Raw genomic sequence first — 57,497 nt, forward strand, 5'->3', positions numbered from 1 at the left:
CGGTAGTTCAGTCGGTTAGAATACCGGCCTGTCACGCCGGGGGTCGCGGGTTCGAGTCCCGTCCGCTGCGCCATATTTTACGAGTCAGACACTGTCTGGTTCGCGATTGAAAAGCACCGAAGCTTTCAGTCAAAACGAGTTACTTGAGCGCAAGCTCAAAGCGATACGCAGCGGTAGTTCAGTCGGTTAGAATACCGGCCTGTCACGCCGGGGGTCGCGGGTTCGAGTCCCGTCCGCTGCGCCATATCTGTTTCAAGGATCACTGAACGCCTTGAAACACCGAAAGCAACCGCTGGTTGTTTCGGAATCGATAGCAAAGACCCTGGTCGCAAGACCGGGGTTTTTTGTGTCTGAAATTTGACCTGCTCTCCCTTCATTACCCAGTCCTGCACAAATCCCTGTAGGAGCTGCGGCACGCTGCGATCTTTTGCTCTTGATCGCAGAAACAGGATCAAAAGATCGCAGCCTCGTTTCATTCGACAGCTCCTACATGGAATAGGCGATTGCATGAGCGAGTTTATGGCGGGGGGCAATCGACCTCATGCGGTACCACGTCGCATTGATTTTTTGATTCTTTAGTCAAATTTTTGTAACTGGTTGTTTGCCGGACGCTCAGAAACCTTTAAAGTTAACCTTTCGGTCAGCTTTGCACTGTCAACACGCCCTTTGTTTCGCCAAAAAGGGCTTCTGCAAGACTCGAGATCCCCAGTAGATAACCAGAAGGGCGGACACATAACCGCCCAGAGGATGATCCATGTCCAACCGTGATATATCCCGGCGCTCGTTCCTCCAGGGCGGGCTGGTGGCGGGTGTGAGCGTCACGCTCACGCCGCTCAGCAGTCAGGCGCTGGCTGCCTTGATGGAAAACAGCGTAACCGTGCCGTCCGAGAAGTGGCTCGGCAACAACGGCAAGGCACGCCAACGTAACGATGCCCTGTCCAAGGTCTGCGGCAGCAAAGTGTTTGCCCGCGACATTCGCTCCAAGGACATGCCGGGCTGGCCTGAACAGCAAGGCCACGCCATGCTGCTGAAAACCATCAAGGCCGACCGAATCTACGAAGGCTACGACCTGTCGTGGCTCGGCGCCGACTTGCAACCTGACCGCATCGTCACCGCGGCCGATCTGGAGAAGGACGGCATCGTCTTCCCGGAAGAACACGCACCGGACCCATTGCTGCCGGAAGGCAAAGTGCCGATGTTCATCGGTCACCCGGTGGCGATCCTGATCTGGAACGATTTCGAGCGTTTCCGTCAGGCCAAGAACAAACTCAAATTCAATGACAAGGCGATTCGTTACGGTGCACAAGTGCCGTACTACGAAGGCGACCCCTATGGCAGCTTCCGTTACGTGCGCGTGGGCGGCCCGACCTCGGCCGACGAAGACGAATTCGCCAGCCTGAAAGACTCGATCCTGTTCCCGATGCTGAAGAACCGGCGCCCGGTGTGGAATTCCCAGCCGAATTTGCACGGCAATCTGACCGAGCGCGGCCTGTTCTACGCCGACCGCATGAAGAAAGAGATCGACACGCCGCCGGACAACTGGCTGGTGTTCGACGAGCGCTACAAGACCCCGTCGATCGAACCGGCCGCGATGGAACCGGACAACGGCAACGGCTGGTACGACCCGAAAACCAAGACCCTGCACTTCGTGGTCGCCACTCAGTGCCCGCTGGAAGCCGCGACCGAAACGGCGAAAATGATCGCGCCGTCGCGCTTCGGCCTGGCTAACCTGAACATGCACCCGGGTTACACCGTGGGCTACGGTTCCAAAGACCACAACATCTTCGTCTACTACGCGGCCCTCGCTGCGCTGTATGGCGCCGGTGTGCCGATCCGTCTGGCCAACGACCGCTACGAGCAGTTCCAGAGCGGCATCAAGCGCCACCCGTTCGACATCCGCTACCAGCTCGCAGTGGACAAGCACGACTACAGCTTCAAGATTTTCCGCGCCGAGATGAGCGTCGACGGTGGCGGTCGCATCAACTACAGCCCGTCGGTGGCGGCAGTTGGAGCCACGGCAGCGCAGTCGATCTATTACATGCCGCAGAACGATCTGCAGGTCACCGCATACCACTCGCGTGGCGTTGAGGCGGGTTCGATGCGCGGTTACGGCACCCTGCAAAGCATGGCCTCGACCGAAATGATGGTCGACGAAATCGCCAACCGCCTTGGTGTTGACGCGATTGATCTGCGTCGCAAGAACGCCTTGCGTTCGGGGATGAAAAATACCCAGGGCGCGATCCCGGCGGGTGCTCTGCGCCTGCACGAGATTCTCGACAAGGCCTCGGCGCACGAAGTCTGGAAAAACCGCGACGCGATCAAGAAACAGCGCGAAGCCGCCGACCCGGACAACTGGTACGGCGTGGGTTTTGCCATTTGCCAGAAAGACTTCGGCACTGGTTCCGAAGCGCCGATGGCCAGCATCGAGTTCACTGCTGAAGGTCGCATCACCCTGCGCCACATCGGTATCGAAATCGGCACCGGCATGTCCACTTCGCAAGCGCTGGTGGTGGCTGATTTCCTCGGCAGTCCGGCGCACGACGTCAAGACCGGCGAAACCGAATGGAAGGAAATGCAGCTGATCACCAGCGGCAACCCTTACATCATGAGCCAGGCCGAACAGGACAACCTGCTGCGCAATCCACGCTGGGTTGGCAAATTGGCCTCGGCTTCGTCCGCGACGAACTCGGCCTACTACTTCAGTCACGCCACCCGTGAAGCGGCGCGCGTGCTGTTTAACAATGGCTTGTGGCCGGCGGCCATGGAAATCTGGCGTCAGGGCCCTTACGGCGGTCAAGCCAACCCTTACGTAGTGCGTCGTGAAGATGCGCATTGGGTCGACGGCAAGCTCACCGCCAACGGCATGCAGCCGTTGAGCTTCGAAGAGCTGGCCAGGCGCGCTCACGAGCGTGGTCTGGTGACCGGCGCCACCGTTCACGCGTTCAACCGCTGGAGCTGGGCCGAGGCCGAATACAGCATCGACGGCGTGCGTGAGCGTCTGCCGCTCGACGGTCTGGCGGTGAAGTACGGCGATGGCGCGCCGAAGGCGAAGAAAGCGTTGATGAGCACGGCAGGTTTCCACCTGCTGGATCGCCAGAACATCAACTACCCGGTGGTTCAGTTGAACAACGCTGCGGTGACTTACTACAGCCCGGTGGCCACCTTGGTGGAATTGAAGGTCAATAAAGGCTCGGCGGAAGTCGAAGTGCTCAATCACCATTCGTGGGTCGAGTGCGGTCGGGTGTTGGTCGAAGAACTGGTCAAGGGCCAGCTGGAAGGCGGGATCGCCATGGGCATCGGTCACGCGCTGATGGAAGAGATGCCGCTGTACGAAGGCGGGCCGGGGGAGGGTGACTGGAACTTCAACCGTTATCGCCTGCCGATGGCCCGTCACGTGGCGGTGTGGAAGCAGACTGCGGAGATTCTGCCGCCGCTGTCGCCAAGCGATCCGTCCAAAGGCATCGCCGAAGTGGTGATGATCCCGGTGGTCGGTGCCATCGGTAACGCCGTGGCGCACGCCATCGGTAAACGTGTTCGCGATCTGCCAATCACTGCTGCGCGCATCAAGGAGGCCCTCAATGGCTAACCGTCCGCTTCAACTGACCCTCAATGGTCAATCCGTCGGTCCGGTGGACATCCCTGATGACCTGCCGATGATCGACTACCTGCACGAATACAAGAACCTCACCGGTTCGCGCCTGGGCTGCGGCCAGGGCATTTGCCATGCCTGCGTGGTGATCGTCGACAATCCGGACGGCACCAGTGAAGAAGTGCGCACCTGCATCACCGGCGCGCATTACTTCGAAGGCAAGAAAGTGCGCACCATCGAAAGTCACGCCAAGCGTGATGAGAGCGGTCAGGTCACTGAGCTGAACCCGATCCAGCAGCGTTTCGTCGACGAATTCGCCTTCCAGTGCAGCTACTGCGCGCCTGGCTTCGTCAACGCCGCGACGGTGCTGGTGGAGAGGCTGCAGCGCCAGCCGATCGTCAAAAGCCAGCTGGAAAAAGTCATCGAGGACAGCCTCGGCCACCACATCTGCCGTTGCACCGGGTACGTGCGTTACTACAACGCCACCCGCAACGTGCTGACCGATCTCGGCCTGGTCAAGGAGGGTTAAGCATGAAGCATCTATTGACCCGCCTGACCCTGGCGGTCGGGCTGGCTGCGCCGGTGTTGTTTGCTCACGCTGATGATCAGGTCAAGCGCGGCGAATACCTCGCCCGCGCTGCCGACTGCATGGCGTGCCACACTGCGCCCGGTGGCGCGCCGTTTGCTGGCGGACTACCGATCGTCTCGCCGTTCGGCACGATCTACGGCACCAACATCACCCCGAGCAAAGAGCACGGCATCGGTCTGTACAGCGATGACGAATTCTTCTCTGCGCTGACCGAAGGCAAGCGTCGCGACGGGGCAAACCTGTATCCGGCGATGCCGTACACCTCGTATCACCTGGTGCCGCGGGAAGACTCGGATGCGATTCATGCATACCTGAAAACCATCGAGCCGATCGAGCGTGCCGCGCCGGTCACCAGCCTGAGCTTTCCGTTCAACGTGCGTCCGGGCCTGATCGGCTGGAACCTGCTGTACGGCAAGGCCTTGAAGCTCGAGTCGGGCGAAGGCAAAAGCGAAGCCTGGAAGCGCGGCCAGTACATGGTCGAGGTGCTCGGTCACTGCGGTGAATGCCACACGCCACGCGGCCTGCCGGGCGCGATGCAACTGGACAAGCGCCTGACCGGCGGCATCCTCAACGGTTACCTGGCACCGAGCCTGCTCGCCACCGATCTGGCGGCGCGCGGCTGGAATCAGCAGGACTTGAGCACGTTCCTCAAGCACGGCATGAGCGCTCAGGGCACGATGTTCAACGAGATGTTCCCGGTGTTCCACAACAGCACCCAAGGCCTGAACGATCAGGATCTGGCGGCGATGGCGACGTTCCTGCTTGGCGACAAGCCGCCAGTGGCAAAAGAGCTGACTGAAGTGTCGCTGGACACACTCAGCCCGAGCGCCCAGCGCGGCCGTCAGGAATATTTGAACGTCTGCGCCGGTTGCCATGCTGCCGGTGGTGAAGGCAAGCCGCACATCGCCGTGGCCATGCGCGGCAACACCATGCTGCGTCTGGAAGATCCGCGCAATCTGCTGCGGGTGATCGAGGACGGCATCGGCGAGCAGAAATTCGCCGGGTTCGAACACATGCAGCCAATGCCGGGTTTCGCCGACAAACTCAAGCCTGAGCAACTGACCGATCTGCTCAACTACCTGCGTCAAGGCTGGGGTGGCCAGTCGGCAGAGTTGGCGGTGAGCGACGTGCAGAAACTGCAGGCTGACGCTCCGGCCGTCGAGCACAAGGCGCACTGACATGCAGCATCTCGATCTGCAGGTTGTGCGGCGGGCACTGGAGTGGTCGGTAGCGGGACAGCGCATCTGGCTCTGCACGGTGCTGACCACTTACGGCTCGGCGCCGCGTGCGCCGGGTTCGCTGCTGGCGGTGAACGATAACGGCCAGTGGATCGGGTCGCTGTCTGGCGGCTGTGTCGAGGAAGATTTCCTTGAGCGCGTCGCTGAGGGCGCGTTTCTCGATGCGGTCAACGTGGTGCGTTACGGCGAAGGCGATGATCCGCGCTCGCGGGTCAGCCTGCCCTGTGGCGGCATTCTCGACGTGCTGGTAGAGAAATTTGACGCCGATTGCGAGGTGCAGGCGCATCTGCGTGAGCTCGAGTCAGCGTTGCTCGGTCAGCGCCGTTTGATTCGCGAGGTCGACCTGGCCAGCGGTGCGCGTGCGCTGTTTGCTGATCGCGAGCAGGGTGCGCGCATCGAGCGTGAGATCGACCGGGTGCGGATTCGCATTGGCGCCGCCCAGCGCTTGCTGCTGGCGGGTTACTCCAGCGTGGCGCAGGCCTGTGCCGAGTTCGCGGTGGGTCTCGGCTTCGAAGTGATTCTCTGCGATCCACGTGATGAAGTGCTCGAAGGTGTGGTGCTGAATGGCGTGGAGATTCGTCGACAGTTGCCGTCAGTGTTCATCGCCGACGGCGGTTGTCATCGCGATACCGCGGTGGTGGCGCTGACCCATGATCCGCGCATCGACGATCTGGCGATGATGGAAGCGGTGCGCACCGAGGCGTTTTACATCGGCGTCATGGGCTCGCAGCAGACTTCGCAGAAACGCTTCGAACGCTTGCGCAGGATTGGTGGGCTGGGGGAGGTTGAGCTGGCGCGGATTCATGCGCCGATCGGTCTTAACCTGGGCAGCAAGACACCGGCGGAGATTGCTTTGGCGGTGCTGGCGGATATCTTGCGGATTCGAGGCGGGATTGCTCGGGATCGGCTCTGATCTGGATTCTGCAAATATTTGTGGCGAGGGAGCTTGCTCCCGCTGGACTGCGCAGCAGGCCTTCTTTCTAGATAAAAGAGGGGCCGCTGCGCGACCCGGCGGGAGCAAGCTCCCTCGCCACAGTTGTGTGTCAGTCAAGAAAACTGATCAGAAACCCAGTTTGTCACGCAACCCGTAATACCACGCACCCAACGCCGCAAAGGGCGTGCGCAGCAACTGCCCGCCCGGGAACGGATAGTGCGGCAGATCGGCAAACGCATCAAAACGCTCAGCCTGACCACGCAATGCCTCGGCCAGCACTTTGCCGGCCAGATGCGTGTAGGTGACGCCGTGGCCGCTGCAGCCTTGCGAGTAATAAATGTTGTCGCCCAAGCGCCCAACCTGCGGCAGGCGCGACAGGGTCAGCAGGAAATTGCCGGTCCAGGCGTAGTCGATCTTCACGTCTTTGAGTTGCGGGAAAGCCTTGAGCATTTTCGGGCGGATGATCGCTTCGATGTTCGCCGGATCCCGCGCACCGTAAACCACGCCGCCACCGAAGATCAGGCGCTTGTCGCCGGTCAGTCGGTAGTAGTCGAGCAGGTAGTTGCAGTCTTCGACGCAGTAATCCTGCGGCAACAGAGTTTTCGCCAGCTCATCGCCCAACGGTTCGGTGGTGATCACCTGAGTGCCGCACGGCATCGATTTGGCTGCCAGTTCCGGCACCAGATTACCGAGGTAGGCGTTGCCGGCGACGATGATGAACTTGGCCCTGACCTTACCTTGCGGCGTGTGCACCACCGGGTTGGCACCGCGCTCGATGCGCACGGCTGGCGATTGCTCGTAGAGGGTGCCGCCGAGGGACTTGACCGCGGCGGCTTCACCGAGCGCCAGGTTCAGCGGATGAATGTGGCCGCCGCTCATGTCGAGCATGCCGCCGACGTATTGATCGCAGGCCACCACTTCGCGAATGCGGCGCTGATCGAGCAGCTCCAGTTGTGTGTGGCCGAAGCGCTCCCACAGGCGCTTCTGCGATTCCAGGTGACCCATCTGCTTGGCAGAGAGGGCGGCGAACACGCCGCCGTCCTTCAGGTCGCACTGGATGTTGTACTTGGCCACGCGCTCACGAATGATCCGGCCGCCTTCGAAGGCCATTTGCCCGAGCAGTTGTGCCTGCTTCGGGCCAACGGTGCGCTCAATGACGTCGATGTCGCGACTGTAGCTATTGACGATCTGCCCGCCATTACGCCCCGAGGCACCGAAGCCGACCTTGGCCGCTTCCAGTACCGTCACGCGAAAACCGTTCTCCAACAGAAACAATGCCGAGGACAGCCCGGTGTACCCGGCGCCGATCACACAGACATCTGTCTCCACATCATCCTGCAAGACCGGACGTGGCGGTACGGCATTGGCCGACGCAGCGTAATAAGACTCTGGGTAAGGGGTGTTCGCCATCCTGCCGCCTCTGTTTAATATATTTTACGAGTGCGCCGATCCTACCCGAGTTGAAAAACCTCCGCCAGCCACCGGAAAAATCTTCTTCCCCGACCCGAAATTAAATATTTTGCATATTCATAGGGTTAGGTGAAAAAAAGGTGTTGACACCCCTCCGGAATTCCGTAGAATGCCGCCTCACAGCAGGCACGTAGCTCAGTTGGTTAGAGCACCACCTTGACATGGTGGGGGTCGTTGGTTCGAGTCCAATCGCGCCTACCAAACAAAATCCGCTCTGCTGGGCGGTCTGGAAGGGCCCACCGAAAGGTGGGCCCTTTTTTGTTGTCGATTTGCAAAGCCCCCTCAGAACGCCAGTTCGGCGCTTACCTCAACAACACCCGCTCCAGATGTTCCGCTCGACACCTTCACCTCTGTCGTTACCTCTGTGCTTAGCGTGTTTCGAAATAACACGATCTACTGATATGGCTTTTTGTGTTTTTTTTGATCCGTCGAAAAAGTGTGGATATTGAACGGGTTACCGGCGTTTTTAACTGACCGGTTATCAAAAAAATGTTGTTGCTGTCCGTGAAGTTCAGTAACATTCGTCCCGCGTTCACCACCACGGTTTATGCATTTTTAAATCCCAAGCTTCCATCAGCTGCTTGGGATTTTTTTTGCCTGCGATTTGGCGGATTCCCCGCTCTTTCCCCTTGCTTCCTGCGCGAAGCTTTCCAGCCCCACTGCTATGCGTGGGCGAAACCGGTTTTTTTCGACTACTACTGACTGGCGTTTTCAGGGCTTTCTCAAAGGAGTTCGTCAATGCTGGTTCATTGGTTGCTTGCCGCTATTCATCTCTTGGCTTTTGCCTTGGGCTTTTGGGCCGTGTTGACCCGTGGCACGGTATTCAGTCGTCTGGCGGCCGGCGTCGGTGAGGCAAAGCGGGTTTTGCTCGCCGATAATCTGTGGGGGATTGCCGCGCTGGTGTTGCTGGTCACCGGAGGCATGCGCGCGTTCGGCGGCTTTGAAAAGGGCACTGACTACTATCTGCACCAGCCGCTGTTTCATTTGAAGATGACGTTGTTTGTGCTGATTCTGCTGGCAGAGCTGGCGCCGATGATCACGCTGATCAAATGGCGGATCGCGTTGGCGCGGGGCAAGGCGCTCGATACCGGGCGTGCAAAGCTGTATGCGCGGATCAGCCATGTCGAGGCGCTGCTGTTGGTGCTGATGGTGATTGCAGCTACCGGCATGGCGCGCGGCGTGACGTTCGGCTAACAAGGAGCAATTCCCTGTGTTCTCTCGGAAATGTCTGACAGCCAGGCCTGGCAGTCGCGGGTAGTATCGCGCTGCAGGAGAGGGGGGCGGGAGCGAATAAGCGGAGAAGGGGAATGTGTCAGGCGCCGTGCCCAGTGGACTGGGGAGCGGATGGCAGTACGGCGCGTGAATCTTTAGCCAGTCTTACGCGAAGGCAAACGGACTGGCTACTGACTGCAATGCGGCTCAGGGAGTTTGTGGCTTGTCCGGGGCGGTCAGGCCAGCCTGAATGCGCTGATAGATCTCTTCACGGTGCACGGCAACGTTTTTCGGGGCGTTGATGCCGATACGGACTTGCTGACCGCTTACGCCGAGGATGGTGATCGTAATGTCATCACCAATATTTATGCTTTCACCGACTTTGCGGGTGAGTATCAGCATGGTCTTCTCCTTGATTGCTTTGTAGGGCACCTGATTCAGACAGTGCAGAGGTCGGTGGTACGTATAGATTAGTGCGAAGTCTCACGGTTTGGGTGCCTCTTTCTGACGCGCAGATGCGGCATTAATTCCCAGGGCGTAACTATACAGAGGCTGCAATCATCAATCTCGTTGTTTTGTGCCCATTTTGCGGGCCTCGCGAAGTATTTATGAATGTTAAGATCGCCGCTTTGTGATTTTCGAGGAAAGCGTTGTGCGCAAATTGGTCTGGATGGTCGCGGCACTGGCATTGGCAGGATGTGGTGAAGGCAAAAGTGTAGACGTGCAGAAGCCGAAAACGGCAGTTGCGGCCGCCCCTGCGGCAGCGTCCGCTGCGCAATGGGACCTCGAAGTGCGTGGCGAAACACCTCAGGCTGTCAGCGACCTGAGTGGCTGGTTGATCGAGCATGCGTTTGTGCCGACCGTGATCAAGGACAGCAGCGGCAAGACGCGGATCCTGATTGGCCCGTTCAACTCCCAGGCCGAAGCGCAAGCTCGCAAGGTAGAGGTGGATGCGGCATTGGTGAAAGCCAAAAAACAGAACGTCGAGTCGGTGCTCGTCGAGCATCCGCTCGCGCCGTAAGCAGCACTTTCAGCGGAGCGGCCTAAAGGACATCGCCGGCGATTCGTCTTATACGAGTCAATCACGATTTCTCGAAGGAGCTCCGCATGGCCTCCGCCGCTCCCTACAAACTCTTCAATGCGGTTCTGCACCGCAAGACGCTGTTGAGTCCGCACATGATGCGGATCACGCTCGCCGACCCTTCGATAGGTGGCATGGCCACCTGGGCGCCGGATCAGCGGGTCAAACTGTTTTTCCCTGCCGAAGATGGAACGCCCGCGAATCTCGCGCAGGAGGAGGGCTGGTACGCGCGTTTTCGTTCGATGCTGACGAGTCGTCGACCGGCAATGCGCACTTACACCATTCGTCATTTGCGCGCTGATCAAGGCGAGGTCGATGTCGATTTTGTCCTGCATGGCGAGACTGGTCCCGCGTCGCGCTGGGCGTTGCGTGCGCAGCCAGGAGCGTCGATGCAGATTCTCGCTCCCGACAGCGGTTTTTCCGCGCAGGACGCCGGAGGGTTCGAGTGGAAACCGCCGCAGCTGCTCAAGGAGGTTTTGCTGGTGGCTGATGCCACGGCATTGCCGGCCGCCATGGGCATTCTTGACGAGTTGGCGGCCATGGCTGAACCGCCTCGGACTCAGGCGTACTTTGAGGTGGATAGCGCGCCGGACATGCTCTTGGTGCCGGATTGGCCCGGGCTGTCGGTGCAGTGGCTGGTTCGCGATCAGGCGCCAGAAGTAGCGGCTGGGGCGCTGATGGTAGAGGCAGTGCAACAGGCGTTCCTGCCGGCAGAGGATGCCTCGGTCGGGCAAGCTGCCGAACTCGCCGAAGTCGATATCGACAACGACATACTCTGGGAGATTGCCAGCACGGCCCCTGAAGGATTTTATGGCTGGATTGCCGGAGAAAGCGCGGCAGTCATGCGTCTGCGTAAATACCTGATCAAGGAGTGCGGTATCCCTCGCGAGTCACTCAATCTGATGGGCTACTGGCGCTACAACAAAGCGGGCGGCTAAAAACAAAAAAAGGCCTCGAACACTACGTTCGAGGCCTTTTCTTTTGGCTGAAGGATCAGCCGCAGGCTTTGAGGTTTACCGGGCCGACAAATTCATTGCCACGTCCCATCACGCACGCCACGCTCTGATTACGCTGGCGCTCCCAGTCTTGCACCGGGTAGGTCTTGTTCCACGCCTCGTACAACTGCCGATCCTGTTTTGACAGGCGCAAGCCGTACTGCTTGCTCATGTAGAAATAGGTGCGCGCGATCATGCCGCGAATCGACGGGCGCGGCATGACTTTCTTGGCCTTGAAATCGACTTGAGTCAGGCACGAGCCGTACTGCCCGGATTGCACCGGCAGCCAGCCATAACTGAAGTTGCTGCGGTCACCGTTGACCTCGCCAATGCTCGGCACCAGGTTGTGCAGGTCGGCTTCGGCTTTCTGGTAACCAGGGTCATAACGGGTGCAGTTCTTGCGCCCGCCCGATTGCCAGCATTGACGCTGGTGGCCGAATTCCCACGCCGGGACGATATGTTCCCATTCGATGCGCGAGGCCCGCTTGGCATTTTTGCGCGGCACGTAACCGCACGCCTTCAAATCCACCTTGTTGCCGGTGTACTTGCACCCGCAGTAAAACTCGGTGGACTGCGGTGCATAGAGTTTCCAGGCGACTTTCTTGGCCTCGGTAAAAGTACGGGGCGCGCCAGCCTGGGCGCTACAGGCGATGAACAACAACAGCAAAGCAAAACAGCGGACACTCATTGAATCAATCTTCCTTCGGCACAACCCAAAAAATCTGCACGCCGCCATCGTCGCGATAGGCGAGTGTGACGTTGTCGTTCTCGTCGATTTCCTCGAGCAGTTGCTCCCATGCATCCACAGGCTCGTCCGGCAGACGGAAGATCAAGGCGGCTTTGGCTTTTTGTGCGGTAGGGGAATTGATGATTTTCTGAACGCGCATGCCCATGCGTTCGTAAGCGTCAGGAGCATCAGGAGAGGTGGCCACGAGGTTATCCTTATTAAGCTGTACGTGCATACAGTATTTAACTGTAAGCATTTTCGCAACTGCTTAAAATTCAAGAAAATCCTCTGACAGCGCTTTTCCGATTTTGGTGTAAGTCAGGTCGATTATTTTGTGCGAAAAGGTCGCGCTCAGCGTAAGTGGCAGCACCACCCGCCGCGCGAGCGAGTGGTGAGCAGGTTGCCCGACCCGGAAAGGGTCAGGCGGAGGTCAATCAATATTCCCAGAACATCCGTTGCAGCTCTTTGCTGTCGTTGGTTTTGGTCAGGGCGACCATGGCCAGGATCCGGGCCTTTTGCGGATTCAGGTCGTGAGCGACCACCCAGTCGTACTTGTCGTCAGGCTGTTCGGCGTTGCGCAGTACGAAGCCGCCAGCGTTGACGTGGGACGAGCGGATGATCTGCACGCCATCCTTACGCAGGGCTTGCAGGGATGGCACTACGCGCGAAGACACCGAACCGTTGCCGGTACCGGCGTGGATGATGGCTTTGGCGCCGGCCTGGGCCAGTGCCTTGTAGGCGGTATCGTCGACGTTGCCGTAGGAGTAGGCGATTTCTACGTCAGGCAGGCTCTTGATGTTCTTGATGTCGAATTCCGAATCCATGGTGTGACGTTTGGCCGGCAAGCGGAACCAGTAGGATTTGCCTTCGACCACCATGCCCAGTGGGCCCCAAGGGCTTTTGAATGCCTCGGTCTTGATGTTGATCATCTTGCTGACGTCGCGACCGGACTGGATCTCATCGTTCATGGTCACCAGCACGCCTTTGCCGCGCGCATCTTTGCTGCTGGCGACGGCGACGGCGTTGTACAGGTTGAGCATGCCGTCCGCCGACATGGCGGTGCCCGGACGCATCGAGCCGACCACGATGATCGGCTTGTCGGTTTTTTCCACCAGGTTCAGGAAGTACGCGGTTTCTTCCAGGGTATCGGTGCCGTGGGTGATGACGATGCCATCGACGTCTTTGCTGTCGGCCAGTTCGGATACGCGGCGACCCAGTTGCAGCAGGTTGTCGTTGGTAATGCTTTCCGAAGCGATCTGCATGACTTGTTCGCCACGCACATTCGCCAGTTTGCTCAGTTCGGGGATACCGGCGATCAGTTGTTCAATCCCGACCTTGGCCGCTTGATAGGTGGCGCTGTTGGCTGCGCTGGCGCCGGCACCGGCAATGGTGCCGCCAGTGGCAAGTACCACGACGTTGGCGAGTTTGGTCTGGGTTTCGACTTCTTTTGCCTGGAGGGCGGTGGGCAGGAGCAGGAGGAGGGCCAAAGCGCCCGGAACCAAGGTGTTGAAAGCAGATTTCATTATTTTTCTCTCTAGTAGTGAGACGGTGCTGATGCAGGTTCATCTAGATGCGCCCCGTGCCGATCTGAATGCCCGGGGTACAGGCTAGGGAGCAGGATCTGTACCAGCCGTACTTTGCGTTAGAGAAATGTTTAACCTAATGATTTGTATCAATATTTTATAAGGTGGCGGATTCTTGAGTGGATGGAATATCCGGGTTTCCGAACAAAGGAAGCTTTCGCGTTCGGTTCACCGAAAGGGACTACACCTCCTGTCGAACGAAACGGCTTGTCGGTTTCAGGTTTTCTGCTAAAGAAACCCGTCAGCAGGCCGATGGCTGTTGAAGAAAACGTTCATTTAGGGAGTTCACATGTCACTGACGATCGGTTTTTCCAATCCCGGTTCAGTCACCATCGGCGGTAAAACCGCAGCGACAATCAATGCAATGAGCCAGGCGGAAGCGGATGCCTCCGAAGAGGCGCTTGGCGTTGAAAAAGAACCGAGCAATCAAGTCCGAACCGGTGGTCCCGCGCAAGAAGCCAGCCAGGCGGATAGCGCTGACAGCGGCGACAGTCTGAGCGTTACCGTGAAAATGTTGCTCAAGCGCATGCAGGAATTGCAGAAGCAACTGCAGGAGCAGCAACAGCAACTGGCTGCGGCTCAGGCGGCAAGCTATCCGACACCGGAGGCCAAGTCGCAGGCGGTCATGTCCGTTCAGGGGCAGATCGCACAAACCAGCGGAGAGCTGATGCAAGTGGCGGCGGCGCTGGTCAAGGAAATGTCCAAGGATTCCACCAGCGGTAACCTGGTCAGCACCACGGCCTAAGCAGTAAGGGGCGAATCAGACGATTCGCCCAGCAATTCAACGACGATTTCTGATTGTTGACAAATGTCGGCGGGATTCGCATAGTTCGGTCTACGCAAACGTTTGCGCGGCTTCCCGGGTGCACTATTGTCCGGAAGAGAGCGCTGAAGCTTACGCCAGCGCGAGCGTTGCACACAATAATCATAAGATCGGAGTGAACCCATGAAGCTGCCATTCGCTGGACGTCTTCTTGCTGTCGCTATGCTGGCTGCCGCAGCCGCCGCACTACCTGTCTCTTCGGCTTTCGCCGAGTCCCCGGAAAAACCCAAAGTCGCACTGGTCATGAAATCCCTGGCCAACGAATTCTTCCTGACCATGGAAGACGGCGCCAAGGCCTATCAGAAAGAACACTCCGCCGATTTCGACCTGATCTCCAACGGCATCAAGGACGAGACCGATACCGCCGGCCAGACCCGTATCGTCGAGCAGATGATTCTGGCCAAGGTCAACGCGCTGGTCATCGCACCTTCCGATTCCAAAGCCATGGTGCCGGTGATCAAGAAAGCCGTCGACGCCGGTATCACCGTGATCAACATCGACAATCAGCTCGATCCGCAGATCGTCAAAAGCAAAAACATCAGCGTGCCATTCGTAGGTCCGGACAACCGCAAAGGTGCGCGTCTGGTCGGCGAATACCTGGCCAGGCAACTGAAGGCCGGTGACCAGGTCGGCATCATCGAAGGCGTATCCACCACCACCAATGCCCAGCAACGCACCGCAGGCTTCAAGGATGCGATGGACGCGGCGCAGATCAAGGTTGTCTCTTTGCAATCCGGTGACTGGGAGATCGACAAGGGCAACAAGGTTGCTGCTTCGATTCTCAGCGAATACCCGGATGTGAAAGCGCTGCTGGCGGGTAACGACAGCATGGCCGTTGGCGCTGTTTCCGCCGTACGTGCTGCCGGCAAGGCGGGCAAGGTGCAAGTGGTCGGTTACGACAATATCAACGCGATCAAGCCGATGCTCAAGGACGGTCGTGTGCTGGCGACGGCCGATCAGTTCGCTGCCAAACAGGCTGTGTTCGGTATCGAGACCGCGCTGAAAATCCTCAAGGGCGAAAAAGTCGACAGCGGCGTCAATGGCGTGATCGAAACGCCAGTCGAGCTGGTCACCCAGTAAGTCTTCCGGCGATACAACGGCGCTCGTCCGTCCGGACGAGCGCATGGAGAGTTTTTATGTCAGTTTCCGCCCCGAACGCTGTCCTCTCGGTCAGCGGTATCGGTAAGACCTATGCGCAACCGGTGCTCACGGGCATCGACTTGACGCTGATGCGCGGTGAAGTGCTGGCGCTGACCGGTGAGAATGGCGCCGGTAAAAGCACGCTGTCGAAGATCATTGGGGGGCTGGTTACGCCCACCACCGGTCAGATGCAATTCCAGGGCAAGGACTACCGTCCGGGCAGTCGCACCCAGGCCGAAGAGCTTGGCGTGCGCATGGTCATGCAAGAACTCAATCTGCTGCCGACCCTGTCGGTGGCGGAAAACCTGTTTCTCGACAACCTGCCGAGCAACGGCGGCTGGATCAGTCGCAAGCAATTGCGCAAAGCGGCAATCGAAGCCATGGCGCAGGTCGGCCTTGACGCCATTGACCCGGACACCCTGGTGGGTGAGCTGGGGATCGGGCACCAGCAGATGGTCGAGATCGCACGCAACCTGATCGGCGATTGCCATGTACTGATCCTCGATGAGCCGACTGCGATGCTCACCGCCCGCGAGGTGGAAATGCTCTTCGAGCAGATCACCCGCTTGCAGGCACGTGGCGTCTCGATCATCTATATCTCGCACCGCCTCGAAGAGCTGGCGCGCGTCGCGCAACGCATTGCCGTGCTGCGTGACGGCAATCTGGTTTGCGTCGAGCCGATGGCCAACTACAACAGTGAGCAACTGGTCACCTTGATGGTCGGTCGTGAGCTGGGCGAACACATCGACCTGGGCCCACGCAAGATCGGCGCCCCGGCACTGACGGTCAAGGGCCTGACCCGCTCCGACAAGGTGCGCGATGTTTCCTTCGACGTGCGCGCCGGCGAGATCTTCGGGATTTCCGGGCTGATCGGGGCAGGGCGCACCGAATTGCTGCGACTGATCTTCGGCGCCGATCTGGCCGACAGCGGCACGATTGCACTGGGTTCGCCGGCGCAGGTGGTCAGTGTGCGTTCGCCGGTTGATGCGGTGAACCATGGCATTGCCCTGATCACCGAAGACCGAAAAGGCGAAGGCCTGCTCCTCAGTCAGTCGATCAGCGCCAACATCGCCCTGGGCAACATGCCGGAGATTTCCAGGGCAGGAATCGTCAATGCCAGCGACGAAATTTCCCTGGCGCAGCGTCAGATCGACGCCATGCGTATCCGCAGTTCCAGCCCGACACAACTGGTGTCGGAATTGTCCGGTGGCAACCAGCAGAAAGTGGTGATCGGCCGCTGGCTGGAGCGTGATTGCTCGGTGCTGTTGTTCGACGAACCGACCCGCGGCATCGACGTCGGTGCCAAGTTCGATATCTACGCCTTGCTGGGCGAGTTGACACGTCAGGGCAAGGCGCTGGTGGTGGTGTCCAGTGACCTGCGCGAGCTGATGCTGATTTGCGACCGGATCGGTGTGCTGTCGGCAGGGCGTTTGATCGATACCTTCGAGCGCGACAGCTGGAACCAGGATGATTTGCTTGCCGCCGCGTTCGCCGGCTACCAAAAACGTGATGCGTTGCTCAATGAAGCGGCGCCTAGGGATCTCCCATGAAAACTGCATCTTCCGCCGGCAAACGTAGTGGCAATTTCTACGGTCTGGGCACCTATCTGGGCCTGGCCGGGGCCTTGTTGGCGATGGTGGCGCTGTTCTCGATGATGAGCAGCCACTTTCTGTCCTATGACACTTTCAGCACGCTGGCCAACCAGATCCCCGATCTGATGGTGCTGGCGGTGGGCATGACCTTTGTACTGATCATCGGCGGCATCGACCTGTCGGTCGGTTCGGTTCTGGCACTTGCCGCCTCGACAGTCAGCGTGGCGATTCTCGGCTGGGGCTGGAGCGTGTTGCCGGCCGCGTTGCTCGGTATGGCGGTGGCGGCACTGGCCGGTACGGTCACAGGGTCGATCACCGTGGCGTGGCGTATTCCGTCGTTCATCGTTTCACTCGGTGTGCTGGAAATGGCCCGTGGCCTGGCGTACCAGATGACCGGTTCGCGCACCGCGTACATCGGTGATTCGTTTGCCTGGCTGTCTAACCCGATCGCTTTCGGTATCTCGCCGTCGTTCATCATTGCCTTGCTGGTGATCTTCATCGCGCAAGCTGTGCTGACCCGCACCGTGTTTGGTCGTTACCTGATCGGTATCGGCACCAACGAGGAAGCCGTGCGTCTGGCCGGGATCAATCCAAAACCGTACAAGATTCTGGTGTTCAGCCTGATGGGGCTGCTTGCGGGGATCGCCGCACTGTTCCAGATTTCCCGTCTGGAAGCGGCGGATCCGAATGCCGGCTCCGGCCTGGAACTGCAAGTGATCGCCGCCGTGGTCATCGGTGGCACCAGCCTGATGGGTGGCCGTGGTTCGGTGATCAGTACCTTCTTCGGTGTGTTGATCATTTCGGTCTTGGCCGCCGGTCTGGCGCAGATCGGCGCGACCGAGCCAACCAAACGCATCATCACCGGCGCGGTGATTGTCATCGCGGTGGTGCTCGATACCTATCGCAGCCAACGCGCCAGTCGACGGGGCTAAGAGATGGCAACAATCAAGGATGTGGCGGCGCTCGCGGGGATTTCCTACACCACGGTTTCTCACGTGGTGAACAAGACGCGCCCGGTCAGCCAGGAAGTGCGGTTGAAGGTCGAGGCGGCCATCAAAAGCCTCGACTACGTGCCGAGTGCGGTGGCGCGTTCGCTGAAAGCCAAGACCACTGCGACCATTGGCTTATTGGTGCCGAACAGCCTCAACCCGTATTTTGCCGAGTTGGCACGGGGCATCGAGGATTACTGCGAGCGTAACGGCTATTGCGTGATCCTCTGCAATTCTGACGACAACCCGGAAAAACAGCGCAGCTATTTGCGCGTGCTGCTGGAGAAGCGCATTGACGGCCTGATCGTCGCCTCCGCGGGTGGCGACATCGGGCTCGCGCAAGGGCTAGCCGGGGTGAAGACGCCAATGGTCATCGTCGACCGCGGGCTGGATGGCCTCGACGCCGATCTGGTGCGCATCGACCATGAATATGGCGCTTATCTGGCGACGAGGCACCTGCTGGAGCTGGGCCATCGTGACATCGCCACCATCGGTGGTCCATCGGGTACCAGCGTGGCGCAAATGCGTCACGCCGGTTTTTTTCGGGCGCTGCAGGAGGCGGGCATCAAGGTACGGGCCGAGCGCATGCTGGAAAGCGATTTCACCAGCAACGGTGGTTACAACGCGGCAGCGATCCTGCTTGAAAGCAATCCGCCGAGTGCGATCTTTGCCGGTAACGACATGATCGGTATCGGTGTGCTCCGCGCGGCGGCCGAGCGCAATGTCCGCGTGCCAAGCGAGCTGTCGGTGATCGGCTTCGACGATATCCAGATGAGTCGCTACGTGTACCCGGCGCTGACCACGGTCGGCCAGTCGATCCTGCAGTTGGGCGAGATGGCTGCCGAAGTGTTGCTGCGAAGGATTGCTACCCCGAGTCTGGTCACCGATCAACGGATCGTGACCCCGAGTATTGTCTTGCGCGAATCGACTGCGCCGCTGTCCGGCGTATTCACCGAGTACCGCTGAAACCGAATTGACGAGTAGTGATGTATGCCAGCAAATGTAGTGGTAATAGGCAGCCTGAACATGGATCTGGTCACCCGGGCGCCACGGCTGCCCAAGGGCGGTGAAACGCTGATCGGTCATTCCTTTGCCACCGTGTCCGGCGGCAAGGGCGCCAATCAGGCAGTCGCTGCTGCACGCCTGGGTGCGCAGGTGGCAATGGTCGGCTGTGTTGGCAACGATGACTACGGCGTGCAATTGCGTGACGCGTTGCTGGCCGAGCAGATCGATTGTCAGGCGGTAAGTACCGTTGAAGACTCCAGTGGTGTGGCGCTGATCGTGGTCGATGACGACAGTCAGAACGCCATCGTGATCGTTGCCGGCGCCAACGGTGCAATGACCCCGGCGGTGATCGACCGCTTTGATGCAGTGCTGCAGGCGGCCGACGTGGTTATCTGCCAGCTCGAGATCCCCGACGCAACGGTGGGGCATGCGCTCAAGCGTGCACGTGCGCTGGGCAAGACGGTGATCCTCAACCCGGCGCCGGCCAGTCGTCCGCTGCCGGCGGACTGGTTTGCCGCCATCGACTACTTGATCCCCAACGAAAGTGAAGCATCCGCGTTGAGCGGGTTGCCGGTCGATTCGCTGCAAAGTGCAGAAAGCGCTGCCAACCAGTTGATCGTAATGGGCGCGGGCAAGGTCATCATTACCCTCGGTGCGCAAGGTTCACTGTTTGCCAATGGCAAAGGTTTCGAGCACTTCCCGGCGCCAAAGGTGCGGGCGGTCGATACCACCGCCGCGGGCGATACCTTCGTCGGCGGTTTTGCTGCGGCGCTCGCCAGTGGCAAATCCGAGGCCGAGGCGATCCGGTACGGGCAAATCGCTGCAGCGCTGTCCGTGACCCGGGCCGGCGCACAACCTTCCATTCCAACCATGTCTGACGTACAGGCGTTCAAACCCGCATGAAAAAGACTCCTCTGCTCAACGTCGCGTTGTCGCGGCTGATCGCCTCCCTGGGTCATGGTGACATGGTGGTCATCGGTGACGCCGGACTGCCGGTGCCACCAGGTGTTGAATTGATTGATCTGGCGCTGACCCACGGCCTTCCGGATTTCGTCAGTACCCTGAAAGTCGTGCTCAGCGAGATGCAGGTGGAAAGCCATGTGCTGGCCAACGAAATCCTCGACAAGCAGCCGACCGCGCTGGTCACGCTGGACGAGTTGCAGGAAGGGGGCGCCCTCGGTCGGCGCGATCTGCTGACTCATGAGCAATTCAAGGTTCTCAGCCGACAGGCGCGGGCGATTGTTCGTACAGGCGAATGTCAGCCGTACTGCAACATCGTGTTGGTCGCCGGAGTAACGTTCTAATCGGTTTTTCGACCCATCCATTTTCATCAGCACAAGGAATGCGCCATGCACCGCTATGCTCAAAAAATCCACCAATTGCTTCGGAGTCTGCTGCTTTTGTCTTTTATGACCGCCACCGGCGCTCAGGCTGCTGAAAAGATCGACCTGATCATCGACACCGACCCGGGTGCCGACGACGTAGTCGCCTTGCTGTTCGCGCTGGCTTCGCCGGATGAACTGAATATTCGCGCATTGACCACCGTGGCCGGCAACGTGCGCCTCGACAAGACTTCGCGCAACGCGCGCCTGGCTCGCGAGTGGGCAGGGCGCGAAGATGTCCCGGTCTATGCCGGTGCGCCGAAGCCACTGATGCGTACCCCGATCTACGCCGAGAACATCCATGGCAAGGAAGGCCTGTCGGGTGTCACCGTGCATGAGCCGAAAAAGGGCCTGGCCGAAGGCAATGCGGTCAGCTACCTGATCGACACCCTGAAAAAAGCCAAGCCGCACAGCATTACCATCGCCATGCTTGGCCCGCAGACCAACCTGGCGCTGGCGCTGATCCAGGAGCCGGAGATCGTCAATGGCATCAAGGAAGTGGTGATCATGGGCGGCGCGCACTTCAATGGCGGCAACATCACCCCGGTGGCCGAATTCAACCTGTTCGCCGACCCACAAGCGGCGGAAGTGGTACTCAAGAGCGGCGTGAAACTGACCTACCTGCCGCTGGACGTGACCCACAAGATCCTCACCAGCGACGCACGCCTGAAACAGATTGCCGCGCTGAACAACAATGCAAGCAAGATCGTTGGCGACATTCTCAACGAGTACATCAAGGGCGACATGGAGCATTACGGCATCCCGGGCGGCCCGGTGCATGACGCTACCGTCATCGCTTACCTGCTCAAGCCTGAGCTGTTCACCGGTCGTTCGGTCAACGTTGTGGTGGATAGTCGCGAAGGTCCGACTTTTGGCCAGACCATCGTTGACTGGTATGACGGTCTGAAGGCGCCGAAGAACGCCTTCTGGGTGGAAAATGGGGATGCTCAAGGCTTCTTCGATCTGCTGACCGAGCGTCTGAAACGCTTGAAGTAAGGCTGTGACCCGCAGGTGCCAGCCTGCGGGTTTTTATTTTCTCTCGGTGTCCTGCGTGCTCTTGTCGTCATGCTGGTACCGCTCGAACACCTGGGCGATAAACGTTTGTGCGCCCTGGGTTCCCATCGTCTTGACCAGCAGATCGATGCTGATCAACGCCAGCTCCTCCGAACTGCCCGGGCTGTAGGAGCTGTGCCCCTTCGGCCAATGAACCTTGATGTCGGCGGAGATGCTTACGGTGTTCATGAGTGCGCTCGAAAAGTCGGGAATGTCTGAAAGCGAGTTAACCACTTTGGCGGGCGTTTGGCACTGCGACTTAGGCATGAGCGCGTCGCTATGCGACACTTGGTCTTTTCCGGCTGATTCAAGGAATATGCTGTGCAGATCGATTTGAACACCCCCGACGGCCTCACACTCGACGCTGTGCGCCAGTTGCTGGCGTCGGCCAGCGATGATGTGCACACGCAGCTGCGTGTGACCAAGGGTGGGATTGCCTATATTTCTTCCGGTGTGACCGGTGGGCAGGATATTGATGGCCTGCTGTTTCGCCTGGAGACCTGGGCCAAGGGGTCGGGGTATGTCGGCAAGGTCGCGGCCAGTGATGAAGTCTGGGTGATGCAGATTTTCAATGCGCTGAAAGACAACTGGCCGAATCCGCCGCTCGATTACATCGACGTCTATTGAGCTTCGTTAATATTCGGTCACGATTGCGTGAGGATGCGTTGCCCGCTCTTCAGGCAGACTCAGCGTTTTTACGGATCGTGGGGCAGTGTGACAGCATCGGTTGTGAAACCAAACGCCGTATTGGTGGTCGCACGATCTCAGCTTAACCATTTGAAAAAAGGAGGCTTCATGCCTTTGAAGTTCGCGTCTCTGGGTGCACTTATGGCCGTTGCCATGTTGGCCGGTTGCAGCACAACCTCCAGCGAGTCGGCAAAGGATCCTGTGGCGACCGATGCCGGTCATAGCCGCTGTGAAGCAAAGGCAGCGGAATTTGCCATCGGTAAAAAGGCTTCGCCGGAACTGCTCGATCAGGCTCGTGCCAAAGCTGGCGCGCAAAACGCCCGCTTCCTCAAGCCAACCGACATGATCACTCTGGAGTACCGTTCCGATCGCTTGAATCTGAACACCGACAACAACCTGGTGGTCACCCGCGTCAACTGCGGCTGATCACAGAGCGCTTTTGTTGCAGGCATAAAAAACCCCGTCACATGGACGGGGTTTTTTTAGTGCGCCAGGAAATTACTCTGGGCGAACTTGTGCAGCTTGCATACCCTTTTGGCCTTTCTCAGCCACGAAAGAGACGGTCTGGCCTTCTTTCAGGCTTTTGAAACCGTCGGATTCGATAGCTTTGAAGTGTACGAACAGGTCGTCACCGCCACCTTGAGGAGTGATGAAGCCGAAGCCTTTTTCATCGTTGAACCATTTAACGGTGCCGGTTTGGCGATTAGACATGGTGTATCTCCAAGAAACATATATTTTCAGTAGTACTGTGCTGCTCAGGCCAACTGGGCACACCGGAGTATCATAGTCGAAATGTTCGCTTTGGTAGCCCCCCGGACGTGCTGTTTGCCAATCAGTCGTGTTTTCTTTGTGCTCTGTTTTCGCTGAAAGCCCCGGTTTAAAAGGCTTTGCGACAAAAGTAAAGACAATAAAAAAACCTGTAAAACCTGCATAAATCGTCTGAAAAGGCTCAATTCGGGTCCTTTTTTCGCCTCTTTAACTGATCATGAAGGCCTTTTTTGTCACTTTTTGGCTGGTGGTGTGGCCTTGCATTTGGCAATTTGGCCCAATGCTTTATTTTGCAGTTCAGGGGTCGCCTTGTTGTTCATCAGTGCCTCAATGTCGCTGGCCGGGTAGGACTTGATGGCGTCAGCACCGCAAGCGCAATGGGCTTTGGCCGCTGCCTCTCCTATCTTTTGCGCCGCCGCCGGGACGCATTGAGCCATGTATTTCTCACGCTCGCCCTTCGGCCATTCAGCGTGGGCACTCAGCGGCAGCAGCATAACGATAGGGGCGACGACGGCGAACAGTGTATTCAGACGCATGCGAGGATGCTCCTTGTGGGTCAATGTCTTGATATCTGAGAGCTAATGGGCCGATCAAGTTCAGCACTCTGGCATAAAAACGGACTATTTGCCTTCTGATCAAACAGAGGCATAAGTGACCGCTCATCTGTGCTAGCATGCCGGGCTCAAGCGTTCTCAGGCTCCGGATGGCCTTCAGCCCCGGCAGCGGTCAGCGTGCGAAAAACTCTGATTTGAATCCCAGTCACTCTGGTTCGGTTTTCCGGTTGGCCGCAAGGCTCCTGCCGCTGTAAGGCAGGCGTTCGTCATTGAATGGCCTGGATCGGATCTTGTACTGGCTCATCCCAACCCACGTGACCTTTGGTAGGGGTCACCACTAGGAGAGGAGGCGCCATGCCAACTATTACTCTTCCCGACGGCAGTCAACGTTCATTCGATCACCCGGTTTCCGTAGCCGAGGTCGCCGCATCCATTGGTGCCGGACTGGCCAAGGCCACCGTGGCCGGCAAGGTCAACGGCAAGCTGGTCGACGCCTGCGACATCATCGACAGCGACGCGACGCTGCAAATCATCACGCCAAAGGATGAAGAGGGGCTGGAGATCATTCGCCACTCTTGTGCGCACCTGGTTGGCCACGCGGTCAAGCAGCTGTACCCGACTGCGAAAATGGTCATCGGGCCGGTCATCGACGAAGGCTTCTATTACGACATCGCCTTCGAGCGTCCTTTTACCCCGGACGACATGGCCGCCATCGAACAGCGCATGCATCAGCTGATCGACAAAGATTACGACGTCATCAAGAAAGTCACTCCGCGCGCCGAAGTGATCGAAGTGTTCAAGGCCCGCGGCGAAGACTACAAGCTGCGTCTGGTCGAAGACATGCCGAACGAACAGGCCATGGGTCTGTACTACCACGAAGAATACGTCGACATGTGCCGCGGCCCGCACGTGCCGAACACGCGTTTCCTGAAATCCTTCAAGCTGACCAAACTGTCCGGTGCCTACTGGCGCGGTGATGCCAAGAACGAGCAGCTGCAGCGCGTTTACGGTACTGCCTGGGCTGACAAGAAGCAGCTGGCGGCTTACATCCAGCGCATCGAAGAAGCGGAAAAACGCGATCACCGCAAGATCGGCAAGCGCCTGGGCCTGTTCCACACCCAGGAAGAAGCGCCGGGCATGGTGTTCTGGCACCCGAACGGCTGGACCCTGTATCAAGTGCTCGAGCAGTACATGCGCAAGGTGCAGCGTGACAACGGCTACCTTGAGATCAAGACCCCGCAAGTGGTTGACCGCAGCCTCTGGGAGAAATCCGGGCACTGGGCCAACTACGCCGACAACATGTTCACCACCGAGTCGGAAAGCCGCGACTACGCCATCAAGCCGATGAACTGCCCGTGTCACGTGCAGGTGTTCAACCAGGGCCTGAAGAGCTACCGCGAACTGCCGATGCGCCTGGCCGAGTTTGGTGCCTGCCACCGTAACGAGCCGTCGGGTGCGCTGCACGGCATCATGCGCGTGCGTGCATTCACTCAGGACGACGCCCACATTTTCTGCACCGAAGAGCAGATGCAGGCCGAATCCGCTGCGTTCATCAAGCTGACCATGGACGTTTACCGCGACTTCGGCTTCACCGATGTCGAGATGAAGCTGTCCACTCGTCCGGAAAAACGCGTGGGTTCCGACGAGCTGTGGGATCGCGCCGAAGCGGCACTGGCGGCAGCCCTTGATAGCGCGGGCCTGCCGTACGATCTGCAGCCGGGCGAAGGTGCGTTCTACGGTCCGAAAATCGAGTTCTCGCTGAAAGATTGCCTCGGTCGCGTCTGGCAGTGTGGTACCTTGCAGCTCGATTTCAACCTGCCTGTCCGTCTCGGCGCCGAATACGTCTCCGAAGACAACAGCCGCAAGCACCCAGTGATGTTGCACCGGGCGATCCTCGGTTCCTTCGAGCGTTTCGTCGGGATTCTGATCGAGCACTACGAAGGTGCATTCCCTGCGTGGCTGGCGCCAACCCAGGCAGTGATCATGAATATCACTGATAAACAGGCAGATTTCGTCGCTCAGGTTGAAAAAACTCTCAACGAAAGCGGATTTCGTGCCAAGTCCGACTTGAGAAATGAAAAGATCGGCTTTAAAATCCGCGAGCATACTTTGCTCAAGGTTCCCTATCTTTTGGTTATCGGAGATAAGGAAGTCGAGATGCAGACTGTCGCTGTGCGTACTCGTGAAGGTGCTGACCTGGGCTCGATGCCCGTCGCCCAGTTCGCTGAGTTTCTCGCGCAAGCGGTTTCCCGGCGTGGTCGCCCAGATTCGGAGTAATTATTATTAAGCGTGAAATGAGACAAGATAAACGAGCTGCACCGAAAGCCCCGATCAACGAGAATATCTCGGCACGCGAGGTTCGGTTAATTGGCGCTGATGGCGAGCAGATTGGCATCGTCTCGATTGATGAAGCGCTTCGTATTGCTGAAGAAGCAAAGCTTGATCTGGTAGAAATCTCTGCTGACGCAGTCCCACCGGTTTGCCGGGTGATGGACTACGGCAAATCGATCTTCGAAAAGAAGAAGCAGATTGCAGCAGCGAAGAAAAACCAGAAGCAGATTCAGGTAAAAGAAATCAAGTTTCGTCCAGGGACGGAGGAAGGGGATTACCAGGTAAAACTGCGCAACCTGGTACGTTTCCTGAGTGACGGGGACAGGGCCAAGGTATCCTTGCGATTCCGCGGCCGTGAGATGGCCCACCAGGAGCTGGGGATGGAACTCCTCAAGCGGGTTGAAGCTGACCTGCTCGAGTACGGTTCGGTCGAACAGCATCCTAAGATGGAAGGACGCCAGCTGATCATGGTCATCGCCCCGAAAAAGAAGAAGTAATCAACAGGGCACGGCAGGCCTTCTGATTATGTTTATCAACTGAATGCGGAGTATCCGAACATGCCAAAAATGAAAACCAAAAGTGGTGCTGCTAAGCGGTTTCTGAAAACTGCTAACGGTATCAAGCACAAGCACGCTTTCAAGAGCCACATCCTGACCAAAATGTCGACCAAGCGTAAGCGTCAACTGCGCGGTAGCAGCTTGCTGCATCCGTCTGACGTGGCAAAAGTCGAGCGCATGCTGCGCCTTCGTTAATTTTAGTCAAGAATAGAGGAAGTAACTCATGGCTCGTGTAAAGCGTGGCGTCATTGCCCGTAAGCGTCACAAAAAAATTCTGAAACTTGCTAAAGGCTACTACGGCGCACGCTCCCGCGTATTCCGTGTTGCCAAGCAAGCGGTAATCAAGGCAGGCCAATACGCCTACCGTGACCGTCGTCAGAAAAAACGTCAGTTCCGCGCTCTGTGGATCGCTCGTATCAACGCTGGTGCTCGTGTTAACGGTCTGTCCTACAGCCGTTTCATCGCTGGCCTGAAAAAAGCGTCCATCGAGATCGACCGTAAGGTTCTGGCTGATCTGGCAGTGAACGAAAAAGCGGCGTTTGCTGCGATTGTCGAGAAAGCTAAAGCCACCTTGGCTTAAGTACCCCCGACAGTCACCCGGCCTCACCTTTGTGGGGCCAGGTGTTAAACGTCATAAATAGGGGAAGAGCCTTCAAGCTCTTCCCCTATTTTGTATCTGGAGTCTGTACATGGAAAACCTGGATGCGCTGGTCTCTCAAGCACTAGAGGCTGTGCAAAGCGCTGAAGATATCAATGCCCTGGAGCAAATCCGGGTTCAATACCTTGGCAAAAAGGGTGAATTGACTCAGGTGATGAAGACCCTGGGGAATTTGCCGGCAGAAGAGCGTCCGCAAGTCGGCGCCCTGATCAACGTTGCCAAGGAACGTGTCACAGGCGTTCTCAATGCGCGCATGGCTCTGTTTGAAGAAGCCGAACTGGCTGCCAAACTGTCTGCCGAATCCATTGACGTGACGTTGCCGGGCCGTGGCCAGACCTCCGGAGGTCTGCATCCGGTGACCCGGACTCTGGAACGAGTCGAACAGTTCTTCACCCGCATCGGCTACGGCATCGCCGAAGGCCCTGAGGTCGAAGACGACTATCACAACTTCGAAGCGCTCAACATCCCAGGCCATCACCCGGCCCGGTCGATGCATGACACCTTCTATTTCAACGCGAACATGTTGCTGCGCACCCATACGTCACCGGTACAGGTCCGCACCATGGAGTCCAGGCAACCACCGATCCGCATCGTCTGCCCAGGCCGTGTGTATCGCAGCGACTCCGATATCACCCACTCGCCGATGTTCCACCAGGTCGAAGGCCTGCTGGTCGATCGCGACATCAATTTCGCCGATCTCAAAGGCACCATCGAAGAATTCCTGCGGGTGTTCTTCGAGAAAGAGCTGGCCGTACGTTTCCGTCCTTCTTACTTCCCGTTCACCGAGCCATCCGCTGAAGTCGACATGGAATGCGTGATGTGCAGCGGTAAAGGCTGCCGCGTCTGCAAGCAGACCGGCTGGCTGGAAGTCATGGGCTGCGGCATGGTTCACCCGAACGTGCTGCGCATGTCCGGCATCGATCCGGAAGAGTTCTCCGGCTTCGCTTTCGGTATGGGCGTCGAGCGTCTGGCAATGCTCCGTTACGGCGTGAATGACTTGCGTCTGTTCTTCGACAACGACTTGCGGTTCCTCGCGCAATTTCGCTAGTCGTAACGAATTCTTAGGAGAGCAGGATGAAATTCAGTGAACAATGGCTGCGTGGCTGGGTTAGCCCGCAGGTAAGTCGCGACGAGCTGGTTGCTCGTCTGTCGATGGCGGGTCTGGAGGTCGATAGCGTGACCCCGGCCGCCGGTGTATTCAGCGGCGTGGTCGTGGGCGAGGTGCTGAGCACCGAGCAGCACCCTGACGCCGACAAGTTGCGTGTGTGCCAGGTCAGCAATGGCGCGGAAACCTTCCAGGTCGTGTGCGGTGCGCCTAACGTGCGTCCGGGCCTGAAGATTCCGTTCGCCATGATCGGTGCCGAACTGCCGGGCGACTTCAAGATCAAGAAGGCCAAGCTGCGCGGCGTCGAGTCCAACGGCATGCTGTGCTCGCAAGCCGAGCTGCAGGTCGGTGAAGGCAATGACGGTCTGATGGAGCTGCCGGCCGATGCGCCGGTGGGTGAAGATTTCCGTGTATATCTCGATCTGGAAGACGCCAGCATCGAGGTCGACCTGACCCCGAACCGTGGCGACTGCCTGTCGCTGGCCGGTCTGGCCCGTGAAGTCGGCGCACTGTACGCCGCTCCGGTCACCCGTCCGGTGGTCATGGCCATTCCGGCCGTGCACGACGAAGTACGTCCGGTCGAAGTGCTGGCGCCTGCCGCCTGCCCGCGTTACCTGGGTCGTGTCATCCGTAACGTTGACCTGTCCAAACCAACCCCGCTGTGGATGGTTGAACGTCTGCGCCGCGCCGAAGTGCGCAGCATCGACGCTGCCGTCGACATCACCAACTACGTGATGCTCGAACTGGGTCAGCCGTTGCACGCTTTCGATCTCGCCGAAATCAATGGCGGCATCCGCGTGCGTATGGCGGAAGAGGGTGAGAAGCTGGTTTTGCTCGACGGTCAGGAAGTCAGCCTGCGTAGCGATACGCTGGTGATCGCCGACCACACCCGCGCTCTGGCGATTGCCGGCGTAATGGGTGGCGAGCACAGCGGTGTGTCCGCAACCACCCGCGACGTTTTCCTGGAAAGTGCCTTCTTCGACCAGATCGCGGTGGCTGGCAAGGCTCGGTCCTACGGCCTGCACACCGACGCGTCGCACCGTTACGAGCGTGGCGTGGACTGGCAACTGGCCCGTGAAGCCATGGAGCGCGCCACCGGCCTGCTGCTGGAAATCACCGGTGGTGAAGCCGGCCCGATCATCGAGACCGTCAGCGAGCAACATCTGCCGTCGATTGCGCCGATCACCCTGCGCGCGCAGCGCATCACCCAGATGCTGGGGATGGAAATGGATTCGGCGCAGGTCGAGCGTCTGCTCAGCGCCTTGGGCCTGAATATTTCCGCTGACGGAGCAGGGCAGTGGCGCGTAGAAGTGCCAAGCCACCGCTTCGACATCAGCCTGGAAGTCGATCTGATCGAAGAGCTGGCGCGTCTGTACGGCTACAACCGTCTGCCGGTTCGCTACCCGCAAGCGCGTCTGGCGCCACAGGCCAAGGCTGAAGCACGCAGCGAATTGCCTGAATTGCGTCGTCTGCTGGTTGCCCGTGGTTATCAGGAAGCGATCACTTACAGCTTCATCGATCCGAAACAGTTCGAACTGTTCAACCCGGGCGTCGAGCCACTGTTGCTGGCCAACCCGATTTCCAATGACATGGCTGCCATGCGTTCTTCGCTGTGGCCGGGCCTGGTCAAGGCGTTGCAGCACAACCTGAACCGTCAGCAGGATCGCGTGCGTCTGTTCGAAAGCGGTCTGCGCTTCGTCGGTCAACTCGAAGGTCTGAAGCAAGAGCCGATGCTGTCGGGTGTGGTGTGCGGCAGCCGTCTGCCGGAAGGCTGGGCACAGGGGCGCGATACCGTCGATTTCTTCGACGTGAAAGCTGACGTTGAAGCGGTGCTGGGTTTTGCCGGTGCGTTGGATACCTTCACTTTCGCTCCGGGCAAACACCCGGCGCTGCACCCGGGTCAAACCGCGCGCATCGAGCGTGACGGGCGTGAAGTGGGCTTTATCGGTGCGATCCACCCAGAGCTGTCCAAAGCCCTGGGTCTGGATCGTCCGGTATTCGTCTTCGAGCTGGTTCTGGCTGAAGTCGCTTCCGGAAAAATGCCGCAATTCCACGAGTTGTCGCGTTTTCCTGAAGTGCGTCGTGACCTTGCACTGATCGCGCACAAAGATGTCGCGGCCTCGGCTGTATTGGACGTAATCCGTGAAAATGCAGGCGAATGGCTCACGGATCTCAGGCTGTTTGACGTGTATCAGGGTAAAGGCATTGATCCTGATAGAAAAAGCCTTGCAGTTGGCTTGACCTGGCAGCATCCATCGCGCACTCTTAATGACGATGAGGTGAATTCGACGACGCAAAACATCCTCACCTCGCTCGAACAAAGGTTGAACGCCACGTTAAGGAAGTGACGTATGGGGGCTTTGACGAAAGCTGAGATGGCGGAACGTCTGTATGAAGAGCTGGGCCTGAACAAGCGGGAAGCCAAGGAATTGGTTGAACTGTTTTTCGAGGAAATCAGGCACGCTCTTGAAGACAACGAGCAGGTCAAATTGTCCGGTTTCGGCAATTTCGACCTTCGGGACAAGCGCCAGCGGCCTGGCCGCAACCCGAAAACGGGGGAAGAAATCCCGATCACGGCTCGCCGTGTGGTCACCTTTCGTCCAGGGCAGAAGTTGAAGGCCCGAGTTGAGGCTTATGCTGGAACCAAGTCATAACGACGAACTACCCGTCATCCCGGGCAAACGCTACTTCACCATTGGTGAAGTCAGCGAGCTGTGTGCGGTAAAACCGCACGTGCTGCGCTACTGGGAGCAGGAGTTTCCTCAACTCAACCCCGTCAAACGCCGCGGAAACCGCCGGTATTATCAGCGCCAGGATGTACTGATGATCCGGCAGATCCGCGCGCTCCTTTACGATCAGGGATTCACTATTGGTGGCGCGCGTCTGCGTTTGTCCGGCGATGAAGCCAAAGACGACACCACCCAATACAAGCAAATGATCCGCCAGATGATCGCTGAGCTTGAAGATGTACTGGTGGTTCTCAAGAAATAAAAAGCTGCGTTTGAATACTTCCAGTTTTCAAAAGCTTGCGATATATTCTTGAGCGCTCTTCGAGACGAGGGGCGGGTTTCAAACCAGTCGGGGCGTAGCGCAGTCCGGTAGCGCACTAGCATGGGGTGCTAGGGGTCGAGTGTTCGAATCACTCCGTCCCGACCATTATTCCTGAGTAAAATCAGACACTTAAGCCGATCACCTGGATCGGCTTTTTTGTGCCTGCGCAAAACCCGCGCAACAACACCTATGAAGACCTGCTGGCGAGAGCTGGCTTTGAGCCGTCGCTGCGTTTCATCCGAGGGCTGTCCGACGTTTTGGATCGGTTTTAGCGCCTTACCGGTTCCTTGACAGAATTCCTTGCGGTATCGAGTCGTGTCATATGCAGTTATTGAGAACGAAGTGGCAATGACAAAAGCGGAAGCTGAAGCATTTTTTAGTGACTCGCTGTAAGAGCGAAACCGCCAGCGGCAGCACTCGAAGAAACGGATATTCACCCAATATCGCCAGCAGAAACGGATGTACACCCAATCCCCCCCAAAAAACCAGATCAAAAGATCGCAGCCTTCGGCAGCTCCTACACTGTTCTCTACGGCTTGCCCTCGCAAGCCACAGACAACCACCAAAAAAGGAGTCTGCCCCCATGCCCGATAGAAAATGCGATTGCCCCAACTGCAAATGCACCATCAAGGAAGGCGAACACGCCTACGCCGTGCACGGCAAACACTATTGCTGTGAAGCCTGCGCACACCACCACAAGGGCGGTGAAGAGTGTTCAAGCAAAGGCTGCCATTGCGCCCACCCCAAATAACCGCGCGCATAAAAAAGTGGAGCCTAATCAGGCTCCACTTGCAGTTTCAGGCTTTCATCATCCAGCCGTTCGGTATGGCGGACCGTGCCTTGCAGTCGTCGCCCGTCAACCCTGACCACCACGGTTTTCGCCTGGTCGAGGTCTTCCGGTAGCGGCGCCGGCACACGCAGGGCGAAGCTATACGGGTCGTCCTCGACAGCCTCAAGACCCACCCGACAGTCCACGCTTTTGGTGATACGGCCGAACAGGGTGTCCAGGCCGTAATCCAGATGCGCCGGGCTGAAGATGCTGGTCATTGTGTACGCCCCCAAAGAGTCCCCATCGCCTGACGAGATTCTAGCTCGCCGGTCGCCATGTGACATTTTCCACGCCGAATTTCTCCGCCATCGGTTTGCTGGTCTTTTGCACTTTTTCCCGGCCGAAACGCGGGATGCGACCCACACCGGCGTCGCAGCTTGCCCAGTGCCACGCCTCGGCGTTGTCCATTCTGTCCGAGCGGATAATGAACGACTTAGGCGTGCCGTGAAGGGTGTAATCGATGACAAACAGTTTTGCGTTGTTCATAAAGCCCGTATTCCTCCCTGTGGTATTAGAAGGATCGCGGCGCGTCGGGAAAATTCACTCGGATTGTCCGACGGTATCTATCGTTGGCGACGCATGGGCGCAGTGGTTAACATGGCCGCTCCGCCAACCCCAATGAATGCTCGCCATGGCCCTCGCCGCGCCCCCCGATCTCACGGATACCGATGTGCCGGTGCAGCCGCTGGCGCGTACCTATCCGCGCGGTTTGTTCATCGAGCCGCACGAGCATGTCTGGGGTCAGTTGCTGTATGCGATGAGCGGGGTGATGTGGGTCGAGACCCCGCATGAGGCGCTGGTGGTGCCACCGCAGCGCGCGGTGTGGTTGCCGCCCGGGGTGCCGCACGGGATTCGTGTGGTGTCGGACTTGCAGATGCGCAATATCTACCTGCGCCCGGTGCTGGCGGCAACGCTGGATCCGGCGGTGCAGGTGATCGAGGTCGGTGGGCTGCTGCGTGAGTTGATCATCGGGCTGGTGGAGCAGGGCGACAGCGGTGAGCCTACCTATTACGACGCGTTGGTCGGGCTGGCCTTGCTGGAGCTCAAGCGTGCCCGGCGCTCACAATTGAAGATCCCGCTGCCGGACGATTCCGACCGGCGCCTGATGAATCTGTGCCAGGCGGTGATGGCGGCACCGTCGCTGGAGATTCCGTTCGAACAGCACGCGGAAAACGCCGGGGCCAGCGTGCGCACGCTGGCGCGGCTGTTCAAGGACAGCCTCGGCATGGGCTTCGCCGAATGGCGGCGGCAGGTGCAACTGGCGACGGCGGTGGCCGAGTTGATTCAGGGCGTGCCGGTGAGTGTGATCGCTCGCGAGCTGGGGTATTCGCCGAGCAGTTTCAGTGACATGTTCCGGCGCGAGCTGGGCGTGGCGCCTTCGCAATTCTCCACCACCTGAACCCGATCCCTGTAGGAGCTGCCGCAGGCTGCGATCTTTTGATCTTGTTTTTAAAAATCAAAGTCAAAAGATCGCAGCCTGCGGTAGCTCCTACAGGGGGACATCACTGAGAATTGGCCGAAATTCAGAAGTCCTTGGCCGACACCTCTGCCCATCCTTCCCTAGACTTTGCCCATTCTTTTAACGCGGCGGAGTTTCCTCCATGAACTACCTGATTTCGCTGGCCATCGGTCTGGGTGTCGGCCTGCTTTATGGCGCACTGGACTTCCGTTCCCCGGCGCCACCGGCCATCGCGCTGGTGGGGCTGCTCGGTATGCTCGCGGGTGAGCAGTTGTGGCCGATGGGTCGGCAACTGGTCGCCGGCTGGCTGTCCTGAATTGTCCTTTTTCCTTTGGTGGATGTCCTCATGAAAGCACTGCAATTCGATCAAACCGGCGATCTGTCTTCCCTGCGTTTCGTCGACGTACCGACCCCGTTGCCTGGCGCGAATGAAGTGCTGGTCGAGATCAAGGCGGCCGGTCTGAACCCCAGCGATGTGAAGAACGTGCTCGGGCGATTTCCGTACACCACATTGCCACGGATTCCCGGGCGTGATTTTGCCGGTGTCGTGGTCGAAGGCCCGCAGGCGTTGCTCGGTCAGGAAGTCTGGGGCACCGGGCGCGAGTTGGGCTTTTTCGCCGATGGCTCGCACGCGCAGTTCGTCAAACTGCCGGTCAATGGCGTGGCGCACAAACCGTCGCACCTGAGTTTCGCTCAGGCGGCTAGCCTCGGTGTGCCTTACACCACGGCGTGGGATGCGCTGGAGCGCAGTCTGGTGAAGGGGGAAACCCGTTTGCTGGTGATCGGCGGCGGTGCGGTGGCCACAGCGGCGTTGGCGCTGGCCAAGGTGCGTGGGGCGCAAATCCTCGCGTCAGCGCGTAGGCCGGAGCAGGTCAAGGCGTTGCAGGCGCAAGGCTTCCAGACGATTCAGCTGGATAAACCCGAAGACCTCGGCGCACAGGTCGACGCGGTGTACAGCGGCGGTGCCGACGTGATCTTCGACACCACCGGTTTCTGGCTGCCGGCCTCGGTGGCGGCATTGGCAGCCTTCGGGCGCATCGCGATCATCGCCGCACCGGTCGACGGCCATGTGCAGTTGCCGGCGCTGGCGTTGTACCGCAAGGGCGGTTCGGTGGTCGGGATCAACTCGCTGTTGTACGGCGTGCAAGCCTGTGCGGCGATGCTCGAGCAGTTTGGGCGGTTCTTTGATGAGGATCTGCTGCCGCTACCGCAGGGGTTGGTGGAGGTGCCATTGGCGCAGGGGTTGCAGTGCTATGCAGAGGTGAATCAGGGCAGTGGCGACAAGGTCATCCTGATTCCCTGAGCACCACGTCCCCCTTGTAGGAGTGAGCCTGCTCGCGATAGCGGTGTGTCAATTACAAATGGGTTATTTGACTCACCGCTATCGCGAGCAGGCTCACTCCTACAATTGATTGGCGCAGGATTCAGGATTGCGGGACGCCGTTTTCCCACGCCGACCAGTTTTTCAGAATGTCCTGCACCAGCGGATTGCCGGCGCGATAGAGGTTTTCCAGCGCCGGCACAAAGCCGCCCTGATCGGCGTATTTCAGCAGATTGTCCACCTCGCTGCCGCCAGGAGCAGGACGGTCGAAGTCAGAGCCTGCACGTACCACCGCCAGACGCTGGACATCCACCAGACCTTCACGACTGGCGCGCAACAAGGCCTCGTAAGTGGAGTTGTCTTCCTGTTGCGTGGTGCAGTATTCACCCTGATTGTCGGTCAACAATCTGGTCCAGACCTCGGCGCGTTCGCTCAGGCGAGTACCCGAGAACCAGGTGTTGCCCGCCAGCGTGTCGCAACGGGTGACGACTGGCGGCTGATTGGCCGGGGCCGACGGGTATTTCAGGCGCCACGCCGCCGATTCCTTGCTCTCGCTCAGCTCGACCTTGTGGCTCAGGGCGAAGGCTTTGGCCTGCAGTTTCGGGTTGAGTTCGAAGACTTCGGTCTTGTAGTCCAGCGGCGGTTTTTCGTTCGGACCCTTGGTGTTGATGCCCAGGTAGCCAGTCGGCCAGCTCGCCGGCGCATCGCGCGAGTCCAGCTCCCATTGGGTACCGAATTCCACCAGGTAATGCGCCCAGGCGGCGGTACCGATGGTCCCGTGTTTGGGGCTGATGCCGGCGATCCCGGCGATCAGAAACCAGCTTTTGCGCAGGTCGAATTTCGGCGACAGGGCCAAGGCCAGGGTTGAAGCGGCGGCGTTGGTCTGGCCCATGCCGGTGGTCAGCAGGCACACCTGTTGGCTGTTGCAGCGGATAGTCGGGTACTCGGCGGACAGGCCCGGTACGCGGATTTCCTGTTTCAGATCGAGGCGCTCGATCCAGTTCTGTGCCTCGGGGGCGAACATGGTGATCAGCACGACTTTCGGCTGAATCGGCGCTTCAGCCGCCCAAGTGGTGGAAGAGAGCAGGGCCGCAGCGGCCAGGGTCAGACGCGTCATTGCTTGCATGAGAATCTCCTGATTTCAGAACTGGTAGCCGATGCCGGCGTAGTAACCCCAACCGTTGGAGCGCGCGCGGAAATTGCCGTCGCCGAAGTTCAGCTCACTGCCGTCCTCCCAGTTGCCGCCGTTGTGGAAGTAACGGCCGACCAGAGTGAAGCGCAGGTGGGTGAACGAGTAGAGCAAGACGTTGGTCGCCACCGTGGCATTGGCGGTGCGCGCCGGGTTGTCCTTGTGGATGTCCGAGCCGAAGTCGAAGTTGGTGAAGCCGATGTAGGTCAGCGAGGCGCCGTTGCTGAATTTGTCGATGGGCACGATGTACTTGAGTTGCGCGCGGTAGCCGTCCCACGAATATTCATTGCTCGCACCGTAGTTTTCCCACTGGTAGCGCCCGTACAGGTTGGCCGACAGGTTGACCCGCGAGTGGGTGTCGATGTCGGTGCCGAAGCCGCTGTACAGGGTGTTGGCGCGGTTCTCCTTGCGGCTGCCGTGATCGTAGATCCAGTCGAACGCCACGTACCATTCCTTGAACGGGCCGATGGCCAGGCTGCGGCCGGCGAGGTAGTCGATGGAGATGCGCGGCTCGTGCTCCATGAACACCGGTGAGCCGTGATCCCACACGCCTTTGTCGTGGCTGTTGCCGATGTTGAAGATCTTCGGAATGTCGACGTAGCCGTACAGCTCGAACGGACCCTTGCGCCCGAAGTACTCGTATTCCAGGTAGATATCGTCGGCCGGTTGCGGCCCGAAGCTGATGTCCTTGCTGCCGATCAGCGTCAGGTCCTGGTTGTACCAGTCCGACAGATAGGCGCCTTTTTGCGGCGGGGCAGCTTCCGGGCTGAGGGCTTCGCCCTGGGCGGATTCGTCGGGCAGGGCCGGTTGTGCCCACGCGCTGTGGCTGAGAACTCCGGTAACGCCGGTCAGTAGTAGGGAAACAGCAAGCGTGCGCGCGAATGGGGCGCGAAGAAGGGAAGCAGCGTGCATTCAAAGTCCTTTTTTTGCGGATCGAGGCCCGGATTCTGCGGGTCTGTACGGTTTTGTTACGAAAAAGCCGTGATAGGCAGGTCGCAAACGTTTGCACAACACGTACCAAGTCGCTCCGCTTGCCCCTGTAGGAGCTGCGGCATGCTGCGATCTTTTGATTTTGCTTTGAAAAATCAGGATCAAAAGATCGCAGCGTGCCGCAGCTCCTACAGGGGAGGTGGCCTGGACAGGGGCCAGCGTTTACTGGCCGAAAACCCTGTTCTAGACGGCCCTAGTATTAAAGTATTAACACCATTTAATCAGTGCTCCATGGCGGGGCGTCTACTAGCTTGTCACCCAGAACGCGGTTTTGTGATGACCGTCGCAGTCTTGATTCGCGTGTGGAATAAGCACCGCTTGCACGCTTTCAAGGAAGAATTTGGCCACGACAAGGAGTAGCCCGTGGAAGCAAGGTTTGGTGTCGCCCTCGTTTCGCGTTTTTCCCCACTTTCCCTTGCTGTGCACCTGAGCGTCGCCGGACTGCTGTTCGGTGGGGTCAGCGCACCTGCACTGGCCACATGCTCCACGGCGGGTTCCACCGTGACCTGTACCGGTGTGCCGAGTCTGCCGCTGTTTCTCAACAGTTTTTCCAGTGCCACCAACGGCCTGACGGTCAACGTCAACTCCGGGGCGCAGATGAACGCGACGCTCGGCGGCCATGTGATGGACCTGACCGGGGTCAACATCAGCCTGAACAACTCTGGCACCCTTGATCCGGCGCTGCTGGGGCTGGTGTCGGTGTTGAGCGGCGGCGCCTTCATCGGCACCGGCGCGACGAGTACGGTCAGCGTGCTCAACAACGCCAGCGGGATCATCCGTGGTACCGGCATGTTGCTCGGGCTCAACCTGACCAGCCTCGACGGTCTGGGTATCGCGGTGAACAACGCCGCAGCGGGCACCACCAGCATCACCAACAACGGCACCATCACTTCGACCGGGCTCTCGATCGGCGGTATCACCCTGGCCGATACTCCGGTGGTCGGCGTGTACGGCGGCTCGCAGGTCAACATGACCAACAGCAGCACCGGCGTGATCAACGGACGCATCGCCTTCGAGACCTCGGCGGCGGGCAACACCTTCACCAACGCCGGTGCGATCACCGGCGGCGTGTCGATGGGCGCGAGCAGCACCAACACCTTTACGGCGGTAACCGGCTCCAGTGTCAACGTGGGTGACGGCGTACAGATCAGTGTGGGGCTCGGCGGGCTGATCGGCATCAACCTGACCTTCGCCCCGACCGGCACCGTCGACGGCGGCGCGGGTGGCACCAACAGCCTGATCCTGCAGAACCCGATCGGCGTCGGCGGCGGCACCACCGGGGTCGGCACGGCGTCGAGCGCCACTTACGTCAACTTCAACAACCTGACCATCAACAGCGGGACCTGGACCCTGCAGGGGCCACTGGTCAGCGGCGCGACCACGCTCAATGGCGGTGTCGCCCAGTTCAACAACAACGCCACGTTCGGCAGCGGGGTGCTCACCTCCAACGGCGGGATCCTCCAGGCCAGCAACGCCGGTCTGAACATCAGCAACCTGATCTCCCTCGGCGCTGGTGGCGTGACGGTGCAAGGCACCAACGCCACGACCCTGAGCGGGGTGATTTCCGGCAGCGGTGGCCTGACCAAAATCGGTGCCGGGCAACTGAGCCTCAGCGCCGCCAACACCTACCTGGGCAACACCACGCTCAATGGCGGCACGGTGCAGATCAGCAACAATCAGGCATTCAGCACCGGCACCCTCAACGTCACTGGCGCGACGACCCTGAGCGCGCCGGGCACGATCAGCCTGGCCAACGCCATCAGCCTCGGTGGCACTTTGACGGCCGGCGGCACCGGCGCGCTGACCCTCGGCGGCCTGATCAGCGGCAGCAGCGGCCTGACCAAGACCGGCACCGGCAGCCTGACCCTCAGTGGCGCCAACAGCGGTTACACCGGCACCACCACCCTGAGCGCCGGCAGCCTGCTGGTGACCAACAACAACTCACTGGGCAGCGGTGCGCTGAACACCGCCGCTGGCACCAGCCTCGACAGCACCGCCAACGTGTCGCTGGCCAACAACATCGCGATGACCGGCAACCTCAATGTGCTCGGCAGCAACGCGCTGACCCTGGGCGGCGTATTGTCCGGCACCGGCGGTATCACCAAGACCGGTACCGCCAGCCTGACCCTGACGGGCAACAACACCAACGCCGGCAACACGCTACTGAACGCCGGCAGCCTGTTCGTCGGCAGCAACACCGCGCTGGGGACTGGCGCGTTGAACGCAGCAGCCGGCACCACGCTGGATGCGACCACCGCAGTGACCCTGGCCAACGCTGTCGCGCTGGCGGCGGATCTGACCATTGGCGGCACCCAGGCACTGGGCCTGAGCGGCGTCGTCAGCGGCGCCGGCAACCTGATCAAGAATGGCACGGCCAACCTGAGCCTCAGCGGCAACAACACTTTCTCCGGCGGCACTGCGCTGAATGCCGGTACGCTGATTGTCGGCAGCAACACCGCGCTGGGCACTGGCGCATTGACCACGGCAGCAGGTACCACCCTCGATGCCAGCACAGCGGTGGCGCTGACCAACGCGGTCAGCCTCGGCGGCAACCTGAACATCGGCGGCAGCGCCAACCTGACCCTCGGCGGCATCGTCAGCGGCAGCGGCGGTCTGACCAAAAACGGCGCGGCCAATCTGATTCTCAATGGCGCCAACACCTTCCTCGGTGCTGTCGCGTTGAACGCCGGCACCATTACTGCGGGTGCGAATGCGGCGCTCGGCAGCGGCAACATCACCGTCGGCGGCGTGGCGACTCTGGACAGCAATGCGGCGGTGACGCTGAACAACAACGTCATTCTCAATAACAGTCTGGGGATTGGCGGCAGCAACGCGCTGACCCTCGGTGGCGTGATCAGCGGCACCAGCCAACTGGTGAAAAACGGCGCCGCCAATCTCACCCTCAACGGCACCAATACCTACAGCGGCGGCACCACGTTGAATGCCGGCAGCCTGACCGTCGGCAACGGCGCGGCACTGGGCACCGGCGCCTTGTCGGTGGAAGGTGCGGGCACGCTCAACGGCAGCTCCGCCGTGACCCTGAACAACAACGTGATCCTCAATGCCAACCTCACCACCGGCGGCGCCAACGCGCTGACCCTCGGCGGGGTGATCAGCGGCAGCAATGGCCTGATCAAGACCGGGGCATCGAGCCTGACCCTGACCGGCAACAACACCTACACCGGCACCACGGCGCTGAACGCCGGTTCGCTGGTGGTCGGCTCCAACACCGCACTCGGCACCGGCACACTCAACGCGTCGAATGGCACCTCGCTGGATGCCAGCACCGCCGCGACCCTGGCCAACAACGTCAACCTCGCCGGCACCCTGACGGTCGGCGGCAGCAATGCGCTGACTCTCGGCGGCGTGGTCGCCGGTATCGGTGGGCTGACCAAGAACGGCGCGGCCGACCTGACCCTCAATGGCGCCAACACCTATTTCGGCAACACTGCACTGAACACCGGCAAGCTGATTGTCGGCAGCAACACCGCGCTGGGCGTCGGTACGCTGAACGCGGCAGCCAACACCACGCTCGACGCCAACACCGCCGTCAGCCTGAACAACGCAGTGGGCCTGGCCGGTGCCTTGAATGTCGGCGGCACGGCAGATCTGACTTTGACCGGTCTGGTCAGCGGCGCTGGAAGTCTGGTGAAAAGCGGCGCGGCCAACCTGATTCTCAATGCGGCCAACAACTACCTCGGCGGTACCACGCTGAATGCCGGTACGCTGACCGTCGGCAACAGTTCGGCGCTGGGTTCCGGCGCACTGACCGTCGCTGGCGCTGCCACACTGGACAGCAACTCGCCGCTGGTCAGCCTCAACAACGATGTCACTCTCAACGCTGGATTGACCGTCGGCGGCACGCAGAACCTGACCCTCGGTGGCGTGACCAGCGGCACAGGCCAACTGATCAAGGACGGTGCGGCCAACCTGACACTCAACGGCAACAACACTTTCAGCGGCGGCACCACCCTCAACGCCGGCACCTTGACCCTGGGCAATGCCAATGGTCTGGGCAGTGGCGGCTTGACCGTCGGCGGCGCAGCGACCCTCGACAACAGCGCCTCGTTCGGCATCGGCAACGCGATCACCCTCAACGCCGGGCTGACGGTGGCCGGTAACAACGACCTGAGCCTTAACGGCATCATCGACGGCGCCGGCAGCCTGACCAAAAACGGTTTGTCGGACCTGACTCTGGCCGGCAACAACACCTTTACCGGCGCCGTGAACATTGTCTCCGGCAGCGTCACCACCCTCAACAGCAACGCGCTGGGCAACACTTCCGGCGTCAACATCAGTGCCGGTGCCGGCCTGAATCTCGGTAGCGATGCCAGCCTCGGCGCGCTGACCGGCAGCGGCAGTGTGCAACTGACTGGCAGCAACACGTTGACCGTCGGTGGCGGTAACGTCACCAGCACCTTTGATGGTGATCTCAGCGGCAGCGGCGGCCTGACCAAAGTCGGTACCGGCACCTTGAACCTCACTGGCATCAACGGCATTACCGGCAATACCGCGATCGATGGCGGTATCGTGAACCTGAGCGGTTCGCTGGCGAGCACGCAGGTTAACGTCAACACCGGCGGCACCCTGACCGGTACCGGCTCGGCGCTCGGCGCGGTGAACATCAACAGTGGCGGGCATCTGGCGCTGTCGTCGGGCAATACCCTGTCGGCGGGTGCGCTGACCCTGGGTGCCGGCAGCAACGTGGATGTGGCGCTGGGGACTCCGTCGACCAGTTCGCTGATGAACATCGGCGGCAACCTGACCCTTGACGGCAATCTCAACGTCAGCGATGCCGGTGGTTTCGGCGTCGGTGTGTATCGTCTGTTCAACTACACCGGGGCCCTGACCAATCTGGGCCTTGATGTCGCCAGCGTGCCGGTCGGTTACGCCCTCGGCGATCTGGTGGTACAGACCGGTGTGGCCAATCAGATCAACATTCAAGTGTCGGCACCGAACAGCAACATCCGTTACTGGGACGGCAGCCAGACCATCGCCAACGGCGTGGTCGATGGCGGCAGCGGCACGTGGAACGCGGTCGGCACCAACTGGACCGATGCCAACGGTCTGGTCAACCAGTCATGGGCCGGTGACTTCGCGGTGTTCCAGGGCGCCGCCGGCACTGTCTCGGTGAACGGCACGCAAGCGTTCACCGGCATGCAATTCCTTACCGATGGTTACAACCTGGTCAACGGCGGAGCAGGGCAACTGACCGCCGTCAACGGCACTGGCGGTACCACAGCGCTGCGGGTTGATCCGGGCGTCACTGCGACCATCGGCGTGAATATCGATGGTAGTGGCATCCTCAACAAACTGGACGCCGGTACCCTGGTGCTCAACGGCGCCAACACCTACAGCGGCGGCACGCAGCTGGACGGCGGCAAAATCATCGTCGGCAGCAACACCGCGCTCGGTACCGGTACGCTGACGGCGAATGCCGGCACGCAGCTGGACAGCAACGCGGCGGTGACACTGGCCAACGCGGCAACACTCAACGGCAACCTCACCGTGGTCGGCAGCAATGCGCTGACGCTTAACGGCGTCATTGGCGGCACTGGTGGCCTGATCAAAACCGGCGCGGCGAACCTGACTCTCGGCGGCAACAACGCCTTCCTCGGCCCGGTAGCGCTGAATGCCGGCGGGCTGATTCTGGCGTCGAACTCGGCGCTGGGTTCCGGCACGTTGAACGCGGCGGGCGGCACCACGCTGGATGCGAGCACGGCGGTTTCGGTGAACAACGCGGTGAATCTGGCCGGCAATCTCGGCATTAGCGGCACGGCGGATCTGACGCTGGCCGGTACGGTCAACGGCGCCGGCAGCCTGAGCAAAAACGGCGCAGCCAACCTGACGTTGAGCGGCAACAACAACTTCCTCGGTGGCACCACCCTGAACGCCGGCACCCTGACCGCCGGCAGCAACTCGGCGCTGGGCCTGGGCAACCTGACCGTGGCGGGTGCCTCGGCGCTGGACAGCAACAGTGCGCTGAGCCTGGGCAACAACGTGGTGCTCAACGCCAACTTGAGCAACGCCGGCAGCAACAACCTGACCCTCGCTGGCGTGGTCAGTGGCGCGGGCGGGTTGATCAAGAACGGCGCCTCGAACCTGACGCTCAACGGCATCAATACTTACACCGGTGGCACCACACTGAATGCCGGTACGCTGACCCTCGGCACTGGCGGCTCGCTGGGCAGCGGCGCGCTGACTGTGGCCGGCGCTTCGACCCTCGACAACTCCGCGCCTCTGGTGCTGGCCAACAACCTCAACGTCAACGCGAATCTGGCTCTGGCCGGTAACAACAACCTGACCCTCGGCGGTGTGATCGCCGGCGCCGGCACCCTGACCAAGAATGGTCTGGCCGACCTCACATTGAGTGGCAACAACACCTTCAGCGGCACTTTCGATGTGCTGTCCGGCAGCCTGACCACCCTGAGCGGCACGGCATTGGGCAACAACGCCACGGTCAACCTCGCGGGCGGCGCGGCGCTGAATCTCGGTGCTTCGGGTAGCCTCGCCAGCCTGACCGGCAGCGGTACCGCGCTGGTCGGCACCGGCAACACCCTGAGCCTGGGTGGCAACAACGTCAGCAGCACCTTCGCCGGCATCCTCAGCGGTGACGGCGGGCTGACCAAGCTCGGCTCGGGTGCGCTGACCCTCAGCGGCATCAGCGATCTGACCGGCGATACCAACGTCAACGCCGGCACCTTGCAGGTCAACGGCTCGCTGGCCAGCGGCAACGTGCTGGTCAACAGCGGCGGCACCCTTGGTGGCAGCGGCACCTTGACCGGTGCGGTGACGGTGGCCGATGGCGGGCATCTGGCCGGTGTCACCGGCAGCACCCTGTCGGTGAACTCGCTGGTGCTCAACGGCAATTCCAACTTCGATGTCGGCCTCGGCGCGCCGGTCTCCGGTGGTGGTAACGCACTGGTGAATGTCGGCGGCAACCTGACCCTCGACGGCACCCTCAACGTCAGCGATATCGGTGGTTTTGGCAGCGGCGTGTATCGCCTGATCAACTACACCGGCGGCCTGACTGACAACGGCGTGCTGATCGGCACGCTGCCGGGCAGCGTCACTCCGGGCGATCTGACCCTGCAAACCGCGCTGGCCAACCAGATCAACCTGCTGGTCACCGCACCGGGTGTCACCGTGCAGTTCTGGGACGGCAACCAGCTGGTGGCCAACGGATCGGTCGATGGCGGCAGCGGTACCTGGGGCACCGGCACCACCAACTGGACCGACGTCAACGGCACCACCAATCAGGCCTGGACCAACAACTTCGCGGTGTTCCAGGGCACGGCGGGCACGATCACTGTCAATGGCGCACAAACCATCACCGGCATGCAGTTCGTCACCGATGGCTACAGTCTGGTGAACGGCACGGCGGGTTCGCTGAATCTGGTCAACGGTTCGCTGGGCAATGCCTCGGTGCGCGTTGATCCGAACGCCACCGCGACCGTCGGTGTTGCACTCAATGGCAGCGGCACCCTCGGCAAATACGACAGCGGTACGTTGGTGCTCAACGCCGCCAACGGTTACACCGGCGGCACCGCGCTCAATGGCGGCAAGATTGTTGTCGGCAATAACGCGGCGCTCGGCACTGGCGTGTTGACCGCTGCGGACGGCACCGCACTGGACAGCAACACGGCTGTGACTCTGGGCAACGATGTGGTGGTGAACGGTGGCCTGACTGTCGCTGGCAGCAACGCCTTGACCCTCGACGGTGTAGTCAGTGGGACGGGCAGCCTGATCAAGTCTGGCGCTTCGAGCCTGACCCTCAACGGCAGCAACACCTACAGCGGTGGTACGCAGCTCGCTGGCGGCACACTGGTGCTGGGCAATAACAGCGCGATCAGCAGCGGTGCATTGAGCGTGAGCGGCAACGCCAGCCTCGACAGCAGCTCGGCGCTGCAACTGGCCAACGCGATCAATCTGGGGTCGCAATTGACCCTGGCCGGCAACCAGAACACCACGCTGCTCGGCGCCATCACGGGCACCGGCAGTCTGGTGAAAAACGGCAGCGGTGACCTCGTGCTGAGTGGCGCCAATACTTACAGCGGTGGTACCACGCTGAACGGCGGCAGCACCACGGGTGACACCAGCAGCCTGCAAGGTGCGATCGTCAACAACGCGACGCTGACCTTCGAACAAAACGCCGACGGCAGCTACACCGGCAACCTGACGGGCGCCGGCACGCTGAACAAAACCGGCACCGGTCAATTGCTCCTGACCGGCAACAACACCTTCACCGGCGACACCTCGGTGCAGGCCGGCAACCTGATCGTCAACGGCGTGTTCAACAGCGCCAATGTCAACGTCGCCAGCGGCGCGAAAGTCGGCGGCAGCGGGCAACTGGGCGGCAACGTGCAACTGGCCAGCGGTGCAACGCTGACCGGTGGCGGCACGGCCACGCCGTTGTCGGTTGGTTCGCTGGCACTGTCCTCGGGGACCAATCTGGACTTCAGCCTCGGCTCGGCCGCCAGCTCCACCACGGTGGTCAATGTCGCCGGCAACCTGACCCTCGACGGTACGCTGAATGTCAGCAACGCCGGCGGCTTCGGCACCGGGGTCTATCAACTGTTCCGTTACGGTGGCAGCCTGACCGACAACGGTTTGGTCTACGGCAGCCTGCCGGTATCGGCGGCCAACCTGACCCTGCAAACCGCGATCGCCAATCAGGTCAACCTGCTGGTGCAGGGCAGTCCGGGTGAAGTGCAGTTCTGGAACGGTGGCACCACCAATCCGGACGGCAGCATCGGCGGCGGCAGTGGCGTGTGGGGCCCGGGCACCAACTGGACCGATCCGAGCGGCACTCAGGCACTGGCGTCCAATGGTCAGTTCGCGGTGTTCGGCGGCCAGGCCGGTACCGTCACTGTGCAGGGCAATCAGAACTTCACCGGCCTGCAGTTCCTCGCCGGGGGTTACAGTCTGGTTCCGGGAGCTGGCGGTACGCTGACGCCGGTCAACGGTGCCGACGGCAGTCTGGCGCCGGTGCGGGTCAATGCCGGGGCGAGTGCGGAAATTTCCGTACCGCTGGTGGGGACGGGTGGTATCGAGAAACTCGACTCCGGCACGTTGGTGCTCAGTGGCGCCAACACCTACAGCGGCGGCACCACCGTCAGTGGCGGTACGCTGATCGGTAACACCACGAGCCTGCAAGGCAACATCACCGACAACGCCACACTGGTGTTCCAGCAGAATGCCAATGGCCAGTTCAACGGCATCCTCAGCGGACTCGGGGCGATGGCCAAACGCGGCGCCGGCACGTTGTTGCTGACCGGCAATCAGCCGTTCAGCGGCACGGTCTCTGTTGATCAGGGCGTGCTGCAAGTCGGCAGTCGTGCGGCCCGGGCTTCGTTGGGCGCACAAGTCACCGTCGCCAATGGCGCAGGCCTGAGCGGTAATGGCAGCGTCGGTTCGGTGGTCAACCACGGTGTGGTGGCTTCCGGTGGTGCTGACGGTACTTTGAGCGTGGCCGGCAACCTGACCAACGGCAGTGATGGTGTGCTGGCGCTGACGGTCAGCTCGCCAACCGCCACACCGCTGGCGGTTGGTGGCACGGCAGCTCTGGGTGGCGGTCTGGTGGTCAACAGCCTGGCGCCGTTCACCGGCAATACCACTTACTCGCTGATCACCGCGGGCGGTGGTGTGACCGGCACCTTCAGTGCCGCCGATCTGCCGCAGTACGCCTTCCTTAACAGCTCGCTGATCTACAGTGCCGATTCGGTGAACTTGGCCGTGAGCCGTAACGGCAACTCGTTCGCCGACGTCGCTGCCACGGCCAACCAGCGCGGCACCGCCACGGCACTGACGAACAACGGAGCGGCCGGCGCGGCGTTGCAGAACCAGATCGTCAATCTCAGCGTGGCCGGTGCACGCAATGCGTTCGACAGCCTCTCCGGGGAAATCCACGCCAGCACCGCCAGCGCCATGCTTGAGGATTCGCGCTTCATCCGTGAGGCGGTCAATGACCGTATGCGCCAGCCATCGTGCAGCGCTGCGAATGATCCCCGCAGAACCCTGGCACCGAGCGACACGCAACTGAGCAGCAACGGCTGCCATGGGGAAATGGTCGGCTGGATCCGGGCCATCGGCGCCTGGGGCGACATGGGCGGCGACAGCAACACGGCGAAGGTCGATCGCAACCTCGGCGGTTTCATGCTCGGCACCGACAAGGCGCTGGATGACACCTGGCGTGCCGGGATGGCGGCCGGCTACACCCGCAGCAACCTCAATGCGCATGATCGCAACTCGGATGCCAAGGTCGACAGCTACCACTTGGCCGGTTATCTGAACTCGCAATTCGATGCACTGGCCGTGCGCCTCGGCGCGGCTTACAGCTGGCACAGCATCGAAACCAAACGCGATGTCAGCGTCGGTTCTTACAACGATCGCCTGAAGGCCGATTACGACGCGCGCAGTGCGCAGGTGTTCGGTGAAGTGGGTTACGCGATCAACGCGGCAGGCGTTGCCATCGAACCGTTCGCCGGGCTTGCCTACGTCAACTACGACAGCGACACCGGCAAGGAAAAAGGTGGAGTGGGGCGCCTGAAGGCCGACGCCGATCAGGACATCACCTACTCGACCCTCGGTGTGCGCATCGGCAAGTTGGTGACCCTGGCCAACGGCAGCCAACTGACGCCACGCGCGGCCATCGGCTGGCGGCATGCCTTCGGCGACACCAAACCTGACGCCGACCTGACCTTCATCGACGGCGGCGCCTCGTTCAGCACCCAGGGTGTGCCGATCGCCAAGGACAGCGCATTGCTCGAAGCCGGCATCGACTTTCAGGTCACCCCGACCGGCAAGCTGGGCATCGGCTACTCGGGCCAGGTGTCGAGCGACAACAACGACAGCGCGTTCAACATCAGCTTCAGTCAAAGCTTCTGAATCATGGTCGAAGTACTTCAGCCGCCCGAAAGGGCGGTTTTTTTTGGCCGGCAGAATAGAGCGGCTTTATAGGTCCGGCGATGAAGTGGCGGTGACCGCTCGATAGCTTTCGCGAGCAGGCTCACTCCCACATTTGCTCTCTGTCACCCACCGACTGTGTGTGCACTGGAGATCCCGTGTGGGAGCGAGCCTGACATTCAGCGCAAAAATATGCCGGCACGCGCTCTGCTAGAATCCGCCCCATCAACTGCCAGAGACTCTCCCATGAGCGAGCCGATTCGCCTGACCCAATACAGCCACGGAGCCGGTTGTGGCTGCAAGATTTCCCCGCAGGTGCTGGAAGTGATTCTGGCCGGCAGCGGTGCGCAGAACCTTGACCCGAAACTGTGGGTCGGCAATGCGTCGCGTGATGACGCGGCGGTGTACGAGATCGATGCCGAGCGCGGTGTGGTGTCGACCACGGACTTCTTCATGCCGATTGTCGACGACCCGTTCGATTTTGGCCGGATCGCCGCGACCAATGCAATCAGCGACATCTATGCGATGGGCGGCGATCCGCTGATGGCGATTGCGATCCTTGGCTGGCCGGTGAATGTGCTGGCGCCGGAAGTGGCGCGGGAAGTGATTCGCGGCGGGCGTGCGGTGTGTGACGCGGCGGGTATTCCGCTGGCCGGCGGGCATTCGATCGATGCGCCGGAGCCGATCTTCGGCCTGGCCGTGACCGGTCTGGTGGAAAAGCGCCACATGAAGCGCAACGACACCGCCACCGCCGGTTGCCTGCTGTATCTGACCAAGCCGTTGGGCATCGGCATCCTCACCACCGCCGAGAAAAAGGGCAAATTGCGCCCCGGCGATGTCGGTGTGGCCCGCGACTGGATGTGCACCCTGAACAAACCCGGCAGCCGTTTCGGCAAACTGGCCGGCGTCACTGCGATGACCGACGTCACCGGTTTCGGCCTGCTCGGGCATCTGGTGGAAATGGCCGACGGCAGCCGCCTGACCGCACGCATCGCCTATGATCGCGTGCCGCGTCTGGACAGCGTCGAGTATTACCTCGATCAGGGCTGTGTGCCCGGCGGTACGCTGCGCAACTTCGACAGCTATTCGAGCAAGGTTGGCCGCGTGCAGGAGCTGCACAAGCGTGTGCTATGTGACCCGCAAACCAGTGGTGGTCTGTTGATTGCGGTGACGCCGCAAGGCAATGAAGAATTCCTTGCCGTCGCCGCTGAACTGGGCCTGGACCTGGCGCCGATCGGCGAGCTGGTTGAGCGACAGACCCACGCAGTCGAGGTGATCTGATGTCACGCGACTGCACCGATTACCGCGACATTTTTCTCAACGACCGGCCGATGATGGATGCCCGCGCGCCGATCGAGTTTGCCCACGGCGCATTTCCCGGCGTGGTCAACTTGCCGCTGATGAATGACCGCGAGCGCGAGCAGGTGGGCACCTGCTACAAGCAGCATGGGCAACAAGCCGCCATCGCCTTGGGTGAGCGGCTGGTGTCTGCCGAAGTGCGGGAGCAGCGCATTCAGGGCTGGGTCGAGTTTGCCCGGGCACACCCCGACGGCTACCTGTATTGCTTTCGCGGCGGCTTGCGTTCGCAGATCGTCCAGCAATGGATCAAGGAAGAGGGCGGGATCGATTACCCGCGGGTCGGCGGTGGCTACAAGGCCATGCGTACGTTCCTGCTGGAGACGATCGATCAGGCCGTGGCCGAGTGCGATCTGGTGCTGCTGGGCGGGATGACCGGCACTGGCAAGACCGAACTGCTGGTGCAGTTGCGCAATGGTCTGGATCTGGAAGGCCACGCCAATCATCGGGGATCGAGTTTCGGCAAACGCGCCACCGGGCAACCGACCAACATCGATTTTGAGAACCGTCTGGCCGTTGATCTGCTGAAAAAGCGCGCCGGCGGGATCCAGCAGTTTGTGCTTGAGGACGAGAGCCGGGTAGTCGGCAGTTGTGCTTTGCCATTGCCACTGTACCGAGGCATGCAAGTGGCGCCGATGGTCTGGCTCGAAGACAGTCTGGAGCAGCGGGTCGAGCGGATCCTGCAGGATTATGTGATCAACCTGCACGCCGAGTTTATCGCCGTGCATGGCGAGCAGGGCTTTGCGCTGTATGCCGAGCGGTTGATTGCGAGTTTGAACAATATCCAGCGCCGGCTGGGCGGCGAGCGCCATCAGCGGATGTTCCTGCAGATGGAAGAGGCCCTGGCCGAGCAGGCGCGCAGCGGATCAGTCGAGCAGTTCCGTGACTGGATCAGCGTGTTGCTGCGCGAGTATTACGACCCGATGTATGCATTCCAGCGTGAGAAAAAGGGCGGGCGGATCGAGTTTGCCGGGGAGCGCGGGGCGGTGCTTGAGTACCTGCGTGAGCGGGTGAATCAGCGGGTTTGAGGGTGTTCTTGCGGGCCTCTTCGCGAGCAGGCTCACTCCTACAGGGGAATGCGTTCCAATTGTAGGCGTGAGCCTGCTCGCGATGGCGGCCTCAAAAACACCATCAGCCTCAAGTCGGACACGTCACCTTGCCGTTATCCAGACCCTGCTTGTAGCTGTGGCTCTGCAGGCTGGCCTTGCCGTTGTGCCAGGTCAGGGTCAGCACGTACAGCGAATCGAAATCGCCTGACGCCCAGTCATCGGTGATGGTCTGCTTCTCGCCGACCGCTTTGCCGGCAACCTTGTTGATCAGCTCCGGCAGATAACCGTGCGACCAGGCGGTGTAGATCGTCGCGTTGTGGTACTTGTCCTCGGTCAGTTCGCGCGCCAGGTCACTGGTGTCGTTGGCGGAAAACTCGATGTTCACCGGCAGGCCGAGCTTGATCGCCGCGGGGCTGATGGTCATCAACGGACGGATGTAGCTGTAAGAGTTATCCAGTTCGCCTTCCTCGACACTGCGCGTCGGATTGGCGGCGAACACGTAGTCGGCCTTGCCGAATTTTTCCGGCAGCAGCGTCGACAGGTCGATGGCGCGATTCAGACCCTGACAATTGAGCTGGCCGAGACCGCCCTCGGGCTTTTCCGCATGGCGCAGGAAGACCAGCGTCTGCGTGCCATCCACCGGTTGCGCGCGAATCTGGCTCGACTCCAGCGACAGGAACAATGCACTGACCGCCAGCAGCGAAGGCAGGGCCACGTAGGCGCGATGTTTGAAACGTTTGGCGAAACTCATGAGGTTCGTCATTGAATATAGGTTCTTCAGCAAATTCGGTTGGGGCTGACCAACCCTTACACCACGGGCTCCCAGCACCGGGTGTTGTCCATGTCGTGTGTCGCGCTTCCTTTGCGAAAGGCATAGCTCAGAGTCCTCTGAGGCCGGTTTGGTTCATGAACATTACCCGCAGGATGTTACGGTTCGTGTAGGAGCTGCCGCAGGCTGCGATCTTTTGATCTGGCTTCTAAAACCAAATCAAAAGATCGCAGCCTGCGGCAGCTCCTACATTATGATCAGCGCTTCTCATGTGACTGGATGTTTCCAATGACCGATCTGTCCGCGTTCCAAATTACCCAGAAATGGCCGGCGCAGTACCCCGACTGGATTCAGCTCTATTCCCTGGCAACCCCCAACGGTGTCAAGGTCTCGATCATGCTCGAAGAGATCGGCCTGCCCTACGAGCCGCACCGCGTGGGCTTCGACACCCAGGATCAGTTGTCTCCCGAGTTCCTGTCGTTGAACCCCAATAACAAAATCCCGGCGATCCTTGACCCCCACGGCCCGCAAGACCAGCCTCTGCCGCTGTTCGAGTCCGGCGCGATCCTGATCTATCTCGCCGACAAAAGCGGCCAGTTGCTGGCGCAGGAAGGCGCGCTGCGTTACGAGACGATCCAGTGGCTGATGTTCCAGATGGGCGGTATCGGCCCGATGTTCGGCCAGCTCGGGTTCTTCAACAAATTCGCCGGCAAGGACTACGAGGACAAGCGTCCGCGTGATCGCTATGTCGAGGAGAGCAGACGCCTGCTCAACGTGCTCGACAAACGTCTGGAAGGTCGCGACTGGATCATGGGCGAACGCTACACCATCGCCGACATCGCCACGTTCCCGTGGGTGCGCAACCTGATCGGGTTCTATGAGGCGGGGGATCTGGTCGGGATCAACAATTTCCCCAACGTGACGCGGGTACTGGAGCGCTTTCTGGCGCGCCCGGCTGTCGTTCGAGGCCTGACCATTCCCTCGTAATCAACACAAATCCCCTGTAGGAGCTGCCGCAGGCTGCGATCTTTTGATCTTGATTTTTACAAGAAAGATCAAAAGATCGCAGCCTGCGGCAGCTCCTACAGGGGAATGTGGATTGTCTGACGGATTATTGCGCAACCGGTAATGCACTCTTGATTGATCCAGGTTTGTACCTGCGCCCGGCGAAGGCATAAGCTTCGCCCCCTACGACTTTCGTCTCATCTGCCGTTTTCAGGAAGCACCATGTCCAGCCAGTTCCCCGAAGCACGTCCCCGCCGTCTGCGCCGCAATGCGAGCCTGCGCAGTCTGTTCCAGGAAACCGAGTTCAGCCTGAATGATCTGGTGCTGCCGATTTTCGTCGAAGAAGAGATCGACGACTTCGTGCCGATCAAGAGCATGCCCGGGGTGATGCGCATCCCCGAGCGCAAGCTGGCCAGTGAAATCGAGCGTTATGCCCGTGCCGGGATCAAGTCGGTGATGACCTTTGGCGTGTCCCATCATCTGGACGCCAACGGCAGCGACACCTGGCGCGAAAACGGCCTGGTCTCGCGCATGTCGCGGATTGCCAAGGACGCGGTGCCGGAAATGATCGTGATGTCCGACACCTGCTTCTGCGAATACACCGATCACGGCCACTGCGGCGTGATGCACAACCACGAAGTCGACAACGACCAGACCCTGATCAACCTCGGCAAGCAAGCCGTGGCGGCGGCGCGTGCCGGCGCTGATGTGATCGCGCCGTCGGCGGCGATGGACGGCCAGGTACGGGCGATCCGCCAGGCGCTGGACGCCGCCGGTTTCACCCAGATTCCGATCATGGCCTACTCGACCAAATTCGCCTCGGCGCTGTACGGCCCGTTCCGCGAGGCCGGTGGCAGTGCGCTGAAGGGGGATCGCAAAAGCTATCAGATGAACCCGATGAACCGCCGTGAAGCCCTGCGCGAATCGCTGCTCGACGAACAGGAAGGCGCCGATGCGCTGATGGTCAAACCGGCCGGCGCGTACCTCGACATCATCCGCGACATTCGTGAAGCCTCGAACCTGCCGCTGTCGGCGTACCAGGTCAGCGGCGAATACGCGATGATCAAGTTCGGCGCGCAGGCCGGTGCAATCGACGAGGATCGCGTGGTGCGCGAAAGCCTGGGCGCGATCAAGCGCGCGGGGGCGGATCTGATCTTCACCTACTTTGCGATGGATCTGGCGCTCGCCGGGATCTAACCCCCACCGCATAACCCTTGTAGGCGTGAGCCTGCTCGCGATAGCGGTGTATCAGTCACAACGTTTTTGACTGACACATCGCTATCGCGAGCAGGCTCACTCCTACAGTTTTTGTACTGTGTCAGGGGCAGTTGAAGTAGGGCCGGATCCCGTGATCGCGGAAGTAGCGCTCGATTACCTTCGGATCCGCACTGTTATCGGCAATCGCCACATACGTATCCGGGCGCAGCAGATAAAACCCGTTGCGCGCCAACCCCGCCGTGTCAAACGCCGGTCGCCAGTCGAACACGTGCAGCGGCAGATGGTGTTCGTTGCACCAGGCGATCATTTCGTCGCTGGTGTCGCCGTACACATGCACCTGCCAGCAAGGCTGCCTTAGCGGTTCGTAGTTATCTCCCTCACCATCGTGGGCCCACGGCAAGCGGTCGCCGCCGTGGACATGGCCGGCCGTGCCCTGGCTCAGCGGCATGCCGCGATAGTTGAGGGTGACTTGCGAAACCGTGCGAAAGAGGAATTCGCGGCTGGCCTCGAACGTGGCCATTTTCGGGATCAGAAACGGGGCCAGACGCGTGCGCAGCAGATCGGCGATGCGCCCTTCGGCGGTGACGAAAGAGAACACCTTGTCGGTGGTCGACACCAATCGGCGAGCGAAGGCGATGCGCTCGGTTTCGTAAGTGTCGAGCAGCTTCGCCGTGGCGCTGCCGTTGAGCACGGCGGCGAGTTTCCACGCCAGATTGATCGCATCGCCGATGCCGGTGTTCATGCCCTGGCCGCCGGCAGGGCTGTGCACGTGCGCGGCGTCGCCAAGCAGAAACGCCCGACCGCTGCGAAAGTGCTCGGCCACGCGGTGATGCACGCGGTAAGTGGAGAACCAGTTGACCTCGTCGATGTGCACTTTCAGGTGCTCGATGGCGCGGCTGCTGACGTCGGCAAACTGCAGGGTTTCGGCGCGGTCGGCACGTTCGTCGCGCACCGTGCCGATCAGTCGGGCGCGGCCTTCACCGGCCAGCGGGAACACCGCGAGAAAATCTGCTTCGTCCAGATCCAGATGCAGCTCGCCATTCAGTGCCGGGCCGCTGGCCTGCACATCCGCGACGTAGAAAACCTGCTGATAGGTGCCGCCCGGGAAACCGGTATCGAGGGTTTTGCGCACCACCGAACGCGCGCCATCGCAGCCTGCCAGAAAGCACGCCTGACAGATTTCCTGGCGACCATCGGCCAAGCGCAGATGCGCGCTGAGGCCATCACCGGTTTCTTCGAAACTCTCGAGTTCGGTGTTGCGCTCAACCGTCACGCCATAGTCTTCGAGGCGTTCGAGCAGCAACCGTTCGTGCTGATCCTGGGGAAAGATTTCGATGAACGAGTAGGGCGTCAGACCTTCGCCGATGCGCTGCAGCGGCAACTGCGCGAGCGGTTTGCCCTTGACCCAGAAATTCGCCGCCGCGACCTTGTGACCGTTGCGCACCACGGTGTCGGCCAGGTCCAACTGGCGATACAACTCCAGGGTGCGCGCCTGCACCGCCAGCGCCCGCGAGGTGGTGCCGGGCGCGGAGGTCTTGTCGATGATGCGCACGCGCACGCCCAGTTTGCTCAGCCACAGGGCCAGCACCAGACCGGTCGGGCCGGCACCGATGATCAGTACGTCGCTGCGGTTCATGGGCCTGTCCTCCGTTGGCTCTAGAGCAAGTATGGATCAGATGGAAAGGGTAGCCAGCGCCGGCCCCTTCGCGAGCAGGCTCGCTCCCACAGTCGAACGCATTGCAATGTGGGAGCAGGCTCGCTCTCACAGTCGAACGCATTGCAATGTGGGAGCAGGCTCGCTCTTACAGTCGAACGCATTGCAATGTGGGAGCGAGCCTGCTCGCGAAAAGGCCTTTTCAGGCACCCAAAAACCAAAAAGGCCCCACAGCGGTGAAGCGGCGGGGCCTTTTTCATTTTTGGCTGAGATTCTGTGGCGAGGGAGCTTGCTCCCGCTGGGCTGCGCAGCAGTCCGCTTTGCTCAAAGCAGCGGGGGCCGCTTCGCGACCCAGCGGGACGGTGCGACGATTCGCACAAGCTCCCTCGCCACAGGTGTGCGTGTTCAACGGCGATTTAGAAATCGATCGTGCCGGACAGCTTCGCCACCCGTGGCTCACCCTGGGTCAGATAGCCACCCTGAGCCGATTCCCAATACTTCTTGTTGGCCAGGTTTTCGACGCCCAGACGCAACGTCACGTCTTTCTGCGAAACCTTGAAGGCGTAACGCGCACCGGCGTCGAAGCGGTTCCAGGTCGGCAGGCTGAGGTTGTTGGCCGCGTCGGCATACTGGCCGCCGGTGCGCAGCATCCGCGCATTCAGCGCCACGCCTTGCAGGCCCGGTACATCCCAATCGGCGCCAGCGTTGAACTGGAAGCTCGGCACGCCGATGGCGCGGTTGCCGTCGTTGGCGCCGTTCTGGGTGTTGCGCAGCTCGGTGTCCATCAGGGTCAGGCCGCTGATCAGGCGCAGGCCGTTGATCGGCTCGCCGAACACATTCATCTCTACGCCTTTGTTGATCTGCTCGCCTTCTCGCACGTAGGTGCAGGTGGTGGCGCTGTTGATTTCGCAGTAACCGTCGCTCGGCTGCTCGATGCGATAGACGCCCAGGCTCGCGCCATAAGTGCCCATGTCGACTTTGACCCCGGCCTCGGTCTGCTTGGAGCGGGCCGGTGCGTAGACTTCGTTGCCGTTGGTCACGCGCAAGCCGCCGGTGCTGGTCGGCGAGGTCGGCCCCTGGGCCAGGCCTTCGATGTGGTTGGCATAGAACGACACATGCTCCCACGGCTTGAACACGATGCCGTAGACCGGCGTGGTGATCGATTCGTCGTAGCTCGACTTGCGGCTGCCGCTGCCGTAACTGGCGTAGTTATAGCCTTGCACCACCAGTTGCTGACGACGCAGGCCGGCGGTGATCAGCAGCCGATCATCGAAGAAACCGAGGGTGTCGGAGAGCGCGAGACTGCGGTTGAAGGTCTTGCCGACGATGCCCGGATCGTTGACGTCGCCGCCGGAAAAATTGCCGACCGGCGACGGGGGCTGCACCGGGTGGTAGATGTTGTTGGCGTACTTGGTCAGGTCGAAATCATAGGCGCTGCGCTGCTCGGCCCACAGACCGCTGAGGCCGAAGTTGAGCTTGTGGCTGACCGCGCCGGTGTTGAACTTGCCGTTGAGGCCAGCCATCAGGCTGGTGTTGTCCTCGTCGTGGGGGATGAACGAGCCGGTGGTGTACGAGGCACCGTTGTTGCCCACCAGCGTGGTCGAGTTGTAGCGGCCGACTTCGCGGGTGTGCTTGGCGCCGCCAGCGACGTAGGCGGTCCAGTTGTCGTTCAGGTCGTACTCGGCGCGGAGCATGCCGAAGGTGTCTTCGATGTCGGTGTAACCCCACTTCGGCGCGTAGTTGGTGTCGGCCGACGGCGCGTCCGGAATGTGCGTGGTGGTGCCGAGGTTGACCGAGTTGCGGCCACCGTTGACGCGTTCTTTCTGGTAGGCGAAGTCGCCGGAGATACGCAGCGCGTCACCACGGTAATCGAGGCCGATGCTGAACAGTTTCGAGCGCTGGTTTTCGTGGTCGATGCCGGTGTCGCCTTCGCGCTGGGACAGGTTGATCCGCGCGCCGAAGCGGTTGTCTTCGCCAAAACGCTGGCCGATATCGAAGTGCTGGCCGATGCGGCCTTCGCTGTTGATGTCGGTGGTGTAGCGGCGCAGCGGCTCGTCGCCGGCACGTTTGGGTTGCAGGTTGACGCCGCCACCGATGCCGGAGCCGGTCGGGGTTACGCCGTTGATGAAAGCGTTGGGGCCTTTGAACACTTCCACGCGCTCCAGGGCGTCAGTGGAAATGATCTGCCGCGGCAGCACGCCGTACAGGCCGTTATAGGAAATGTCATCGCCGTTGAGTGGCAGGCCGCGGATCATGAACACCTGCGCCTGGTTGGAGAAACCCGAAGCCTGACGCACCGAGGCATCGTTGAGCAGGACGTCGGCAACGTTTTCCGCTTGCTGGTCCTGAATCAGCTGTTCGGTGTACGACGCGGCGCTGAACGGCACGTCCATCATGTCCTGATTGCCCAACACACCGAGCTGACCGCCACGGGCGACCTGACCACCGGCGTAGGCCGGGGGCAGGGCGCTGGGCGTCGGGGCTTGGGCATTGATGTTGACGTCTTCCAGCACCAGCGCTTTGTTATCGCCGTCGGCGGCGTGAGCGGTGACAGTCAGGGAGCACAGCAGGGCGAGAAGCGTCGGGCGAAACGGGACGGCGAGTCGAGCTGAAGCGGGCATGTCGATACCTGGAGGCGCA

General features: G+C 60.4%; 50 protein-coding genes and 3 tRNA genes. 38 read left to right on the top strand and 15 right to left on the bottom strand.

The features are described 5' to 3' along the window. Positions 1–167 precede the first annotated feature (167 nt). The 5 genes from BW33_RS04620 (at position 168) to BW33_RS04640 (ending at position 6,329) form a co-directional block, all read left to right on the top strand. Positions 168–244, top strand: a tRNA-Asp gene (locus BW33_RS04620). A 510-nt stretch (positions 245–754) separates the two neighbouring features. Continuing rightward, positions 755–3,586 carry a xanthine dehydrogenase family protein molybdopterin-binding subunit gene (locus tag BW33_RS04625; RefSeq protein ID WP_047597365.1) on the top strand — a complete coding sequence of 944 codons (2,832 nt, stop codon included), beginning with the start codon at positions 755–757 and terminating at the stop codon, positions 3,584–3,586. After that, the gene (locus BW33_RS04630) at positions 3,579–4,118 is read left to right on the top strand and encodes a (2Fe-2S)-binding protein (RefSeq protein ID WP_047597366.1); all 540 of its coding nucleotides are present in this window, start codon (positions 3,579–3,581) and stop codon (positions 4,116–4,118) included. Before BW33_RS04625 ends, BW33_RS04630 begins: the two co-directional genes overlap by 8 nt. A gap of 2 nt (positions 4,119–4,120) precedes the next feature. Further along, entirely contained in the window at positions 4,121–5,356 is a 1,236-nt protein-coding gene (locus tag BW33_RS04635) for a cytochrome c (RefSeq protein WP_047597367.1), read from the top strand. 1 nt (position 5,357) lies between these two features. Further along, complete coding sequence (locus BW33_RS04640) at positions 5,358–6,329, top strand: XdhC family protein (protein WP_047597368.1); 972 nt, start codon at positions 5,358–5,360, stop codon at positions 6,327–6,329. A 147-nt stretch (positions 6,330–6,476) separates the two neighbouring features. On the opposite strand, the gene BW33_RS04645 is transcribed toward BW33_RS04640, so the two are convergent. Beyond that, positions 6,477–7,760: an NAD(P)/FAD-dependent oxidoreductase gene (locus BW33_RS04645; protein WP_047597369.1), complete on the bottom strand. Its 1,284-nt coding sequence runs from the start codon at positions 7,758–7,760 to the stop codon at positions 6,477–6,479. A 184-nt stretch (positions 7,761–7,944) separates the two neighbouring features. On the opposite strand from BW33_RS04645, the gene BW33_RS04650 reads away from it, so the two are divergent. Together BW33_RS04650 and BW33_RS04655 are read left to right on the top strand one after the other, a co-directional pair. Continuing rightward, positions 7,945–8,021, top strand: a tRNA-Val gene (locus BW33_RS04650). A 537-nt stretch (positions 8,022–8,558) separates the two neighbouring features. After that, positions 8,559–9,014 (top strand): DUF2214 family protein, encoded by a 456-nt coding sequence (locus tag BW33_RS04655; protein ID WP_047597370.1) that lies wholly within the window; start codon positions 8,559–8,561, stop codon positions 9,012–9,014. A 225-nt stretch (positions 9,015–9,239) separates the two neighbouring features. Here the strand turns inward: BW33_RS04655 and csrA are convergent, their stop codons facing one another. Further along, entirely contained in the window at positions 9,240–9,434 is a 195-nt protein-coding gene (csrA, locus tag BW33_RS04660) for a carbon storage regulator CsrA (protein WP_003179932.1), read from the bottom strand. Between the two features lie 250 nt (positions 9,435–9,684). Here csrA and BW33_RS04665 point away from each other — a divergent pair, with 250 nt between their 5' ends. Together BW33_RS04665 and BW33_RS04670 are read left to right on the top strand one after the other, a co-directional pair. Continuing rightward, positions 9,685–10,053: an SPOR domain-containing protein gene (locus BW33_RS04665; protein ID WP_047597371.1), complete on the top strand. Its 369-nt coding sequence runs from the start codon at positions 9,685–9,687 to the stop codon at positions 10,051–10,053. An 86-nt stretch (positions 10,054–10,139) separates the two neighbouring features. Next, positions 10,140–11,051, top strand: coding sequence for a siderophore-interacting protein (locus BW33_RS04670; RefSeq protein ID WP_047597373.1), 912 nt, complete (start codon positions 10,140–10,142; stop codon positions 11,049–11,051). A gap of 55 nt (positions 11,052–11,106) precedes the next feature. Here BW33_RS04670 and BW33_RS04675 read toward each other — a convergent pair whose 3' ends face one another. From BW33_RS04675 to BW33_RS04685, 3 genes are all read right to left on the bottom strand, one after another. After that, positions 11,107–11,796 carry an endonuclease gene (locus BW33_RS04675; protein WP_047597374.1) on the bottom strand — a complete coding sequence of 230 codons (690 nt, stop codon included), beginning with the start codon at positions 11,794–11,796 and terminating at the stop codon, positions 11,107–11,109. A gap of 4 nt (positions 11,797–11,800) precedes the next feature. Further along, positions 11,801–12,091: a DUF1654 domain-containing protein gene (locus tag BW33_RS04680; protein WP_003226395.1), complete on the bottom strand. Its 291-nt coding sequence runs from the start codon at positions 12,089–12,091 to the stop codon at positions 11,801–11,803. Between the two features lie 178 nt (positions 12,092–12,269). Further along, positions 12,270–13,358, bottom strand: coding sequence for an asparaginase (locus BW33_RS04685; protein ID WP_047597376.1), 1,089 nt, complete (start codon positions 13,356–13,358; stop codon positions 12,270–12,272). A gap of 349 nt (positions 13,359–13,707) precedes the next feature. Between BW33_RS04685 and BW33_RS04690 the strand changes: the two genes are divergently transcribed. The 8 genes from BW33_RS04690 to BW33_RS04725 all read left to right on the top strand — a co-directional run bounded on the left by BW33_RS04690 (position 13,708) and on the right by BW33_RS04725 (position 21,345). Further along, positions 13,708–14,163 carry a hypothetical protein gene (locus BW33_RS04690; protein WP_047597377.1) on the top strand — a complete coding sequence of 152 codons (456 nt, stop codon included), beginning with the start codon at positions 13,708–13,710 and terminating at the stop codon, positions 14,161–14,163. Between the two features lie 201 nt (positions 14,164–14,364). After that, complete coding sequence (locus BW33_RS04695; RefSeq protein ID WP_047597378.1) at positions 14,365–15,321, top strand: sugar ABC transporter substrate-binding protein; 957 nt, start codon at positions 14,365–14,367, stop codon at positions 15,319–15,321. Positions 15,322–15,377: 56 nt separating this feature from the next. After that, a complete protein-coding gene (locus BW33_RS04700; protein ID WP_047597379.1) occupies positions 15,378–16,931 on the top strand; it encodes a sugar ABC transporter ATP-binding protein in 1,554 nt (517 codons plus the stop codon). Then, entirely contained in the window at positions 16,928–17,905 is a 978-nt protein-coding gene (locus BW33_RS04705) for an ABC transporter permease (RefSeq protein WP_007961238.1), read from the top strand. Before BW33_RS04700 ends, BW33_RS04705 begins: the two co-directional genes overlap by 4 nt. A gap of 3 nt (positions 17,906–17,908) precedes the next feature. Beyond that, positions 17,909–18,928, top strand: a complete 1,020-nt coding sequence (locus BW33_RS04710; protein WP_047597381.1) for a LacI family DNA-binding transcriptional regulator — start codon at positions 17,909–17,911, stop codon at positions 18,926–18,928. Positions 18,929–18,952: 24 nt separating this feature from the next. Next, the gene (gene rbsK / locus BW33_RS04715) at positions 18,953–19,870 is read left to right on the top strand and encodes a ribokinase (protein ID WP_047597382.1); all 918 of its coding nucleotides are present in this window, start codon (positions 18,953–18,955) and stop codon (positions 19,868–19,870) included. Beyond that, positions 19,867–20,271 (top strand): D-ribose pyranase, encoded by a 405-nt coding sequence (gene rbsD / locus BW33_RS04720; protein WP_047597383.1) that lies wholly within the window; start codon positions 19,867–19,869, stop codon positions 20,269–20,271. The genes rbsK and rbsD overlap by 4 nt, the downstream gene beginning before the upstream one ends. A 45-nt stretch (positions 20,272–20,316) precedes the next feature. Then, positions 20,317–21,345, top strand: a complete 1,029-nt coding sequence (locus tag BW33_RS04725; RefSeq protein WP_047597384.1) for a nucleoside hydrolase — start codon at positions 20,317–20,319, stop codon at positions 21,343–21,345. 33 nt (positions 21,346–21,378) lie between these two features. Here BW33_RS04725 and BW33_RS04730 read toward each other — a convergent pair whose 3' ends face one another. Then, positions 21,379–21,591 carry a hypothetical protein gene (locus tag BW33_RS04730; protein WP_047597581.1) on the bottom strand — a complete coding sequence of 71 codons (213 nt, stop codon included), beginning with the start codon at positions 21,589–21,591 and terminating at the stop codon, positions 21,379–21,381. A 132-nt stretch (positions 21,592–21,723) separates the two neighbouring features. On the opposite strand from BW33_RS04730, the gene BW33_RS04735 reads away from it, so the two are divergent. Together BW33_RS04735 and BW33_RS04740 are read left to right on the top strand one after the other, a co-directional pair. Continuing rightward, positions 21,724–22,029: a hypothetical protein gene (locus BW33_RS04735; protein ID WP_047597385.1), complete on the top strand. Its 306-nt coding sequence runs from the start codon at positions 21,724–21,726 to the stop codon at positions 22,027–22,029. Positions 22,030–22,197: 168 nt separating this feature from the next. Continuing rightward, entirely contained in the window at positions 22,198–22,515 is a 318-nt protein-coding gene (locus tag BW33_RS04740; RefSeq protein ID WP_007961248.1) for an I78 family peptidase inhibitor, read from the top strand. Positions 22,516–22,587: 72 nt separating this feature from the next. On the opposite strand, the gene BW33_RS04745 is transcribed toward BW33_RS04740, so the two are convergent. Then, the gene (locus tag BW33_RS04745) at positions 22,588–22,800 is read right to left on the bottom strand and encodes a cold-shock protein (protein ID WP_003179963.1); all 213 of its coding nucleotides are present in this window, start codon (positions 22,798–22,800) and stop codon (positions 22,588–22,590) included. Between the two features lie 290 nt (positions 22,801–23,090). After that, positions 23,091–23,393: a hypothetical protein gene (locus BW33_RS04750; RefSeq protein ID WP_047597386.1), complete on the bottom strand. Its 303-nt coding sequence runs from the start codon at positions 23,391–23,393 to the stop codon at positions 23,091–23,093. A gap of 372 nt (positions 23,394–23,765) precedes the next feature. On the opposite strand from BW33_RS04750, the gene thrS reads away from it, so the two are divergent. The 10 genes from thrS (at position 23,766) to BW33_RS28270 (ending at position 31,864) form a co-directional block, all read left to right on the top strand. Beyond that, positions 23,766–25,688 (top strand): threonine--tRNA ligase, encoded by a 1,923-nt coding sequence (gene thrS / locus BW33_RS04755; protein ID WP_007961251.1) that lies wholly within the window; start codon positions 23,766–23,768, stop codon positions 25,686–25,688. Beyond that, positions 25,688–26,239 carry a translation initiation factor IF-3 gene (gene infC / locus BW33_RS04760; RefSeq protein ID WP_170929410.1) on the top strand — a complete coding sequence of 184 codons (552 nt, stop codon included), beginning with the start codon at positions 25,688–25,690 and terminating at the stop codon, positions 26,237–26,239. Before thrS ends, infC begins: the two co-directional genes overlap by 1 nt. A 60-nt stretch (positions 26,240–26,299) precedes the next feature. Next, on the top strand, positions 26,300–26,494 hold the full coding sequence (gene rpmI / locus BW33_RS04765; protein ID WP_002553160.1) for a 50S ribosomal protein L35: 195 nt from the start codon (positions 26,300–26,302) through the stop codon (positions 26,492–26,494). A gap of 28 nt (positions 26,495–26,522) precedes the next feature. After that, positions 26,523–26,879, top strand: a complete 357-nt coding sequence (gene rplT / locus BW33_RS04770) for a 50S ribosomal protein L20 (RefSeq protein WP_002553161.1) — start codon at positions 26,523–26,525, stop codon at positions 26,877–26,879. Positions 26,880–26,988: 109 nt separating this feature from the next. Continuing rightward, positions 26,989–28,005: a phenylalanine--tRNA ligase subunit alpha gene (pheS, locus tag BW33_RS04775; protein ID WP_047597387.1), complete on the top strand. Its 1,017-nt coding sequence runs from the start codon at positions 26,989–26,991 to the stop codon at positions 28,003–28,005. A gap of 26 nt (positions 28,006–28,031) precedes the next feature. Next, positions 28,032–30,410 (top strand): phenylalanine--tRNA ligase subunit beta, encoded by a 2,379-nt coding sequence (pheT, locus tag BW33_RS04780; RefSeq protein WP_047597389.1) that lies wholly within the window; start codon positions 28,032–28,034, stop codon positions 30,408–30,410. Between the two features lie 3 nt (positions 30,411–30,413). After that, the gene (gene ihfA / locus BW33_RS04785) at positions 30,414–30,716 is read left to right on the top strand and encodes an integration host factor subunit alpha (RefSeq protein WP_002553164.1); all 303 of its coding nucleotides are present in this window, start codon (positions 30,414–30,416) and stop codon (positions 30,714–30,716) included. Further along, positions 30,697–31,053, top strand: a complete 357-nt coding sequence (locus BW33_RS04790) for a MerR family transcriptional regulator (RefSeq protein WP_003179985.1) — start codon at positions 30,697–30,699, stop codon at positions 31,051–31,053. The genes ihfA and BW33_RS04790 overlap by 20 nt, the downstream gene beginning before the upstream one ends. Positions 31,054–31,141: 88 nt before the next feature. Further along, positions 31,142–31,218: transfer RNA gene (locus BW33_RS04795), tRNA-Pro, on the top strand. Between the two features lie 478 nt (positions 31,219–31,696). Continuing rightward, positions 31,697–31,864: a metallothionein gene (locus BW33_RS28270; RefSeq protein ID WP_080963240.1), complete on the top strand. Its 168-nt coding sequence runs from the start codon at positions 31,697–31,699 to the stop codon at positions 31,862–31,864. A gap of 23 nt (positions 31,865–31,887) precedes the next feature. On the opposite strand, the gene BW33_RS04800 is transcribed toward BW33_RS28270, so the two are convergent. Both BW33_RS04800 and BW33_RS04805 read right to left on the bottom strand, forming a co-directional pair. Continuing rightward, entirely contained in the window at positions 31,888–32,160 is a 273-nt protein-coding gene (locus BW33_RS04800) for a hypothetical protein (RefSeq protein ID WP_047597391.1), read from the bottom strand. Positions 32,161–32,200: 40 nt separating this feature from the next. Next, a complete protein-coding gene (locus tag BW33_RS04805; RefSeq protein WP_027613849.1) occupies positions 32,201–32,428 on the bottom strand; it encodes a DUF6555 family protein in 228 nt (75 codons plus the stop codon). Between the two features lie 145 nt (positions 32,429–32,573). On the opposite strand from BW33_RS04805, the gene BW33_RS04810 reads away from it, so the two are divergent. The 3 genes from BW33_RS04810 (at position 32,574) to BW33_RS04815 (ending at position 34,704) form a co-directional block, all read left to right on the top strand. Further along, the gene (locus tag BW33_RS04810) at positions 32,574–33,341 is read left to right on the top strand and encodes an AraC family transcriptional regulator (RefSeq protein WP_177327461.1); all 768 of its coding nucleotides are present in this window, start codon (positions 32,574–32,576) and stop codon (positions 33,339–33,341) included. 202 nt (positions 33,342–33,543) lie between these two features. Beyond that, positions 33,544–33,717 (top strand): DUF1427 family protein, encoded by a 174-nt coding sequence (locus tag BW33_RS28275; protein WP_007969534.1) that lies wholly within the window; start codon positions 33,544–33,546, stop codon positions 33,715–33,717. A 30-nt stretch (positions 33,718–33,747) separates the two neighbouring features. After that, positions 33,748–34,704: a quinone oxidoreductase family protein gene (locus BW33_RS04815; RefSeq protein WP_047597396.1), complete on the top strand. Its 957-nt coding sequence runs from the start codon at positions 33,748–33,750 to the stop codon at positions 34,702–34,704. A gap of 121 nt (positions 34,705–34,825) precedes the next feature. On the opposite strand, the gene BW33_RS04820 is transcribed toward BW33_RS04815, so the two are convergent. Both BW33_RS04820 and BW33_RS04825 read right to left on the bottom strand, forming a co-directional pair. Then, positions 34,826–35,848, bottom strand: a complete 1,023-nt coding sequence (locus BW33_RS04820; RefSeq protein ID WP_047597397.1) for a purine-nucleoside phosphorylase — start codon at positions 35,846–35,848, stop codon at positions 34,826–34,828. Between the two features lie 15 nt (positions 35,849–35,863). Further along, on the bottom strand, positions 35,864–36,823 hold the full coding sequence (locus BW33_RS04825) for a nucleoside-specific channel-forming protein Tsx (protein WP_047597398.1): 960 nt from the start codon (positions 36,821–36,823) through the stop codon (positions 35,864–35,866). A gap of 141 nt (positions 36,824–36,964) precedes the next feature. On the opposite strand from BW33_RS04825, the gene BW33_RS04830 reads away from it, so the two are divergent. The 4 genes from BW33_RS04830 to mnmH all read left to right on the top strand — a co-directional run bounded on the left by BW33_RS04830 (position 36,965) and on the right by mnmH (position 50,190). Then, complete coding sequence (locus tag BW33_RS04830; protein WP_047597399.1) at positions 36,965–37,261, top strand: hypothetical protein; 297 nt, start codon at positions 36,965–36,967, stop codon at positions 37,259–37,261. A 3-nt stretch (positions 37,262–37,264) separates the two neighbouring features. Beyond that, complete coding sequence (locus BW33_RS04835; protein WP_047597401.1) at positions 37,265–47,788, top strand: autotransporter-associated beta strand repeat-containing protein; 10,524 nt, start codon at positions 37,265–37,267, stop codon at positions 47,786–47,788. Positions 47,789–48,052: 264 nt separating this feature from the next. Further along, positions 48,053–49,087 (top strand): selenide, water dikinase SelD, encoded by a 1,035-nt coding sequence (gene selD, locus BW33_RS04840; RefSeq protein ID WP_047597403.1) that lies wholly within the window; start codon positions 48,053–48,055, stop codon positions 49,085–49,087. Then, positions 49,087–50,190, top strand: a complete 1,104-nt coding sequence (mnmH, locus tag BW33_RS04845) for a tRNA 2-selenouridine(34) synthase MnmH (RefSeq protein WP_047597404.1) — start codon at positions 49,087–49,089, stop codon at positions 50,188–50,190. The genes selD and mnmH overlap by 1 nt, the downstream gene beginning before the upstream one ends. A 109-nt stretch (positions 50,191–50,299) precedes the next feature. Here the strand turns inward: mnmH and BW33_RS04850 are convergent, their stop codons facing one another. Beyond that, positions 50,300–50,974 carry a hypothetical protein gene (locus tag BW33_RS04850; RefSeq protein ID WP_047597405.1) on the bottom strand — a complete coding sequence of 225 codons (675 nt, stop codon included), beginning with the start codon at positions 50,972–50,974 and terminating at the stop codon, positions 50,300–50,302. A gap of 294 nt (positions 50,975–51,268) precedes the next feature. Between BW33_RS04850 and BW33_RS04855 the strand changes: the two genes are divergently transcribed. Continuing rightward, positions 51,269–51,967, top strand: a complete 699-nt coding sequence (locus BW33_RS04855) for a glutathione binding-like protein (protein ID WP_047597406.1) — start codon at positions 51,269–51,271, stop codon at positions 51,965–51,967. A gap of 240 nt (positions 51,968–52,207) precedes the next feature. Further along, a complete protein-coding gene (gene hemB, locus BW33_RS04860; RefSeq protein WP_047597407.1) occupies positions 52,208–53,182 on the top strand; it encodes a porphobilinogen synthase in 975 nt (324 codons plus the stop codon). Between the two features lie 121 nt (positions 53,183–53,303). Here hemB and BW33_RS04865 read toward each other — a convergent pair whose 3' ends face one another. Together BW33_RS04865 and BW33_RS04870 are read right to left on the bottom strand one after the other, a co-directional pair. Further along, positions 53,304–54,839, bottom strand: coding sequence for an FAD-dependent oxidoreductase (locus tag BW33_RS04865; protein ID WP_047597408.1), 1,536 nt, complete (start codon positions 54,837–54,839; stop codon positions 53,304–53,306). A 434-nt stretch (positions 54,840–55,273) separates the two neighbouring features. Further along, a complete protein-coding gene (locus BW33_RS04870; RefSeq protein WP_047597409.1) occupies positions 55,274–57,478 on the bottom strand; it encodes a TonB-dependent receptor in 2,205 nt (734 codons plus the stop codon). Positions 57,479–57,497 lie beyond the last annotated feature (19 nt).

The sequence above is a fragment of the Pseudomonas sp. RIT288 genome (genome assembly GCF_000631985.1).
Taxonomy (GTDB): domain Bacteria; phylum Pseudomonadota; class Gammaproteobacteria; order Pseudomonadales; family Pseudomonadaceae; genus Aquipseudomonas.

Bases quoted from the DNA above. Each gene is read 5' to 3' on its own strand.
- BW33_RS04625 (WP_047597365.1), top strand. From the start codon at position 755: ATGTCCAACCGTGATATATCCCGGCGCTCGTTCCTCCAGGGCGGGCTG.
- BW33_RS04630 (WP_047597366.1), top strand. From the start codon at position 3,579: ATGGCTAACCGTCCGCTTCAACTGACCCTCAATGGTCAATCCGTCGGT.
- BW33_RS04635 (WP_047597367.1), top strand. From the start codon at position 4,121: ATGAAGCATCTATTGACCCGCCTGACCCTGGCGGTCGGGCTGGCTGCG.
- BW33_RS04640 (WP_047597368.1), top strand. From the start codon at position 5,358: ATGCAGCATCTCGATCTGCAGGTTGTGCGGCGGGCACTGGAGTGGTCG.
- BW33_RS04645 (WP_047597369.1), bottom strand. From the start codon at position 7,760: ATGGCGAACACCCCTTACCCAGAGTCTTATTACGCTGCGTCGGCCAAT.
- BW33_RS04655 (WP_047597370.1), top strand. From the start codon at position 8,559: ATGCTGGTTCATTGGTTGCTTGCCGCTATTCATCTCTTGGCTTTTGCC.
- csrA (WP_003179932.1), bottom strand. From the start codon at position 9,434: ATGCTGATACTCACCCGCAAAGTCGGTGAAAGCATAAATATTGGTGAT.
- BW33_RS04670 (WP_047597373.1), top strand. From the start codon at position 10,140: ATGGCCTCCGCCGCTCCCTACAAACTCTTCAATGCGGTTCTGCACCGC.
- BW33_RS04675 (WP_047597374.1), bottom strand. From the start codon at position 11,796: ATGAGTGTCCGCTGTTTTGCTTTGCTGTTGTTGTTCATCGCCTGTAGC.
- BW33_RS04680 (WP_003226395.1), bottom strand. From the start codon at position 12,091: ATGCTTACAGTTAAATACTGTATGCACGTACAGCTTAATAAGGATAAC.
- BW33_RS04685 (WP_047597376.1), bottom strand. From the start codon at position 13,358: ATGAAATCTGCTTTCAACACCTTGGTTCCGGGCGCTTTGGCCCTCCTC.
- BW33_RS04690 (WP_047597377.1), top strand. From the start codon at position 13,708: ATGTCACTGACGATCGGTTTTTCCAATCCCGGTTCAGTCACCATCGGC.
- BW33_RS04695 (WP_047597378.1), top strand. From the start codon at position 14,365: ATGAAGCTGCCATTCGCTGGACGTCTTCTTGCTGTCGCTATGCTGGCT.
- BW33_RS04700 (WP_047597379.1), top strand. From the start codon at position 15,378: ATGTCAGTTTCCGCCCCGAACGCTGTCCTCTCGGTCAGCGGTATCGGT.
- BW33_RS04705 (WP_007961238.1), top strand. From the start codon at position 16,928: ATGAAAACTGCATCTTCCGCCGGCAAACGTAGTGGCAATTTCTACGGT.
- BW33_RS04710 (WP_047597381.1), top strand. From the start codon at position 17,909: ATGGCAACAATCAAGGATGTGGCGGCGCTCGCGGGGATTTCCTACACC.
- rbsK (WP_047597382.1), top strand. From the start codon at position 18,953: ATGCCAGCAAATGTAGTGGTAATAGGCAGCCTGAACATGGATCTGGTC.
- rbsD (WP_047597383.1), top strand. From the start codon at position 19,867: ATGAAAAAGACTCCTCTGCTCAACGTCGCGTTGTCGCGGCTGATCGCC.
- BW33_RS04725 (WP_047597384.1), top strand. From the start codon at position 20,317: ATGCACCGCTATGCTCAAAAAATCCACCAATTGCTTCGGAGTCTGCTG.
- BW33_RS04730 (WP_047597581.1), bottom strand. From the start codon at position 21,591: ATGAACACCGTAAGCATCTCCGCCGACATCAAGGTTCATTGGCCGAAG.
- BW33_RS04740 (WP_007961248.1), top strand. From the start codon at position 22,198: ATGCCTTTGAAGTTCGCGTCTCTGGGTGCACTTATGGCCGTTGCCATG.
- BW33_RS04745 (WP_003179963.1), bottom strand. From the start codon at position 22,800: ATGTCTAATCGCCAAACCGGCACCGTTAAATGGTTCAACGATGAAAAA.
- BW33_RS04750 (WP_047597386.1), bottom strand. From the start codon at position 23,393: ATGCGTCTGAATACACTGTTCGCCGTCGTCGCCCCTATCGTTATGCTG.
- thrS (WP_007961251.1), top strand. From the start codon at position 23,766: ATGCCAACTATTACTCTTCCCGACGGCAGTCAACGTTCATTCGATCAC.
- rpmI (WP_002553160.1), top strand. From the start codon at position 26,300: ATGCCAAAAATGAAAACCAAAAGTGGTGCTGCTAAGCGGTTTCTGAAA.
- rplT (WP_002553161.1), top strand. From the start codon at position 26,523: ATGGCTCGTGTAAAGCGTGGCGTCATTGCCCGTAAGCGTCACAAAAAA.
- pheS (WP_047597387.1), top strand. From the start codon at position 26,989: ATGGAAAACCTGGATGCGCTGGTCTCTCAAGCACTAGAGGCTGTGCAA.
- pheT (WP_047597389.1), top strand. From the start codon at position 28,032: ATGAAATTCAGTGAACAATGGCTGCGTGGCTGGGTTAGCCCGCAGGTA.
- ihfA (WP_002553164.1), top strand. From the start codon at position 30,414: ATGGGGGCTTTGACGAAAGCTGAGATGGCGGAACGTCTGTATGAAGAG.
- BW33_RS04790 (WP_003179985.1), top strand. From the start codon at position 30,697: ATGCTGGAACCAAGTCATAACGACGAACTACCCGTCATCCCGGGCAAA.
- BW33_RS28270 (WP_080963240.1), top strand. From the start codon at position 31,697: ATGCCCGATAGAAAATGCGATTGCCCCAACTGCAAATGCACCATCAAG.
- BW33_RS04800 (WP_047597391.1), bottom strand. From the start codon at position 32,160: ATGACCAGCATCTTCAGCCCGGCGCATCTGGATTACGGCCTGGACACC.
- BW33_RS04805 (WP_027613849.1), bottom strand. From the start codon at position 32,428: ATGAACAACGCAAAACTGTTTGTCATCGATTACACCCTTCACGGCACG.
- BW33_RS04810 (WP_177327461.1), top strand. From the start codon at position 32,574: ATGGCCCTCGCCGCGCCCCCCGATCTCACGGATACCGATGTGCCGGTG.
- BW33_RS28275 (WP_007969534.1), top strand. From the start codon at position 33,544: ATGAACTACCTGATTTCGCTGGCCATCGGTCTGGGTGTCGGCCTGCTT.
- BW33_RS04815 (WP_047597396.1), top strand. From the start codon at position 33,748: ATGAAAGCACTGCAATTCGATCAAACCGGCGATCTGTCTTCCCTGCGT.
- BW33_RS04820 (WP_047597397.1), bottom strand. From the start codon at position 35,848: ATGCAAGCAATGACGCGTCTGACCCTGGCCGCTGCGGCCCTGCTCTCT.
- BW33_RS04825 (WP_047597398.1), bottom strand. From the start codon at position 36,823: ATGCACGCTGCTTCCCTTCTTCGCGCCCCATTCGCGCGCACGCTTGCT.
- BW33_RS04830 (WP_047597399.1), top strand. From the start codon at position 36,965: ATGCTGCGATCTTTTGATTTTGCTTTGAAAAATCAGGATCAAAAGATC.
- selD (WP_047597403.1), top strand. From the start codon at position 48,053: ATGAGCGAGCCGATTCGCCTGACCCAATACAGCCACGGAGCCGGTTGT.
- mnmH (WP_047597404.1), top strand. From the start codon at position 49,087: ATGTCACGCGACTGCACCGATTACCGCGACATTTTTCTCAACGACCGG.
- BW33_RS04850 (WP_047597405.1), bottom strand. From the start codon at position 50,974: ATGACGAACCTCATGAGTTTCGCCAAACGTTTCAAACATCGCGCCTAC.
- BW33_RS04855 (WP_047597406.1), top strand. From the start codon at position 51,269: ATGACCGATCTGTCCGCGTTCCAAATTACCCAGAAATGGCCGGCGCAG.
- hemB (WP_047597407.1), top strand. From the start codon at position 52,208: ATGTCCAGCCAGTTCCCCGAAGCACGTCCCCGCCGTCTGCGCCGCAAT.
- BW33_RS04865 (WP_047597408.1), bottom strand. From the start codon at position 54,839: ATGAACCGCAGCGACGTACTGATCATCGGTGCCGGCCCGACCGGTCTG.
- BW33_RS04870 (WP_047597409.1), bottom strand. From the start codon at position 57,478: ATGCCCGCTTCAGCTCGACTCGCCGTCCCGTTTCGCCCGACGCTTCTC.